The 56,363-nt window shown below is 70.5% G+C and carries 55 protein-coding genes (2 of these 55 cut by a window edge); 30 read left to right on the top strand and 25 right to left on the bottom strand.

Annotation, left to right across the window (positions count from 1 at the left end):
* Positions 1-650, top strand: partial view of an OpgC domain-containing protein gene (gene opgC / locus OXR63_RS18335; protein WP_267420641.1) — the 3' end only. The gene continues 1,879 nt to the left of window position 1, outside the view; 650 of the gene's 2,529 nt are visible here — the last part of the coding sequence; the start codon falls outside the window, past its left edge; it ends in the stop codon at positions 648-650.
* Positions 651-868: 218 nt separating this feature from the next.
* Here the strand turns inward: opgC and OXR63_RS05500 are convergent, their stop codons facing one another.
* From OXR63_RS05500 to OXR63_RS05485, 4 genes are all read right to left on the bottom strand, one after another.
* Positions 869-1,801, bottom strand: a complete 933-nt coding sequence (locus tag OXR63_RS05500) for a hypothetical protein (RefSeq protein ID WP_267420640.1) — start codon at positions 1,799-1,801, stop codon at positions 869-871.
* 96 nt (positions 1,802-1,897) lie between these two features.
* Positions 1,898-2,527, bottom strand: a complete 630-nt coding sequence (locus tag OXR63_RS05495) for a response regulator (protein ID WP_267420639.1) — start codon at positions 2,525-2,527, stop codon at positions 1,898-1,900.
* Complete coding sequence (locus tag OXR63_RS05490) at positions 2,521-3,927, bottom strand: sensor histidine kinase (RefSeq protein ID WP_267420637.1); 1,407 nt, start codon at positions 3,925-3,927, stop codon at positions 2,521-2,523. The genes OXR63_RS05495 and OXR63_RS05490 overlap by 7 nt, the downstream gene beginning before the upstream one ends.
* Positions 3,928-4,134: 207 nt before the next feature.
* Positions 4,135-5,175 carry a LacI family DNA-binding transcriptional regulator gene (locus tag OXR63_RS05485; RefSeq protein ID WP_267420635.1) on the bottom strand — a complete coding sequence of 347 codons (1,041 nt, stop codon included), beginning with the start codon at positions 5,173-5,175 and terminating at the stop codon, positions 4,135-4,137.
* Positions 5,176-5,381: 206 nt separating this feature from the next.
* Here OXR63_RS05485 and OXR63_RS05480 point away from each other — a divergent pair, with 206 nt between their 5' ends.
* Genes OXR63_RS05480 through OXR63_RS05465 form a run of 4 tightly spaced genes read left to right on the top strand, consistent with a single transcriptional unit; the run spans position 5,382 to position 10,288 of the window.
* The gene (locus OXR63_RS05480) at positions 5,382-6,662 is read left to right on the top strand and encodes an ABC transporter substrate-binding protein (RefSeq protein ID WP_267420633.1); all 1,281 of its coding nucleotides are present in this window, start codon (positions 5,382-5,384) and stop codon (positions 6,660-6,662) included.
* Between the two features lies 1 nt (position 6,663).
* Positions 6,664-7,605: a carbohydrate ABC transporter permease gene (locus OXR63_RS05475; RefSeq protein ID WP_267420632.1), complete on the top strand. Its 942-nt coding sequence runs from the start codon at positions 6,664-6,666 to the stop codon at positions 7,603-7,605.
* Positions 7,602-8,519, top strand: coding sequence for a carbohydrate ABC transporter permease (locus OXR63_RS05470; RefSeq protein ID WP_267420631.1), 918 nt, complete (start codon positions 7,602-7,604; stop codon positions 8,517-8,519). The genes OXR63_RS05475 and OXR63_RS05470 overlap by 4 nt, the downstream gene beginning before the upstream one ends.
* A 2-nt stretch (positions 8,520-8,521) precedes the next feature.
* Positions 8,522-10,288 (top strand): DUF5605 domain-containing protein, encoded by a 1,767-nt coding sequence (locus OXR63_RS05465; protein ID WP_267420630.1) that lies wholly within the window; start codon positions 8,522-8,524, stop codon positions 10,286-10,288.
* Positions 10,289-10,339: 51 nt separating this feature from the next.
* On the opposite strand, the gene OXR63_RS05460 is transcribed toward OXR63_RS05465, so the two are convergent.
* Entirely contained in the window at positions 10,340-10,930 is a 591-nt protein-coding gene (locus OXR63_RS05460; protein ID WP_267420628.1) for a TetR/AcrR family transcriptional regulator, read from the bottom strand.
* Positions 10,931-10,992: 62 nt separating this feature from the next.
* The gene (locus tag OXR63_RS05455) at positions 10,993-13,146 is read right to left on the bottom strand and encodes an MDR family MFS transporter (protein ID WP_267420626.1); all 2,154 of its coding nucleotides are present in this window, start codon (positions 13,144-13,146) and stop codon (positions 10,993-10,995) included.
* 164 nt (positions 13,147-13,310) lie between these two features.
* On the opposite strand from OXR63_RS05455, the gene OXR63_RS05450 reads away from it, so the two are divergent.
* The gene (locus OXR63_RS05450) at positions 13,311-13,790 is read left to right on the top strand and encodes a MarR family winged helix-turn-helix transcriptional regulator (protein ID WP_267420625.1); all 480 of its coding nucleotides are present in this window, start codon (positions 13,311-13,313) and stop codon (positions 13,788-13,790) included.
* Positions 13,791-14,212: 422 nt separating this feature from the next.
* Here OXR63_RS05450 and OXR63_RS05445 read toward each other — a convergent pair whose 3' ends face one another.
* The 6 genes from OXR63_RS05445 to OXR63_RS05420 form a co-directional block, all read right to left on the bottom strand.
* Positions 14,213-15,007: an SDR family NAD(P)-dependent oxidoreductase gene (locus OXR63_RS05445; RefSeq protein WP_267420623.1), complete on the bottom strand. Its 795-nt coding sequence runs from the start codon at positions 15,005-15,007 to the stop codon at positions 14,213-14,215.
* A 139-nt stretch (positions 15,008-15,146) separates the two neighbouring features.
* A complete protein-coding gene (locus OXR63_RS05440; protein ID WP_267420622.1) occupies positions 15,147-16,250 on the bottom strand; it encodes a Gfo/Idh/MocA family protein in 1,104 nt (367 codons plus the stop codon).
* Complete coding sequence (locus OXR63_RS05435; protein ID WP_267420621.1) at positions 16,247-17,050, bottom strand: ThuA domain-containing protein; 804 nt, start codon at positions 17,048-17,050, stop codon at positions 16,247-16,249. The genes OXR63_RS05440 and OXR63_RS05435 overlap by 4 nt, the downstream gene beginning before the upstream one ends.
* A 50-nt stretch (positions 17,051-17,100) precedes the next feature.
* On the bottom strand, positions 17,101-17,988 hold the full coding sequence (locus OXR63_RS05430; protein WP_267420619.1) for a carbohydrate ABC transporter permease: 888 nt from the start codon (positions 17,986-17,988) through the stop codon (positions 17,101-17,103).
* A complete protein-coding gene (locus OXR63_RS05425; protein ID WP_374116071.1) occupies positions 17,985-18,857 on the bottom strand; it encodes a carbohydrate ABC transporter permease in 873 nt (290 codons plus the stop codon). The genes OXR63_RS05430 and OXR63_RS05425 overlap by 4 nt, the downstream gene beginning before the upstream one ends.
* 211 nt (positions 18,858-19,068) lie before the next feature.
* On the bottom strand, positions 19,069-20,298 hold the full coding sequence (locus tag OXR63_RS05420) for a sugar ABC transporter substrate-binding protein (protein WP_267420617.1): 1,230 nt from the start codon (positions 20,296-20,298) through the stop codon (positions 19,069-19,071).
* A gap of 230 nt (positions 20,299-20,528) precedes the next feature.
* On the opposite strand from OXR63_RS05420, the gene OXR63_RS05415 reads away from it, so the two are divergent.
* On the top strand, positions 20,529-21,542 hold the full coding sequence (locus tag OXR63_RS05415; RefSeq protein WP_267420664.1) for a LacI family DNA-binding transcriptional regulator: 1,014 nt from the start codon (positions 20,529-20,531) through the stop codon (positions 21,540-21,542).
* 275 nt (positions 21,543-21,817) lie between these two features.
* Here OXR63_RS05415 and OXR63_RS05410 read toward each other — a convergent pair whose 3' ends face one another.
* Together OXR63_RS05410 and OXR63_RS05405 are read right to left on the bottom strand one after the other, a co-directional pair.
* The gene (locus OXR63_RS05410) at positions 21,818-21,967 is read right to left on the bottom strand and encodes a hypothetical protein (RefSeq protein ID WP_267420616.1); all 150 of its coding nucleotides are present in this window, start codon (positions 21,965-21,967) and stop codon (positions 21,818-21,820) included.
* A 158-nt stretch (positions 21,968-22,125) separates the two neighbouring features.
* Positions 22,126-22,584 (bottom strand): MarR family winged helix-turn-helix transcriptional regulator, encoded by a 459-nt coding sequence (locus tag OXR63_RS05405; protein ID WP_267420615.1) that lies wholly within the window; start codon positions 22,582-22,584, stop codon positions 22,126-22,128.
* A 122-nt stretch (positions 22,585-22,706) separates the two neighbouring features.
* Between OXR63_RS05405 and OXR63_RS05400 the strand changes: the two genes are divergently transcribed.
* Entirely contained in the window at positions 22,707-23,675 is a 969-nt protein-coding gene (locus tag OXR63_RS05400; protein WP_267420614.1) for an AraC family transcriptional regulator, read from the top strand.
* Positions 23,676-23,711: 36 nt separating this feature from the next.
* Here the strand turns inward: OXR63_RS05400 and OXR63_RS05395 are convergent, their stop codons facing one another.
* A complete protein-coding gene (locus tag OXR63_RS05395) occupies positions 23,712-24,764 on the bottom strand; it encodes a LacI family DNA-binding transcriptional regulator (RefSeq protein WP_267420613.1) in 1,053 nt (350 codons plus the stop codon).
* A 158-nt stretch (positions 24,765-24,922) separates the two neighbouring features.
* Between OXR63_RS05395 and OXR63_RS05390 the strand changes: the two genes are divergently transcribed.
* From OXR63_RS05390 to OXR63_RS05375, 4 genes are all read left to right on the top strand, one after another.
* Positions 24,923-26,218, top strand: a complete 1,296-nt coding sequence (locus OXR63_RS05390) for an ABC transporter substrate-binding protein (protein ID WP_267420611.1) — start codon at positions 24,923-24,925, stop codon at positions 26,216-26,218.
* Between the two features lie 8 nt (positions 26,219-26,226).
* Positions 26,227-27,255 carry a carbohydrate ABC transporter permease gene (locus OXR63_RS05385; RefSeq protein WP_267420609.1) on the top strand — a complete coding sequence of 343 codons (1,029 nt, stop codon included), beginning with the start codon at positions 26,227-26,229 and terminating at the stop codon, positions 27,253-27,255.
* 61 nt (positions 27,256-27,316) lie between these two features.
* A complete protein-coding gene (locus OXR63_RS05380; RefSeq protein WP_267420608.1) occupies positions 27,317-28,204 on the top strand; it encodes a carbohydrate ABC transporter permease in 888 nt (295 codons plus the stop codon).
* Positions 28,201-30,693: a glycoside hydrolase family 3 N-terminal domain-containing protein gene (locus OXR63_RS05375; protein WP_267420607.1), complete on the top strand. Its 2,493-nt coding sequence runs from the start codon at positions 28,201-28,203 to the stop codon at positions 30,691-30,693. The genes OXR63_RS05380 and OXR63_RS05375 overlap by 4 nt, the downstream gene beginning before the upstream one ends.
* 154 nt (positions 30,694-30,847) lie before the next feature.
* On the opposite strand, the gene OXR63_RS05370 is transcribed toward OXR63_RS05375, so the two are convergent.
* Both OXR63_RS05370 and OXR63_RS05365 read right to left on the bottom strand, forming a co-directional pair.
* Complete coding sequence (locus OXR63_RS05370; protein ID WP_267420605.1) at positions 30,848-31,576, bottom strand: hypothetical protein; 729 nt, start codon at positions 31,574-31,576, stop codon at positions 30,848-30,850.
* Positions 31,573-32,232, bottom strand: a complete 660-nt coding sequence (locus OXR63_RS05365) for a hypothetical protein (RefSeq protein WP_267420604.1) — start codon at positions 32,230-32,232, stop codon at positions 31,573-31,575. Before OXR63_RS05365 ends, OXR63_RS05370 begins: the two co-directional genes overlap by 4 nt.
* Before the next feature lie 177 nt (positions 32,233-32,409).
* Between OXR63_RS05365 and OXR63_RS05360 the strand changes: the two genes are divergently transcribed.
* From OXR63_RS05360 to OXR63_RS05325, 8 genes are all read left to right on the top strand, one after another.
* On the top strand, positions 32,410-33,291 hold the full coding sequence (locus tag OXR63_RS05360) for a manganese catalase family protein (protein WP_267420602.1): 882 nt from the start codon (positions 32,410-32,412) through the stop codon (positions 33,289-33,291).
* 107 nt (positions 33,292-33,398) lie between these two features.
* Complete coding sequence (locus OXR63_RS05355; protein ID WP_267420600.1) at positions 33,399-33,869, top strand: hypothetical protein; 471 nt, start codon at positions 33,399-33,401, stop codon at positions 33,867-33,869.
* Positions 33,870-34,507: 638 nt separating this feature from the next.
* Complete coding sequence (locus OXR63_RS05350) at positions 34,508-35,557, top strand: LacI family DNA-binding transcriptional regulator (RefSeq protein ID WP_267420598.1); 1,050 nt, start codon at positions 34,508-34,510, stop codon at positions 35,555-35,557.
* Between the two features lie 100 nt (positions 35,558-35,657).
* On the top strand, positions 35,658-36,920 hold the full coding sequence (locus OXR63_RS05345) for a sugar ABC transporter substrate-binding protein (protein ID WP_267420596.1): 1,263 nt from the start codon (positions 35,658-35,660) through the stop codon (positions 36,918-36,920).
* Positions 36,917-37,885, top strand: a complete 969-nt coding sequence (locus OXR63_RS05340; protein ID WP_267420594.1) for a carbohydrate ABC transporter permease — start codon at positions 36,917-36,919, stop codon at positions 37,883-37,885. The genes OXR63_RS05345 and OXR63_RS05340 overlap by 4 nt, the downstream gene beginning before the upstream one ends.
* Positions 37,875-38,792 carry a carbohydrate ABC transporter permease gene (locus OXR63_RS05335; RefSeq protein ID WP_267420593.1) on the top strand — a complete coding sequence of 306 codons (918 nt, stop codon included), beginning with the start codon at positions 37,875-37,877 and terminating at the stop codon, positions 38,790-38,792. Before OXR63_RS05340 ends, OXR63_RS05335 begins: the two co-directional genes overlap by 11 nt.
* Positions 38,789-40,150, top strand: a complete 1,362-nt coding sequence (locus OXR63_RS05330; protein ID WP_267420592.1) for a family 1 glycosylhydrolase — start codon at positions 38,789-38,791, stop codon at positions 40,148-40,150. The genes OXR63_RS05335 and OXR63_RS05330 overlap by 4 nt, the downstream gene beginning before the upstream one ends.
* Positions 40,151-40,154: 4 nt before the next feature.
* Positions 40,155-40,802: a hypothetical protein gene (locus OXR63_RS05325; protein WP_267420591.1), complete on the top strand. Its 648-nt coding sequence runs from the start codon at positions 40,155-40,157 to the stop codon at positions 40,800-40,802.
* Between the two features lie 691 nt (positions 40,803-41,493).
* Here OXR63_RS05325 and OXR63_RS05320 read toward each other — a convergent pair.
* Positions 41,494-42,204, bottom strand: a complete 711-nt coding sequence (locus OXR63_RS05320) for an NUDIX hydrolase (protein ID WP_374116068.1) — start codon at positions 42,202-42,204, stop codon at positions 41,494-41,496.
* 46 nt (positions 42,205-42,250) lie between these two features.
* Here OXR63_RS05320 and OXR63_RS05315 point away from each other — a divergent pair, with 46 nt between their 5' ends.
* Positions 42,251-42,820 carry a GNAT family N-acetyltransferase gene (locus OXR63_RS05315; protein ID WP_267420590.1) on the top strand — a complete coding sequence of 190 codons (570 nt, stop codon included), beginning with the start codon at positions 42,251-42,253 and terminating at the stop codon, positions 42,818-42,820.
* Positions 42,821-42,830: 10 nt separating this feature from the next.
* Here the strand turns inward: OXR63_RS05315 and OXR63_RS18330 are convergent, their stop codons facing one another.
* Together OXR63_RS18330 and OXR63_RS05305 are read right to left on the bottom strand one after the other, a co-directional pair.
* On the bottom strand, positions 42,831-43,781 hold the full coding sequence (locus tag OXR63_RS18330) for a helix-turn-helix domain-containing protein (RefSeq protein WP_267420588.1): 951 nt from the start codon (positions 43,779-43,781) through the stop codon (positions 42,831-42,833).
* Between the two features lie 119 nt (positions 43,782-43,900).
* A complete protein-coding gene (locus OXR63_RS05305) occupies positions 43,901-44,269 on the bottom strand; it encodes a VOC family protein (protein WP_267420586.1) in 369 nt (122 codons plus the stop codon).
* Between the two features lie 61 nt (positions 44,270-44,330).
* On the opposite strand from OXR63_RS05305, the gene OXR63_RS05300 reads away from it, so the two are divergent.
* Entirely contained in the window at positions 44,331-44,810 is a 480-nt protein-coding gene (locus tag OXR63_RS05300) for a MarR family winged helix-turn-helix transcriptional regulator (RefSeq protein ID WP_267420584.1), read from the top strand.
* A gap of 102 nt (positions 44,811-44,912) precedes the next feature.
* On the opposite strand, the gene OXR63_RS05295 is transcribed toward OXR63_RS05300, so the two are convergent.
* A complete protein-coding gene (locus OXR63_RS05295) occupies positions 44,913-45,713 on the bottom strand; it encodes a glycoside hydrolase family 16 protein (protein ID WP_267420582.1) in 801 nt (266 codons plus the stop codon).
* 244 nt (positions 45,714-45,957) lie between these two features.
* A complete protein-coding gene (locus OXR63_RS05290) occupies positions 45,958-46,371 on the bottom strand; it encodes a MarR family winged helix-turn-helix transcriptional regulator (protein ID WP_267420581.1) in 414 nt (137 codons plus the stop codon).
* A 53-nt stretch (positions 46,372-46,424) separates the two neighbouring features.
* Here OXR63_RS05290 and OXR63_RS05285 point away from each other — a divergent pair, with 53 nt between their 5' ends.
* Positions 46,425-47,201: an alpha/beta fold hydrolase gene (locus OXR63_RS05285; protein ID WP_267420580.1), complete on the top strand. Its 777-nt coding sequence runs from the start codon at positions 46,425-46,427 to the stop codon at positions 47,199-47,201.
* A 6-nt stretch (positions 47,202-47,207) separates the two neighbouring features.
* Here OXR63_RS05285 and OXR63_RS05280 read toward each other — a convergent pair whose 3' ends face one another.
* Positions 47,208-47,681 (bottom strand): MarR family winged helix-turn-helix transcriptional regulator, encoded by a 474-nt coding sequence (locus tag OXR63_RS05280; RefSeq protein WP_267420578.1) that lies wholly within the window; start codon positions 47,679-47,681, stop codon positions 47,208-47,210.
* Positions 47,682-47,818: 137 nt separating this feature from the next.
* On the opposite strand from OXR63_RS05280, the gene OXR63_RS05275 reads away from it, so the two are divergent.
* Entirely contained in the window at positions 47,819-48,694 is an 876-nt protein-coding gene (locus OXR63_RS05275) for a cyclase family protein (protein ID WP_267420576.1), read from the top strand.
* Positions 48,695-48,755: 61 nt separating this feature from the next.
* Here OXR63_RS05275 and OXR63_RS05270 read toward each other — a convergent pair whose 3' ends face one another.
* The gene (locus OXR63_RS05270; protein WP_267420575.1) at positions 48,756-49,748 is read right to left on the bottom strand and encodes a hypothetical protein; all 993 of its coding nucleotides are present in this window, start codon (positions 49,746-49,748) and stop codon (positions 48,756-48,758) included.
* A gap of 98 nt (positions 49,749-49,846) precedes the next feature.
* Positions 49,847-50,506: an NAD(P)-dependent oxidoreductase gene (locus OXR63_RS05265; RefSeq protein ID WP_267420574.1), complete on the bottom strand. Its 660-nt coding sequence runs from the start codon at positions 50,504-50,506 to the stop codon at positions 49,847-49,849.
* 109 nt (positions 50,507-50,615) lie between these two features.
* Here OXR63_RS05265 and OXR63_RS05260 point away from each other — a divergent pair, with 109 nt between their 5' ends.
* The 6 genes from OXR63_RS05260 to OXR63_RS05235 all read left to right on the top strand — a co-directional run.
* Positions 50,616-51,215, top strand: coding sequence for a TetR/AcrR family transcriptional regulator (locus OXR63_RS05260; protein ID WP_267420573.1), 600 nt, complete (start codon positions 50,616-50,618; stop codon positions 51,213-51,215).
* Positions 51,216-51,335: 120 nt separating this feature from the next.
* Entirely contained in the window at positions 51,336-52,394 is a 1,059-nt protein-coding gene (locus OXR63_RS05255; protein ID WP_267420572.1) for a LacI family DNA-binding transcriptional regulator, read from the top strand.
* A 119-nt stretch (positions 52,395-52,513) separates the two neighbouring features.
* A complete protein-coding gene (locus OXR63_RS05250) occupies positions 52,514-53,824 on the top strand; it encodes an ABC transporter substrate-binding protein (protein ID WP_267420570.1) in 1,311 nt (436 codons plus the stop codon).
* Between the two features lie 97 nt (positions 53,825-53,921).
* Positions 53,922-54,896: a carbohydrate ABC transporter permease gene (locus tag OXR63_RS05245; protein WP_267420568.1), complete on the top strand. Its 975-nt coding sequence runs from the start codon at positions 53,922-53,924 to the stop codon at positions 54,894-54,896.
* Positions 54,897-54,900: 4 nt separating this feature from the next.
* Complete coding sequence (locus tag OXR63_RS05240) at positions 54,901-55,797, top strand: carbohydrate ABC transporter permease (RefSeq protein WP_267420567.1); 897 nt, start codon at positions 54,901-54,903, stop codon at positions 55,795-55,797.
* A 15-nt stretch (positions 55,798-55,812) separates the two neighbouring features.
* Positions 55,813-56,363, top strand: partial view of a glycoside hydrolase family 172 protein gene (locus OXR63_RS05235; RefSeq protein ID WP_267420566.1) — the 5' portion only. Its footprint extends 550 nt past the window's final position; only the first 551 of its 1,101 coding nucleotides appear in the window; the start codon lies at positions 55,813-55,815; its stop codon lies off the right edge, out of view.

The following is a 56,363-nucleotide window of genomic DNA, read 5'->3' as shown; positions in this document are numbered from 1 at the left end:
TGCTCTGGGTCATCCGCCGGGGCTTCTGGTGGGCGGTGCTCGCCGGCAGCTGGGCGCTGTACGTGTTCCAGGCGCTGAACCCGGCCTTCCAGCCGCTGCACTCCCAGTTCGAGGCGGTGTTCCCGCTCCTCACCTGGCAGATCGTCTTCACGCACGGCCTGGTGCTCGGGTACTACCGGCGCCAGATCGTCGGCGCGCTGACCGGCCGCCTCGGCAAGGTGCTCATCGGCGTCGGGGTCGTCGGCTACGCGGCGTTCCTGGTGTACGTCTGGGCGGCCGCGCAGTTCGGGTTCACGCCCGTGCCGTTCCCGGCGTCGATGTACGACCAGCTCTACAACACCGCGTACCAGCGCGTCGACCTGCAGTGGGGACGGCTGGTCGACATCGCGTTCTTCGCGATCGTGTCCTACGCGCTGCTCACGGTGTTCTGGAAGCCGATCAACGCGGCCATCGGCTGGCTGTGGATCCCGATCGGGCAGGCGAGCCTCTACGTGTTCGTCTGGCAGGTGTTCTTCGCGCTGGCGATCGCGTCGATCCCGGGCGTCGACTGGGGCAACGTGTGGATCGGCTTCGCGGTGCACTCGGCGCTGATCCTGCTCGCCTGGTACATGGTCCGCCGGAAGTTCCTGTTCTCGGTCATCCCCCGCTGACGCGGGCACGTCCCCGCGGGTCTTTCCCCGCGCCGCAGGTCCTTTCGCGCGGGTCGTTCCCCGCGTTGCAGGTCGTTTCGCGCGTACGCAGTCAATTCGCGCGTAGGGGGTCGGAACTTCCGACCCCCTACGCGCGATTCCACTCGCCCAGCTGGCACCGCGACGGACGGGAGGCTCGGTGCCAGCTGGCACGGAGCCTCCCGTCCGACAGGTGCGCGTCAGCGCGTCGCGAGCGGCGTCGGGTCCACCGGGTCCGGCGGCACCGGGAGCGACCCGCGGATCTGGTTCTGTGCCTGGCAGTCGCTCGTGCAGTTGGTCGCTCCGGCGCTCAGCTCGATCGCGTCCTCGCCGAGCACGCCGCCGAGGCGACCACCGGGCTGGACGGTCCACGTCGTCGTGGTGGCGGTCTGCGACGTCTTCGTGGCGACCTGCGGGCTGTCCTTGCCGAGGAGCATCTGGTGCGCACCGCTGCCCGAGGTGACCGCCGGGGTGCCGTTCCCGAAGTTGATCTTCCCCGTGTACGGGTTCGTGAAGTAGAACAGCCCGGCGCCGAGCGTGTGGGTGAACGTCACGGGAGCGGCGAACTCGGTCTCCATCTGGAAGACACCGCCCTGGGCGCCGTCCTTCGCCTGGATCTTGAACTTGCCCGCACCGGTGCTGAAGATCGCGACGAGGGTGTCGTCCCGGACCTCGAGCGACGACAGGCGTGTGCCGGCGAGCTGGGCTGCGGTCAACGACGGCACCTTGGACGCGAAGACCACGGTCGGCGTGGTGACCATCCGCTGCGTGTCGGCGGCTCCGGTCAGCGTGTAGTCGGACACGCCGAGGTCGGCGACCCGGATGTCGAAGCCGTTGTGCCGGCCGCGCACCGCGATCGTGCCGGAGACGGCGGTGTCCCGGAGCTTGAAGTCCTTGCCGACGGTGGGGTTCGTGGTGGTGCCGTTCACGGTGACGGCGTAGTCCCCGCCGGTCGAGGTCTTGCCGGACGCCTGCGCGGGGGCGACCCCGACGAGGGCGACGGCGGCGACGGTGACCGCGGCGATCGCGGCGGCCACGCCGACGGTGCGACCGCGGGCCGTGCTACTGCGGGCCGTGCGACCGCGAGCCGTGCGACCGTGCGCGGTGCGGCGGGGTTCGAGGGTGTGGTCCATGGTGTGCCTCCTGGTCTGCGGGGCGGTTCGACCCCTCGGCACGATCGTCGCCGGTCCACCACGCCACCACCATCGGACCTTGGTACTAGTACCCCGTCACCAGCCGTGGTCCCGCGCCCAGAGCGCCGCACTGGTGCGGTCCGCGACGCCGATGCGCCGGAAGACACTGCCGACGTGGACCTTCACGGTGCGTTCGGCGATGCCGAGCTCGCTCGCGATCTGCCGGTTCGACAGCCCACGCGCCAGGCGGACGAGCACGTCGCGCTCCCGCGGCGGCATCGCGGGTGCCGGGTCGGGCGCGGTGGCACGTGCCGGGTCGGCGGGCAGCAGGCCGTGGGCGACGCGGGGGTCGATCGGTGCCTCGTCCCGTGCCGTGGCCCGGACCCCGCGCACGACGTCGTCCGGGTCCGCGTCCTTGAGCAGGTACCCGGTGGCACCGGCGACCAGGGCGGCGCGGACCCGCTCGTCGTCGGCGAACGTCGTCAGCACGAGCACCCGGGCAGCGGGCACCCGCGCACGCAGGGTCCGCGTCGCCGCCACCCCACCCCCGCCGGGCATCGACAGGTCCATCACGACGACGTCCGGCAGCAGCACGGCGGCGAGGTCGACGGCTTCCTCACCGGTGGCTGCTTCGCCGACGACCTCGCAGTCGTCGGTCGTGTCGAGCACGGCACGCAGCCCGTTCCGCACCAGGGCGTGGTCGTCGACGAGCAGCACCCTCACCATCCGCGTCCTCCTGCGGGGATCGAGAGCTCCCAACGCGTACCGGAGCCCGGCGCGGTGCGCAGGCGGAGGGCACCACCGGCGTCCTCCGCGATCTGGCGCAGCAGCGTCGTGCCGAGGTGCCCGCTCCGCCGCGTGGACAGGACGCCGTCCGGGTCGAACCCGACGCCGTCGTCGGTGACCACCACGACGAGGTCCTCGCCGCTCCGACGGACGACGACCTCGACCGCCGAGGCCCCCGCGTGCCGGACCGTGTTCGCGACCGACTCGCGGACGAACCGCACCGTCGCGAGCAGTGCGGCGGGGGAGGCGTCGATCGTCGACGGCACCGACACGGCCGTCCGCACACCGGCCGCCCGACCCCGAGCCGTCGCGTCGTCGAGCGCCGCCACGAGTCCCTGCCGGTCGGGCACCGGCGGCTGGATCGCCGACATCGAGGACCGCAGCGTCGACACCGCCGCCCGGAGCGTCGTCGCGGACTCGTCGAGCACCGCCGCCCCGGAGCCGGTCGTGGTGCGGGCCGCGGCGCCGAGCGACAGGGCGAGCCCGGCGATGTCCTGGACGGGCCCGTCGTGCAGGTCCGCCGCCAGACGACGACGCTCGGCGGTCTCCGCGTCGAGCGCCCGCACGAGCAGACGCTCCCGCTCCCGTTGGCCCGCCCGCAGCCGGAGCAGCAGCCACAGCACGACGGGCAGGAGCAGCGCCACGGCGACCGCGACCGTCCCGAACGCGAGCGTCGCGAACGCCGACCGGAGCGACGCGGCACTGGCCAACACGGCGTCGTACGGGTAGTAGACCTCGAGCAGCAGCGGTGCGCCCGACGGGGTGTGCACCGCCTGGTACGCCTCGAGCAGCCGCCCCTGACCGCGTTCGTAGCGGTTCTCCGGCTCGGTCAGGTCCGACACCTCGGCGTCGGACCGGTCGGTCTCGAGCGCCTCGAGGTCGTCCTCCGACAGGGCGAACCGCTGCCCGACCAGCCGGGGTTCGTCCGACCACAGCACGGTGCCGTCCGGCGCCCAGAGCTTCACGCGGACGGCGGCGCTCGCCGCGGTGACACCCCGGACGGCACGGGCGAGCTCGTCCGCGGCGGCTGCTCGGCGGGCGGCTGGTGCGTCGCGGTCCGCGAGATCGTCGAGGAGCGCGGGTTCGACGACCGAACGGGCGACGGCGGCGGTGTCGTCGGTGGCGTCCTCGACCGCGAAGCGCTCCGCCGTGCGCTGCGACACGAGGGTCCCGACCGTGGCCACCGCGGCGCCACCGAGCAGGGCGACGAGGACGACCCCCACGAGGACGCGGCCCCACGGGGTCGTCCGCGCCGGGCGGCGGCGGGCGTCGGGCGCGACCACGAGCAGGCTGCGGTCGTCGGACGCGCTGGAGTCGGTCGTCGACGCTGCTCGGTGCACACGGTCACCGTAGCCGCGGGAGGGCGGTCGATCAGCGCGTTGCGGGTCGATCCGCGCGTGGCAGGTCGAATCGCGCGTTGGGGGTCGGAACTTCCGACCATCGACGCGCGATCCCGCTTGCCAGCCGGCACCGACGGCGGACGGGAGGCTCCCCACCAGCTGGCACCGAGCCTCCATGCCGTGAGCCCCACCCCCGGCGCGACGCGCTCAACCGGCGGGGAGGTCCGCCGCTGGAGCGACCCCGGAGTCTGACGGGCGCCCGTCGAGCGCGCGCGTGGACGAGCGCACCGTGAGCGTGCTCGGCAGGACCCGACTCGCTGCTGAGGTGCCTCGGATCTGGTCCAGGAGGAGCCGGAAGGCGGTCTCGCCGAGCGCTTCGAAGTCGAGACGGGACGTGGTCAGGGGCGGGCTGAAGAAGGTCGCCTCGGGCATGTCGTCGATCCCGACGATGGAGAAGTCGGCGGGGGCGCTGAACCCACGCTCCCGGAGCACACTGACGAAGCCGAGCGCGATCTCGTCGTTCGCCGAGAGGACACCGGTGAACGTGGCCGGATCGGCTGCTTCCGCTGCCGCGGCTCCCGACTGCGCGTCCCATTCGGCGCAGTGGAGCAGCGGCAGCTCGTCGACGTCGTGCGCGGCGAGTTCGTCCCGGTAGCCGCGGACCCGCTCGGATGCCTCGTTCCGGTTGCCCGGACCGGCGAGGTGGAGGATCCTCCGGTGCCCGAGGTCGAGCAGGTGGCGTGTCCCGAGGCGGGCGGCACCGTAGGAGTCCGCGTGGACGGACGTGACACCGCCCGTCGCGCGTTCGGACAGCGACACGACCGGGACCGAGGCGCCGATGTCCTCCAGGACCGTCTCGACACCGAGGTACGGGGTCCCGACGACGATGCCGTCGACGCGCATCGAGGTGAAGTTCCCGAGTGCGCGCCGCACCTCGCCCCGGGTGCTCGGCGCGTCCGGGTCGAGGTCGAGCTGCGCGGTGAGGAGGGACTGCCCCTCCGCGCGCGCAGCTCTGCTGATGCCGGTCAGGATCCCGGTGTTGCCGAAGTTCAGCGGGCCCATCGCGAGGAACCCGATCGTGTCCGTGTGCTGCGCCCGGAGGATCTGGGGCAACCGACTGTGCCGGTAGCCGAGTTCGCGGACCGCTCGCTCGATCCGCCCCTTCGTCTCTGCTGAGACGTAGCCGCCGGTGTAGAACCGCGAGACGGTCTGCGCGGAGACCTGCGCAGCGCGTCCGACGTCCGCCATGCTCGGCCGCCGTGCCGGTTCGGTCGACCCCGCTCCGCGTTCCATGCGGCTCCCGCTCTCGATCGCCACCCATCAACCGGTGGACCAATTCCCGCCAGCCCCTTGCGGGGGGCGACACCTCGTGCCTATGTTATCCGTAACGCTCATGTGTTACCCATAACACAGTGCGGCGAGCGAGGGCTTCCTCGCGCATCGAAGGAGATGACATGAGACAACGACGTTTCGGGATCGCGCTGGTGGCTGCCGGTGCGGCGATCGCACTCGGCCTCACGGGCTGCTCGGCCGGAGGCAGCGCCGACAGTGGCGGCAAGACCACAGTCAACTACTGGATCACCACGCAGCAGGGGCCGGCCGCGAAGGCACTGAAGTCGATGGTCGCGGACTTCGAGAAGGCCAACCCGGACATCACGGTCAACGTGACACAGAAGAGCACCGACTCGCTGAAGACCGCACTGCGGCAGGCGGCTGGCACGCCGGCGATGCCGGACGTGTACTTCCAGTGGTCCGGCCTCGGCCTCGGTGGCACCTACGTCAAGCAGGGCGTCGACCTCGACCTGACGAAGTACTACGAGAAGTACGGGTGGGACAAGCGCTTCACGAAGAGCGCACTGCAGTCGGTCACACAGTACGGCGGACACCACGGGGTGCCGTACACCGCGAACGTCGAAGCGATCGTCTACAACAAGGCACTGTTCGCGAAGGCGGGGATCACGTCGACGCCCACCACGTACGACGAACTCGTCGACGCCGCGCAGAAACTCACCGACGCGGGCATCACCCCCATCGAGTTCGGCGGGAACGTCAACTGGTACGTGATGCGGCTACTCGACAACCTGCTCGAGACGAACTGCGGGGCGAAGACCAACGACGAGCTGACCGCGCTGAAAGCCGACTGGGGCAAGGAGGAGTGCGTCACGAAGTCCTTCTCCGATCTGAAGACCTGGGCGACGAAGTACTTCAACACGGGCTGGGTCAGCATGAGTGACGCCCAGGGCCAGCAGGTCTTCTACCAGAAGAAGGCTGCCATGGCGCTCGAGGGCGACTGGTTCGCCGGCTTCCTGGGTGAGGCGAAGTTCTCCCCGACGTCGGACCTCGGAGTGTTCGCGTTCCCGACCGGGACCGACCGCATCTACGGCCTCCAGCAGGCCAACTACATCTCGAAGACCTCGAAGAACCCCGATGCCGCCGCGAAGTTCCTGGACTTCTGGATGAGCAAGGCCGAACAGACGAAGTACGCCGGCGCCTGGTCGCAGGTCCCCGTCGTCGAGGGCGTCCCGGTGAAGGACAACGGGGTCGGCCTCAGCGAGCCGTTCAACGCGCTGGCCAGCGAGGCCAAGGGCCAGTTCCAGAACAACGACCAGACCCTCCCGCTGGACGTGACGACGGAGTACTGGCGCATCATGAACGGCGTCGCGACCGGGTCCATCAAGCCCGCCGCCGCCGGCTCGGAGATGCAGACCTTCATCGAGAACCGCTCCGGGAACTGACATGACATCGGTCCGTGTCACCCCCGCACGCCAACGGGAGACCCGTCGGCGTGCGGGGCGCCGTCCCTCAGGGTGGCGAGCTGCGCTGCCCTTCCTGCTCCCCGCGATCGCGCTCTTCGTCGTCTTCCTCGTGTACCCGATGGCCTCGACGGTCGTCATGAGCTTCTTCGCGTGGGACGGCTTCGCGACGTCCCCGAAGACGTTCGTCGGGTTCGACAACTACGTCCGCATCTTCACGCAGGACCCGGTCTTCTGGCCGGCGTTCCGGAACACGGTCGTCTGGGTCGTCCTGTCCCTGGTCGTCCCGACGGCACTGGGGCTGGGCATCGCGCTCGGTCTGAACCGGAAGCTGTTCGGACGCAACCTGCTCCGATCGGCGTTCTACATCCCCGCGGTCCTGGCGTCGATCGCCGTCGCGACCATGTGGGTGTGGCTCTACAACCCCCAGTCCGGCTTGGTCAACGGCGTCCTCGACGCGGTCGGACTGCACGCGCTGTCGCAGGACTGGCTCGGCAACTCCCACATCGCGCTCTACGCGGTGTTCGTGGCCTTCGTCTGGCAGACCGCGGGCTTCAACATGGTGCTGTACCTGGCGGGCCTGCAGAACGTGCCGGAGGAACTGGTCGAGGCGGCGAAGCTGGACGGCGCCGGTCGCGTCCAGATCTTCCGCGCCGTGACCTGGCCGGCACTCCGGCCGACGACCATCATCGTCGTCGTCCTGACGATGATCAGCTCGCTGAAGGTCTTCGACCTCATCGTCGGCACCACCGGCGGAGGACCTGCGCAGTCGACGCAGGTGCTCGCGCTCTGGTCCTACCAGCAGTCCTTCTCGAACCACGTGTTCGGGCTCGGCAACGCGATCGCCACCGTCCTGTTCGTCGTCAGCATGATCCTCGTCATCCCGTACATGGTCTGGACCTTCCGAGGGAGCAGGGAAGCATGAGCACCGCAATCGAACCCGTGGCCGCCATCGACACAGCCACCCGGGGTCACAGCCGCACGCAGACCAGCTCGGCCGTCACCACCGGACGGCACCGCGACTGGGGGCTCGTCGGCCTCTGGATCGCGCTGGTCATCGCCGCCGTGATCTGGATCGTCCCGTTCGTCTTCATGTTCATCACCTCGGTGAAGAGCCAGGCCGACGTCGCGAACCTCGCACCGTGGGCACTCCCGACGACCTGGGACTGGGGCAACTACACCGACGCAGCACAGGTCGGCAACATCTGGCAGTCCGGAGCGAACAGCCTCGTGATCGCCGTGATCAAGGTGCCACTCGGGCTGTTCCTGTCCGCGATGGCCGCCTTCGCGCTCTCACGCCTCCGCTTCCGGTGGCAGCAACTGCTGCTCGGCGTCATCGCCCTCGGCACGCTCATCCCCGTGCAGGTCGCCCTCGGACCGCTGTTCTCCACGATGCTCAGCCTCAACCTGCTCAACACCAAGCTCGGCATCCTGCTGCCGTACCTGGCGTTCGGTGTCTCGTACCAGGTGTTCATCCTCTACGGCTTCTTCAAGGCGATCCCTGAGGACCTCGACGAGGCCGCACGCATCGACGGTGCGTCGAACTGGCGGCTGTTCTTCCAGGTCATCCTGCCGCTGGCGAAGCCGGCCCTCGCGGCGTTGTTCATCCTCGACTTCGTGTCGACGTGGAACGAGTACCCGATGGCACTGACGCTGCTGCAGACCACCGACCAGTTCACGATCCCGCTCGGCATCACGAACTTCCAGACCCAGTACGGGTCCAACTACCCCCAGCTGAACGCCTACATCATCATGTCGATCCTGCCGGTCCTGATCGTCTACCTGATGTTCCAGCGCTACTTCGTCCAGGGCGCCCTCGCCGGTGCCGTGAAGGGTTGACCATGACCGACGGCACCGCCGCGTTCGACGCGACGTCCCCACTGTTCGACGTCCTCCGGGACCACGCCGCCGCCGCTGTGCTCCGACGGCACGCGCCCTCCGTCGTGGAGTCGACACTCCTGCACACGTACCACGGACAACCCCTCGGCCTCGTGCTGGACACCGAGGAGGCCCTCACCGACGAGGACCGCCGGGCCGTGCTCGCCGAGCTCGAGGCGATCGGACGCCCCGGTACCCCGACGACGGGACACCGTCCGCCTCCGGCGCCGTCGCGCGACCACGAGTCCCAGGACGTCCCACAGGCGTCTGCAGGGGTCTCCGCCCCGACCGACGGGAGGCTCTGGGAACGACTCGAGATCCGTCTCGACGGTCCGTCCCACGGCAACCCCTTCACCGACGTCGAACTGACCGCCCGGTTCTTCGGACCGGACGGCGCGAGCGCCGACGTGCTTGGGTTCGCCGCCGGGGGCGGCGAGTACCGGATCCGGTTCCTGCCGCCGACGGTCGGCGAATGGCGGTGGGAGACGACGAGCAACGCGCGGTCCCTCGACGGGATGACCGGGACCATGGACATCACGGCCGGACCGTCCCACGGCCCGGTCCGCGTCGCCGACGGGTTCCACTTCCGCTACGCCGACGGCACGCGCTACCTGCCGATCGGGACGACGAGCTACGCCTGGACGCACCAGCCGGAGGCGCTCCAGCAGGAGACGCTCGACACTCTGGCAGGGTCGCCCTTCACGAAGATCCGGATGTGCGTCTTCCCGAAGTCCTACACGTTCAACAGCAACGACCCGGAGCGCTACCCCTTCGCCCGGAACGACGACGGCACCTTCGACCTCGAGCGGTTCGACCCGGAGTACTGGGACCGCCTCGAGCGCCGCATCGACGACCTCGGAGCGCTCGGCATCGAGGCGGACCTCATCCTGTTCCACGCGTACGACCGCTGGGGCTTCTCCACGATGGATGCGGCCTCCGACGACCGGTACGTCCGGTACGTCGTCGCCCGACTCGGTGCGTTCCGGAACGTCTGGTGGGCGCTCGCGAACGAGTTCGACCTGCTGTTCGACAAGACCGAGGCCGACTGGGAGCGGTGGGCAGCGATCATCCAGCACTGGGACGCCGCCGACCACCTCCGGTCCATCCACAACTGCCGGCAGGTGTACGACCAGTCACGGCCCTGGATCACCCACGTCAGCATGCAGCGCATCGATCCCGTGCGGACGGCCGAGCAGACGGGGGAGTGGCGCAGCGCCTGGGGCAAGCCCGTCGTGATCGACGAGATCGCGTACGAGGGCGACATCGACCAGGGCTGGGGGAACATCACCGGGGAGGAGCTCACCCGGCGCTTCTGGGAAGGCACGCTCCGCGGCGGCTACGTCGGTCACGGTGAGACCTACTTCGCCGCGGACGAGGTCCTGTGGTGGGCCAAGGGCGGGGCGCTGCGCGGCACGAGTCCGGACCGGATCCGCTTCCTGACCGACGTCGTCGAGGGCTCCCCGCACGGAGTCCTCGAACCGGTGCCCTCCGACTGGGACGCGACCGTCGCCGGTGTGCCCGGTCAACAGCTCGTCTACTACTACGGGTTCAACCGACCACGCTTCCGCCGCTTCTTCCACGACCCGACGATCGAGTGGGAGGTCGAGGTCCTCGACACGTGGGGCATGACCATCGAGAAGCTGCCGCGCACCGTCTCCGGTCGCTTCGTGGTCGACCTGCCCGGTCGCCAGTACATGGCGATCCGGCTGACGCGTCTCGTCGAGGACTGACCTCACGCTGAACCGTTCGCTGCGCGTGACTCGACGGAGCGCGGGCCGAGGTCAGGTGCGCGTCAGCGCGCCCATCTCGATCACGACGAGGCGCAGCGTGGCGGCGAGCTCGTCGCTGTCCGCGACGGTGGTGCGCTGTGCCAGCTCGATGAGGGCCGCCATCACGAGGGTGACGGCGGTCCTGGCGGTCTGCCGGTCGGTGCGTTCGGCAGCGACCTCGATGACGGCGGTGCGGACGGTGGCCATCCAGTCGAGCATCGTCGGCATGACCTCGGGGTGCCGCTCGACGAGGTCACGGGCGCGGTGCCGGTCCTGGGGGAGTGCCACGGTGTGCCCGACGAGGTCGCAGAGGTCGGGCACCAGGGGGCCGTCCGAGGCGAGGAACCGCGCTCGGACGGCCGGCGGCACGGAGTTCGGCGGGAAGCCGAGCGCCGCGTCGGCCTTGGACGGGAAGTAGTTGAAGAAGGTCCGCGGGGAGACGTCCGCCTCGGCGCAGATCTGCTCGACGGTGACGCCACCGAGGCCCTGCTCACCGACGAGCCGGAGTGCGGCGTCGTGGATGGCCTGGCGGGTCTGCTGCTTCTTCCGCTCGCGGAGGGAGGCGCAGGGCTCCGTGCCGGTGGGCAGTGCGGTGGGGGTCACGTTCTCGTCCCTGGTGGAAGGGTCCTGCGCCGGGAAAGGGGCACGGCGCAGGACCCGGTCGGTCACCGACGGGTGGTCGGGGTGGAGCCGGTCATCGGACCGGTGAAGGACCCGGCCTCGGCCGCGGCGAGACCGGCGTCGGCCTCGAGTTGGGCCTCGGCGGAGATGTCGGCACGTTCCTGCAGGGCCGAGCGCTGGCGCAGCGGCGGGACCTTGAAGAACCAGGTCAGGACGAACGCCAGCAGGATGACCCCGAGGCCGACCCAGTAGATCGCCACGGACGAGGCGTTGAACCCGGCCATGAAGGGCCGAGTCAGCGCCTTGTCGGCACCGGTCAGGAACGAGGTGTCGTTCGTGCTCGACGCACCCGAGTCGCCCTTCGCGGAGCCGTTGAGCTCCTTGACGATCGACGGCACGGCCTGCTCGACGTAGTACGCGCGCTGGTCGGGGTCCGACCAGTCGACGGCCAGGGCACCGTTCTCCACGGTGGCGTGCGCCTGGTCGGCGGCCTGCTCGAGCGCAGCGGCCTCGGCTGCGGGTCGTGCGGCGGCGACCTGCTGGTCGATGACCTCCGCGGCGGCGGCTGCGGGGACGGCACCGGCGGTGACCTGCTGCTGCACGGCGGTGGTCACCTGCTGGGTGACGGCCTGGTCGGCTGCCTGCTTCGCCGCGGCGGTGCCGTCGGCGAGGCCGGACTCGACCTGCTGGCGCAGCGGAGTGACGATCGGGTTCCAGATCTCGTCCATCACGCCGGCGTTCCGCGGGGCGGAGGCGACGGCCGGGTTGAGTGCGGCGTCGAGACCACCCGTCAGGTTGCCCTTGTCCGCGGTGGCGCTGAGGATGTTCGCCGGCATCACCGAGAACAGGATCGAGAGCAGCACGGCGGTGCCGAGCGTGCCACCGATCTGGCGGAAGAAGGTCGCCGAGCTGGTCGCGACGCCCATGTCCTTCGCCTCGACGGAGCCCTGCGAGGCCAGGGTCAGCGACTGCATCACGGAACCGAGGCCGAGCCCGATGAGGAACATGCCGATCATCAGGAACCAGAGCGGCTTGTCGATGGACATGAAGGTCAGGACGACGTAGCCCATCGACACGAGGGCCGTGCCGATGACCGGGAAGATGCGGTAGCGACCCACCCGGGCGACGATCTGCCCGGACGTGATGGACGCGATCATCAGGCCACCCACCAGGGGCAGCGTGGCGAAGCCGGACTCGGTGGGGCTGAGCCCGACGACGATCTGCAGGTACAGCGGGATGGTGAGCATCGCGCCGAACATCGCGAACCCGACCAGGAACCCGATGACCGTGGCCATCGAGAACGTGCCGGAGCGGAAGAGCTTCAGCGGGATGATCGCCGCGTCGCCCATCTTCGACTCGATGACGAGCAGGGCGACAAGACCGACGACGCCGATCACGTAGCAGGCGATGGCGGCAGCGGAACCCCAGCCCCAGATGCGGCCCTGCTCGGCGACGAGCAGCAGCGGCACGAGCGTGACGATGACCGCGGTGGCACCCCACCAGTCGACGCGCGGCTTGGCGCTCGCGTCGTGCACCTTCGGCAGGTGCAGGAAGACGATGACCATGAGGAGCGCGGCGATGCCGATCGGCACGTTGATCAGGAGCACCCAGCGCCAGCCGGTGATGAACAGGATCTCGCTCGTGCCGGCGAGCAGTCCGCCGATGAGCGGGCCGATGACGCTCGAGATGCCGAACACGGCGAGGAAGTAGCCCTGGTACTTGGCGCGCTCACGCGGGGCGAGGATGTCGCCCATGATCGCGAGCGGCAGCGACATCAGCGCACCGGCACCGATGCCCTGCACGGCGCGGAAGCCGGCGAGCATGAGCATCGACGTGGACATCGAGGACAGCACGGCGCCGAGGATGAAGACCACGATGCCGAAGATGTAGAGCGGACGGCGGCCGAAGATGTCGGAGAGCTTGCCGTAGATCGGCGTCGCGATGGTCGACGTGATCAGGTACGCCGTCGTGACCCAGGCCTGCTGATCGAGTCCGTGCAGGTCGTCGCCGATGGTGCGGATGGCGGTGCCGAACACGGTCTGGCCGAGCGAGGACAGGAACATGCCGGCCATCAGGCCGTAGATGACGAGCAGGATCTGGCGGTGCGTCATGAGCGGCTGACCGGAGCCGGGGGTGCCGGCTGCGGAGGCGTCGCGACGTCCGCGTTGCACCTGGACGGGTGCGGTGGCGGTTGACATGGGTTCCTTCGGTTCGATCGTTGGGGCGGCTGCTCGGGAGACCGGACGCACCGTCGCGCGGACCCGTTGGGTGGGCGCCGGCACCGTTCTCGACCTTGCAGCGAGTGCAAACTTACACTAGATGCTTCCAGCAAGCAACTAAATGTGCGCCGTAGGCTGGGCACGTGACCGATGACCAGGCAGCCGCCACACGAGGCGACTCCGAGCGCGCGCTCCGTCAGCAGCTCGACCGGCTGTGGGTGCGGCAGGCGCTGCGCTCGGTGCTCATCGAGGACCGGGGTGGGCTCGACGCGACGGCGCGGGTGATCCTGCGCGCGGTCGAACGCCTCGGGCCGGTGCGCTCGACCGTCGTCGCCGAGCTGACCGGGCTGTCGCGACCCGTGGTGAGTCGTCGCGTGAGCTCACTCATCGCGGCCGGTCATCTGCGCAGCACGACCGACCCTGAGGACGGTCGCGCGAGCCTGCTCGAGGTCGCTCCCGCCGGGCAGCGCCTGCTCGACGTGCTCGATGCGCACGGGGACGAGGTCTTCGACGAGGTCATCGAGGTGTTCCCGGACGACGACCTGCGGGCGCTGTCGGTGCTGCTCGGGCGCTTGAACGACCGCGCTGACAAGGTCCTCGGCGCCGCGGTCCGCTCGCGCTGACGCCGTCCCTCCCTGTCTGCGCGGGACACCCCTGTCTGCGTCAGACACCTCCGACCTGCCGAGACGCCGCCGTTTTCCGCGGCGTCTCGACGACTTGGCGGCGTCTCATCGAGACGCCGGTGTCTCGCGGACGCCGAAGCTCGGCGCCGAACTCGCATGCGGGCACCAGCGCGAGACACCCCTGTCGGCGCGAGACGCCGGCGTCTCGAGGTGTTCTCGCGGCGTGAGACACCCCTGTCTGCGCGAGACGCCTCCGACCTGCCGAGACGCCGCGGTTTTCCGCGGCGTCTCGACGACTTCGCGGTGTCTCGTCGAGACGCCGGTGTCTCGCGCACGCCGACCCCGAGACGCCGGTGTCTCGCGGACGCCCAAGCCCGAACCAGCCAGGCCCGAACCAGCCAGGCCCGCGCCCACGCGCCCCCCTACGGCAGGATCGCGTCGATGTACCCGCCGTCCACCCGCACCGCAGCCCCTGTCGTGGCCGAGGCCAGCGGCGACGCCAGGTACACCACCATGTTCGCGATCTCCGACGGCTCGATCAACCGCTGCAGCAGCGACTGCGGCCGGTGCTTCTTCATGAACTCCCGCTGCGCCTCGTCCCACGGCAGGTCGTCCCCGACGAGCTCCCGCACGAAGGTCTCGACGCCACCCGTGTGCGTCGGCCCCGCGAGGACGTTGTTCACCGTGACCCCGGTGCCGGCCGCCGCCTTCGCGAACCCGCGGGACACCCCGAGCAGCGCCGTCTTCGTCATGCCGTAGTGGATCATCTCCGCCGGGGTGACGACGGCCGAGTCGCTGCCGATGAACAGCACGCGACCCCAGCCGGCCGAGGTCATCCCGGGCAGGTACTGCCGCGTCAGCCGCACGCCGACCATGACGTTCACCTCGAAGTACCGTCGCCACTCGTCGTCCTCGATGCTCAGCGCGTCGGCGCTGCCGAACACCCCGAGGTTGTTGACGAGCACGTCGACCTGGGGCAGCGCCGCGAACAGCGTCGCCGCACCCTCGTCCGTCGCCAGGTCAGCCGCAACCCCGCGCACCGACGCGTCCGGCACGGCCTCGCGGACGGCGTCGACGCCCCGCGCGGTGCTCTCCTCCGACCGGCCGTTCACCACGACGGAGGCACCAGCCGCCGCGAGTCCGGTGGCGATCGCCAGGCCGATGCCCTGGGCGGATCCGGTCACGAGGGCGGTCTGACCGCCGAGGTCGATCTGCACGGGAGCTCCTTGATTCGTGGGTGGACCTCCATCGTCCCGCGTCGTCCGCCCTGCCGCACCCGTGACGGACGGGAGGCTCCCCACCAGCTGGTGGGGAGCCTCCCGTCCGTCCTGTGCTGACCGAGCAAGCGGTGCCGGATCAGCCGGCGGCCACCGCGCTCGTCAGCGCGCTCCGGACGGACCCCCACGCCGCGAGGCGCTCGCGCACCGCGTCGTGCCGCTCCGCCGCCAGCGCGTCGGCGTGCGCCTGCTCGAGCACCTCGTCGATGACGACGCGGGTGCCGGTCCGGGTGGAGCGGATCGCGGCCTCGACCATCGCGAGGCTCATGATGTTCGTGTGCACCTCGCCGTCCGGGGTGACCCCGGTGCGGAGTGCGCGGACGAAGGACGTCAGCGCACCGCCGATCTCGGTGCCGACGCCGGGTGCGGCCTCGGGGGAGCCGGGCGTGCCGTCGCGGTCGCTCGACGGGTCGTGGTCGCCGTCCCACAGCGCGGTGCCATCCGCGCCAGAGGCCCGCCAGTCGCCGTTCCAGGACGTCTCGGCTCCGGGTGCGCACCAGGAGCCGTCGTAGACGTAGCGGACGTCGCCCTCGAACGTGAAGACCGCCACGGCCGCCGCGTCGCCGCGGTACCAGGACCACGAGGGGTTGTACGACTCGCAGTAGACCGACACCGGGTCGCGTTCGAGCACGTAGCGGGCCGAGTCGAACGGGTGGATGGCCATGTCGAGGAGCAGGACGTCGTCCATCTCCTCGCGGAAGCCGCCGAAGTGCGGGGCCTTCGCGAACCGGGTGCTCAGCGTGCCGAGGTCGCCGAGGTCGCGGACGTGCTGCCGGAAGGCGACGAGCTGGTCGTTGTAGCGCCGCGACTGCGACACCATGAACAGCTCGCCGGTGGCCTCGGCCGCCGCGGCCAGGGAGAGCGCCTCGGCGACGGTCTGCGCCGCGGGCTTCTCGCCGAGCACGGGGAGGCCGGCGTGCAGGGCCTCGAGCGTGATCGGGTGGTGGGCGACGGGCACCGTGATGTCGAGCACGGCCTCCGCTCCGGTCTCGGCGGCCAGGGCGGTCAGGCTCGTGCCGACCGGGATCCCGGGGTCGCCGGCCAGTTCGGCACCGGCGCGGGCGACGTCGAGGTCCAGGTCGACGATGCCGACGAGTTCGACGTCCGGGTCAGCGGCGACGGTGCTGAGCCAGGCGCGGCCCATCCCGCCGGCGCCGACCTGCACGACGCGGAGCGCGGTCACGCCCGGACCTCTTCCTCGACGGGGGCGTCGTCGAACGGGCCGCGGTAGTGCTGGCCGTCGAAGTACTCGCCGAGGTCGTAGCGGCGGAGCGTCGGGATCTCCCGCTCACGCTCGGGCCGTGCCCACTCGGTGGCGTTCGCGATCACGCGGCGGACGTCGGGGTGGTGGTACACGGGGAAGTCCTGGTCACCGGGGGAGAAGTAGAAGATCTTCCCCAGACCGCGGCGGTACGTCATGCCGCTCCGGAACACCTCGCCGCCGGTGAAGCCCGAGATGAACACGAGCTCGTCGGGGGTCGGCACGTCGAAGTACTCGCCGTACATCTCCTGCTCGGGGATGACGATCGGGTTCGGGACGCCGCGCGTGATGGGGTGCTGCGGGTTCACGGTCCAGACGAGTTCCTGGTCGTGCTCGCTGCGCCACCGGAGCGTGCAGGTGGTGCCCATCAGCTTGCCGAAGATCTTCGACCAGTGGCCCGAGTGCAGGACGATCAGGCCCATGCCGGACAGCACGTGCTTGTGCACGCGGTCGACCACGGCGTCGTCGACGTCCTGGTGCGCGGCGTGGCCCCACCAGGTGAGGACGTCGGTCTGGGCGAGGACCTCGTCGGTCAGGCCGTGCTCGGGCTCCTGCATGGTCGCGGTGCGGACGACGGCGTCGGGCAGGTTCTCGCGGATGCCGTCGGCGATCGCGCCGTGCATGCCCTCGGGGTACCGCTCGGCGACGTGCTGTTCGACCTGCTCGTGGACGTTCTCGCCCCAGACGGTGATGCGGAGCGGGGTGGTGGTCGTGTCGCTCATGTCGTTGGTTCTTCTTCCCTGATCGGGGTGGTGTCGTTCGGATGTGTGGGTCACTTGACGGCTCCGCCGAGGGCGCCGGCGGAGATGTACCGCTGCGCGAAGATCAGCAGCACGGCGGCCGGCAGGGACGCCAGCACGCTCGTCGCCATCACGGGCCCCCAGTCGGTGACGTTGGACCCGATGTAGTTGTAGATGCCGAGCGTGATCGGGCGGACGGCGGTCGTCGAGGTCAGCGTGAGGGCGATGAGGAAGTCGCCCCAGGCCCCGAGGAACGTGAACAGCGCCGCGGTGACGATGGCGTTCCGGCTGATCGGGACGACGATCGACACGAACGCCCGGAAGTCGCTCGCCCCGTCGACCAGCGCGGCCTCGACCAGGCTCGGCGGGATCGACTCCATGAAGGCGCGCATCAGCAGGATGGCGAACGGCACCTGCACGGCGCTGTCGGCGAGGATCAGGCCGATGTAGCTGTTCAGGAGCCCCACGTTGTTGAACAGCGTGTACAGGGCGTTGGCGATGACGATCGCCGGGATCATCTGCGTGATGAGCAGCACGAGCAGGAACACCCGTGTGCCGCGCATCCGGAACCGGGCGAGGCCGTACGCCGCCGGGGTGGCGACGACCAGCGTCAGGACGACGGTCCCGAGGCTGATCACCATGCTCGACACGAAGTTCTGGCCCTGCTGCTCGAGTGCCGCGCGGTACCCGGCGAGCGTCGGCGCCAGGGGGAACCACGTCGCCGTGGCCGCACCCGAGGTCGCCTGGAAGCTGGTGTTCACCATCCAGTAGACGGGGAACACCATGATCGCGAGGAACACGATGCCGAGGATCGTCAGCGGGATCCCCCGCTTGCCACGCGGACGCGGGGCCTTGGCGCTCCGCCTGGTGGTGATCGCGCGGGTCGCGGTGACGGTCTGGTTCACGAGTCCGACGCTCATTCGTCGACCGCCTTCCGGGAGATCGCGATGTAGACCATCGCGAAGACGAACGAGACGACGATCAACACGTTGCTGACCGCGGCTCCGATGCCGAACTGGAAGTTGATGAAGGACTGGTGGTAGGCGTTGGTCGCCAGCGTCTGGGTCGAGTTCGCTGGCCCGCCCCCGGTGAGGCCGAGGATGATGTCCACGACCTTCAACGTGTAGACCACCCCGAGGACGATCACGACGCTCACCACCGAACGGATGCTCGGCCAGGTGATGTACCGGAACGCCTTGATGCCCGTGGCGCCGTCGAGCGACGCGGCCTCGTAGAGCTCCGGCGGGACGGACTGCAGCCCGCTGTAGAGGATGGTCGTGTTGAACGGGATGCCGAGCCACACGTTCACGCCGATCACGGCGAGGAGCGCCAGGCTCGGGCTGACGAGCCACGGCACCGGGGCGATCCCGACCATGCCGAGGAGCTGGTTCAGCGCACCGCTGTCCTGGTCGAGGAGCCACTTCCACACCGCGCTCGAGGCGATGAGGGGGAGCAGCCACGGCAGCAGCAGCAGGCCACGGAGGAAGCCCGACAGCGGGAAGTGGCGACGGAAGAACAGCGCCAGGCTCAGCCCGATGACGAACTGCAGGATGATCGAGCCGGCCGTGAAGAGGGCGGTGTTCACGACACTCGTCGCGAACACCGAGCTCTGGAAGACCGCGATGTAGTTGCTCAGGCCGACCCAGGGGGCCTCGCCCGTGAAGAAGGTCTTCGTCGTGTAGTCCTGGAAGGACATCACGATGTTCTTGGCCACGGGGTAGCCGAAGAACACCGCGACGAACACGGCTGCCGGGACCACGAAGAGCCACCGGGTCATGCCGGCCCGCATGCGCGCTCGGCGCTGGCCGGGTCGTTGGGGGACCACGGGCACCTGGGTCCGTGGTCGGGTCTGTGTTGAGGCGCTCACGCCGGTTCCTCTCGTTCACCATCGGGGGAGTCGACCGGACGACCGGCTCCCGCGTTCACCACCGGGCGGGGAGCCGGCCGGACGACCGGCTCCCCGCGGCGGGGGTCGACCGGACGGCCGACCCCCGTCCGCGCTACTGGCTCTGCGACTGCGCCTGCTTGAGCGCTGCCTCGGGGTCGGCCTTGCCGGTGAGGGCGAGCTGGACGGCGGTGTAGATCTTCGTCGCGGCCTTGGGCCAGTCGGGTCCGAGCTCACCCGTGCGGGCACGAGCGGTCTTCACCGTGGTGACGAAGGAGGCGACCTGGGGGTGGTCCGTGGCCCAGGCGGTGCCGGCCTCGATGTTGGTCGGGACGTTGCCGGTCGCGCCGGCGATGACCTTCTGCATCTTCACGGAGTTGAGGCAGCCGACGAACTTGCCGGCGAGCGTCATGGTGTCCTTGTTGCCCGTCTGCGGGACGGTGAAGGCCTCGCCACCGAGCGGTGCGACGGTCGCTTCCCCGGTGCGGGTCGGGATCGGGACGCTGTCGAACTGGAGGTTCTTCGCGGCGTTCAGCGTGGGGAGCTGCCACGGGCCGTTGATCATCATGGCGGCCTTGCCGGCGATGAACTGGCTGTTCACGTCGGCCTGCGCCCAGTTGATCGAGCTCTTCGACATCGAGCCGTCGTTCTGCAGGCCCTCGACGAACTGCAGGGCCTGCGCGGCCTCCGGGGTGGCGATGTCCTTCTCGTCCCCGCCGTTGGACCAGAACATCGGCAGGAACTGCCAGGTGCCCTCGTAGGTGTTGATGTTGCTCATCGCGAAGCCGTAGGTCGACCCCTTCGTGAGCTTCTTCGCGGCCGCCTGCAGCTCGTCCCACGTCTTGGGCGGCTGGACGCCGGCATCGGCGAGGAGCTTCTTGTTGTAGTACAGCGCGATCGAGTTCGTCGCCGGCTGCAGCCCGTAGAGCTTGCCCTTGTAGGTGTTCGCCGCCTTGACGCCGGGCACGTCGCCGCTGGCGTCGAGGCCGTAGTCGCCGAGGTCGGACAGGGCACCGGAGGCGGCGATCTGCTGGACGTCGGGGTTGTCGAGCATGAGCACGTCGGGCAGCGACCGGGACGATGCCTGCTGCAGCACCTTCGCGATCAGGCCGGCGCCGGCGACGTGGTTGATGGTGAGCTTCGCGTCCACCGTCTTGGCGCACTGCTTGTAGATCGGGTTGTAGTTGGCGGCGTAGTAGTCCTCGATCGTGAGGGTCTTGCCACCGGAGGACGCGGCACCGCTGCCGGAGCATCCGGTGAGGACGAGGGGGATCGCGGCGACCACCGCGACGGCGCCGACGAGGGCACGGATCCTGCGTGACGTGGAGGGGAGGCTGGGCTTCATTGCATAGCTCTTCTCGTTGACGGGTGCTTGGGGTCAGGCACGCGTCGCCGACGCTCGGGACGTCGTCGTCGCGGGTCTTCTTGAGGCGAGAAGCTAACAGATAAGCGCTTTGCCTGTAAAGCGCTTCACCGGAAATCGTCCCGCTAAGCTGGGAACGTCTCAGTTCGACGTCGGTACGACCTCGGCCTGGACCAGACCACGACCCGAGAGCAGGATCCGCCTTGGCCACGATGCAGCAGGTCGCCGACCGCGCCGGCGTCTCCATCGCCACCGTCTCCTTCGTGGTCAACGGCACGAAGTACGTCACGCCCGCCACCACCGCGCGGGTCAAGGCGGCGATGCGCGACCTGAAGTTCCGGAACAACGTCGTCGCCCGGGCGCTCGCGTCGCGCCGCACCCGGATCATCGCGCTGCTGTTCCCGACGACCGGCAACCGGTTCAGCCCCACCACGTCGGAGTTCTTCATGGCCGCGGCCGAGCGGGCGTCCGAGCGCGGTTACCACCTGGTGCTCTGGCCCGTCGACCCCGCCGGTGACGACCTCGACGACCTCGTCTCGGGCGGGCTCGTCGACGGCGTGGTGCTCATGGAGGTCCGCATGGACGACCCCCGGGTCGTCAAGCTCTCCGAGCTCGACGTGCCGTTCACGCTGATCGGCCGGACCCGCGACAGCAGCGGGCTGCCGTACGTCGACATCGACTTCGAGACGACGATCGAGGACAGCCTCGACCACCTCGAGGCGCTCGGACACCGGCACTTCGGGCTCGTGCTCGAGGACCTCACCGGCACCCCGATGGAGGGCTACGCGCCGCACCTCCGCGTCGAGGCCACCTTCGAGCGCTCGGTCGCCGACCGCGGCCTCACCGGGACCGTCGTGTACTCGGAGAGCGGAAGCGAGGGAGGACGCGAGGCCGCCCGCGAACTCCTCGAGGCCGCACCCGACGTCACCGCGGTGCTCATCATGAAGGACGACTCCTCCGCCGGGCTGCTGGTCGGGCTGTACGCCGCCGGACGACGCATCCCCGAGGACGTCTCCGTGCTGAGCATCGCGTCGTCCGGTGCCGCGGGGGACCAGCACTACCCGCGGCTCTCCACGATGGTCGCGCCCGGCCGGGAGCTCGGCACCCGGGCCGCCGACGCGCTCATCGAGCAGCTCGACGGCACCTCGGCGGAGCTCCCGCACTTCCTGCTGCCGTGCGTCCTCCGTCCCGCGGAGTCCACCGCCGCGGCGCCGCGCTCCGCCTGACGCGCGCACGATCCCACCCGCGACGCGTGGTCCCACTCGACACGCGTTCCGACCGCCAACGCGCGTTCGTTCCCATCACACCCGCGATGGGAAGTGGGATCGCGCGTAGGTGGCCCGCACGTCTGACCTCCGACGCGCGATCCGACTTGCAACGCGGGGTTGCGCGGGCGCGGGTCGCGCTGGCGATTCGACCTCCTCCGCGGGGATCGACCCACCACGCACGAGAGCGGCGCGACGTCTTCGGGGGACGTCGCGCCGCTCTCGTGTGTGGTGCGTCAGCGCTGGCGCGCCGTGTCGGTGAACAGGTCGTCGAAGACCGTCTGGTCCTCGGTCGGCTGCTCGCCGAACTTCCACTTGCGTCGCATCCTCCGGAAGGTGGTGATGCGGATCGGGTCGATGCCCGGCTCGGTGTCGTAGTTGCTCATGACGCCCTCCGTTCTCAATCTGTCCTCGAAGTTCCCCAACCGGTCCGAACGTACGACGGACGGGCGGTGCGGGTTCGCCAATTAGGTAGAACACTTACCCAACTGCGCTCCGCGGACAATGAACCCGGCGGGTGGTCCGACCGCCTCTAATCTGCCGTTCAGGGGCTCGGGGCGCCGCCGTCCAGAGCTGTGACCACACGGTCGATGATGCGGACGAAACGAGCCTTGTCGCGATCGGAGAAGGAGGACATCAGCTCGTGCAGGTGCTCGTTCGTGCTGTCCATCGCGGCGTGGTACTGCCTGCGGCTGGTGTCCGTGAGCGCGATCAGGCGGCTGCGGCCGTCGTCGGGGTTGGGCCGTCGCAGCAGGTGACCCGACCGCTCCAGTCGGTCGACGGCACTCGTGACCGCCGGCCCGGTGATGCCGAGGTGCGCGGACAGGTCCTTCACGCGCACGGGGCGTCCCCCGGACTCGGCGCGCGACACGAACTGCACGACGGTCAGGTCGACCCCCGCGATGCCCAGGTGCTCGCGCAGGCGGGTGCGCAGGGCCGCCATCGAGGCGTCGAGGCGCGTGAGCGCGGCGTCGAGGTCGAGCTCCAGGTCGCTGGCCGTCACCCGGTCGCCTCCTCCGTGCGTCTCGGCTGCGCGTCACGTTACGCCCAGGTCCGGGCAACAGCGTATCCAGATAGCGAGGAGAACGTCACAGGCACCACCCCGGCGTGGCGGGCGGTGCGCTGATGCCCGGTCTCCAGAACGACGACGCACCCGTGGCGTCGGTCCGGATCGAGGTCACCGGGCGTGACCCCGAGTCGGCCGTCCGTGACCTCACCGCCGTCGGCGCGGGTCGTCAGTGGACCTCGCGCCGCACCGGTGCCGACTACTCCTACCGGTACACGGCCATCGGCGACGGCGAGGTGACGATCCGCCGCTCGCGGGTGCAGGGGTTCGTCCGTGGCGTCGTCGACCCGGGTGACGACTACGTCGTGCAGTGGGTGACGGCCGGGTCCGTGGTCGTCGACCTCGACGGGGAACGCGTGGAGTCCCGCCGTGACGTCCCGACGCTCTACCCGACCGAGCAGCCCTTCGTGGTGATCGGCAGCGACTCCGACCAGCGCCTGGTCCACCTGTCCCGCGCGATGGTCCACGACGTCGCCGTCGACCACTACGACGTCGGTGAGTCGCCCCTGCGCTTCGACCACCACCGCGCGCCCGACGCCAGCGCGCTCGGCCGGTGGGGCGACGCGCTCGTCAGCCTGTCGCGAGCGCTCCGTGACGGCGTCGAGTCCCGGGCCTGGGGCGACGCCAAGCGTGCGGCGGCCGAGGCCTTCCTCGGGCTGTACCCGCCGCGTTCGGAGGCCCTGCCCGCTGAGCTGTCGCTGCCGAGGAACGCACGACTGCGCGCGATGGTCGAGCACGTGCACGCCCACGTCCGCGAGCCCGTCACGGTCGGTGACCTGGCCACCGTCGGGGAGCTGAGCGTGCGGAGCGTGCAGGAGTCCTTCGCGCGGGTGCTCGGCGTCTCGCCCCTGACCTACCTGCGCGAGGTCCGGCTCGAGCGCGTCCGCGACGACCTGCTCCAGCAGGACCCGCAGTCCGTGACCGTCGGCGACGTCGCTCGGCGCTGGGGCTTCGCGCACCTCGGCCGCTTCTCGGCCGCGTACTACGAGCGGTTCGGCGAGTACCCGAAGCAGACGCTGCGCCGCTGATCCGCCCGGTCGGCGCGGCGTGCGGTGTCGTCTGTGTCAGGCCGCGTCGACCCGCCGCACCTCGGTCGGCACGGGGCCCGTGCTCCGGCGCACGCGGAGGCTCGTCGTCATCCGCACGTGGTCGGGGCCGGGTTCGCCGCGGAGCATCGCGAGCAGCATGTCGACGGCCGCCGCGCCGAGCTCGGCCAGGGGCTGCGCGACGGTGGTGAGCGGCGGCGTGGTCATCGAGGCCTGGGGCACGTCGTCGAACCCGATCACGGAGAGCTCCTCCGGCACACGGAGCCCGAGGTCCGCGGCGGCGCGCAGGACACCCATCGCGGAGGAGTCGTTCGCGGCGAACACGGCGGTGGGTCGGTCGGGGGCGGTGAGCAGCTCGCAGGCGACGGCCGTTGCCTGGTCCTCCTGGTAGTCACCGGCGCGCACCAGGTCCTCGTCGACCGGGATCCCGGCGGCGGTGAGCGCCTCGCGGTACCCGGTCTCGCGGAGCTGGGCCGACGCCAGGTCCGCACGCCCGTGGATGTGGGCGATCCGGGTGTGGCCGAGGGCGAGGAGGTGTTCGACCGCGCTCCTGGCGCCGCCGGCGTTGTCGGTGTCGACCGTGGCGTGGCCCTCGGGACCGGTGTGGGGGTCGATGGCGACGACGGGGATGGACGAGCTCGACAGCGCGGTGCTCGGCGTCACGACGATCGCGCCGTCGATCAGCGTGCCGGAGAGCCGGGAGAGCGAGCGCCGTTCCCACCCGGGCTGGCTCGACCCGGTCACGAGGCCGGCGTACGCGAGCAGCTCGTACCCGGTGCCGATCGCCGCGCTCGAGACGCCGCGGAGCAGCTCGGTGGAGAACGGCTCGAACTCGGGGACCAGGATGCCGATGACCCCGGTGCGGGAGCTGCGGAGGCTCCTGGCGACGAGGGAGGTCTCGTAGCCGAGTCGCTCGACGACCTCCTGCACGCGGAGCATCGTCGCCGAGGCCACGCCGTCGCGGTTGTTGATCACCTTCGACACCGTCGGGATGGACACCCCGGCGGCGCGCGCGACGTCGCCGATCGTCACGCGGTCATGGCCGCGCTGCGCACCGACAGCGGTCTCCATGTGCTCACCGTACCGGTGTGCGGGGCCTGGCGGGGGAGATGCGGTTGGTAAAGAAAACGTTATCGATATCGATTGACAAGCCGGTGAAGTGCCTGGCACGCTCTCCGCAGCGGCAGTCGATGTCGCGCATGTCAACGACGACACCGAGGAGTTCCACGATGACGAGGAAGATCCGAGCCGCGGCAGCCATCGCGCTGATCGGGGCCACCGCACTGACGGCCGCAGGCTGTTCCGCGGGCAGTGACGCATCGAGTGGTGACGGCAAGGTCTCGATGACCTTCTGGCACAACTCGACCACCGGTCCGGGCAAGGCCTTCTGGGAGAAGACCGTCAAGGACTTCGAGCAGTCCCACCCGAAGGTCACGATCAAGATCCAGGCGATCCAGAACGAGGACCTGGACGGCAAGCTCCAGACGGCGCTGAACTCCGGTTCCGCTCCCGACGTGTTCCTGCAGCGCGGCGGCGGCAAGATGAACGCCATGGCCAAGGCCGGCCAGCTCATGGACATCACCAGCTCCATCGGCAAGAACGCCAAGACCGAGGTCAGCGCCGGTGCCTTCAAGGGCTACGAGCTCGACGGCAAGACCTACGCGATGCCGGTCGACGTGAACCCCGAGGGCATCTGGTACAGCCAGGACCTCTTCAAGCAGGCCGGCATCGAGGGCACGCCCACGACGATGGACGAGCTGAACGCCGACATCCAGAAGCTCAAGGACGCCGACATCCAGCCGGTGGCCGTGGGCGCGAAGGACGCCTGGCCCGCAGCGCACTGGTACTACAACTTCGCGCTCCGTGCCTGCAGCGCGCAGACGCTGAACGGTGCCGCGAAGGACCTCAAGTTCACGAACAGCTGCTGGAAGCAGGCCGGTCAGGACACCAAGACGTTCTTCGACACCAAGCCCTTCAACGACGGCTACCTCACCACCGCGGCCCAGCAGGGCGCTGGCAGCTCGGCCGGCCTCGTCGCGAACCACAAGGCCGCCATGGAGCTCATGGGTGCGTGGGACCCGGGCGTGATCTCCTCGCTCACCCCGGACGCCAAGCCCCTCGCCGACCTCGGGTTCTTCCCGTTCCCGGAGATGTCCGGCGGCAAGGGTGAGCCCGGTTCGATGATGGGTGCCGTCGACGGCTACTCCTGCTCCGCCAAGGCGCCGAAGGGCCCGTGCACACAGTTCCTCAACTACATGACGCAGAAGACCGTGCAGCAGGAGTACTACAAGGCCTTCAACGCGATCCCGGCGAACCAGTCGGCACAGTCCGTCGTCACCGAGCCGTACCTGAAGTCCGTCCTGGCGGCGTACAACAAGGCGCCGTTCGTCTCGAACTACCTGGACACCCTGTACGGCCAGAACGTCGGCAACGCCCTGAACACCAGCGTCGTCGACCTGCTCGCCGGCAAGGGCTCGGTCAACGACATCGTGAAGACGGTCAACCAGGCCGCGGCGAAGGGCTGACCCGACCCATGGCCACCTCTGTCGCACCACGTCCGCCCCGCTCGGGTGAGCGGTCAGACGCGGGACGCACCACCGGGGCCGACGGCGCACAGCCGTCGGCCCCGGCCGGCCGGCCCCGGAAGCGTCCGGTCGCCGACGTCCGCAAGCGGGTCGAGATCGCCCTGCTCGCCGGGCCGGCGACGATCATGTTCGTCGGCTTCGTCATCCTGCCGGTCGCCCTGGCCGCCTACTACGGCTTCTACAAGTGGCAGGGGTACGGCACCCCGACGGACTTCGTCGGGTTCGACAACTACAAGATCATCTTCACCGACCCCGACTTCCGGGGCGTGCTGTGGCACAACCTGTTCATCGTCATCGGGTCGCTGCTCGTGCAGGGACCGATCGCGATCATCCTCGCGCTGCTGCTGAACCAGCGCATCCGCGGCCGTGGACTCATCCGCGTGCTCATCTTCGTGCCGTACGTCATCTCCGAGGTGATCGTCGGCACCGGGTGGAGCCTGATGCTCTCGAGCAGCGGGGCAGCGAACGACCTCCTGCAGACACTCGGGCTCGGCGGGCTGCGCAACGACTGGCTCTCGAACCCGGACATCGCGATCTGGACGCTCCTGGCGATCATCTCGTGGAAGTACATCGGCTTCGCGGTCATCCTGTTCCTGGCCGGCCTGCAGAGCATCCCCGAGGAGCTGTTCGAGGCCGCACAGCTCGACGGCGCCGGCTACTGGCAGATCCAGCGGCGCATCACGCTGCCGCTCCTCGGCCCGACGCTGCGCATCTGGGCGTTCCTGTCGATCATCGGGTCGCTGCAGCTGTTCGACCTCGTCTACATCATCTGGGGCCAGTACATCGCCTCGACCGCGGGGACCTCGACGATGGCGACGTACATGGTCGCCAACGGCCGCAACTCCGGCAACTACGGGTACGGCAACGCCGTGGCCGTGGTGATCTTCCTCATCTCGCTGGTGATCGCACTCGTCTACCAGCGGTTCGTCCTGCGTCGCGACACCGCCGGCGCCCTCACGGAGAAGGCCACCCGATGACCGCCACCGCATCCATCACCGCCGGCGCCGGTGTCATCGCACTGGCCGAGAGGGCAATCCGATGACCGCCACCGCATCCATCACCGCGCCGAAGGGTCGCCGTGACCGCGGCCGCGGTGACTCCGGTCCGGTCCGCCGTGAACGGAACCTCGGCACGTACTTCATCGCGCTGCTGTTCATCGCGGTGTGCGTCGGTCCCGTCGCGTACATCGTGCTCGGCGGCTTCCGCACCAACGCGCAGATCACGTCGAGCCCGGCCGGTCTGCCCGCGCCGTGGAACTTCGGCAACTACAGCGCCGTGCTCTCCAGCGGCGTGTTCTGGCAGGAGCTCGGCAACTCGCTGATCGCGGGCGTCACGACCACCATCGGTGTCGTCGTGCTCGGCCTGATGGTGAGCTTCGTGCTGGCCCGCTACCACTTCCGTGGCCGTGGGGCGCTCTACTCGCTGTTCGCCGCCGGCCTGATGTTCCCGATCACCGTCGCGATCACGCCGCTCTACCTGCTCGTCAAGGACCTCGGGCTCACGAACAGCCTGGCCGGCGTGATCCTGCCCCAGATCGCCTTCGGCCTGCCGACGACGGTCATCATCCTGGTGCCGTTCCTCCGCGCGATCCCGGACGAGCTCGAGGAGGCCGCGTCGATCGACGGGGCGAGCCGGCTCGGGTTCTTCTTCCGCATGGTCGTGCCGCTGTCGCTGCCCGGCGTCGTGACGACCGGCATCCTGGCGTTCATCGGCAGCTGGAACAGCTACATCCTGCCGCTGTTCATCCTCAACGACGCGTCGGCGTACACGCTGCCGCTCGGGGTGCAGGCGTTCTCGTCGCAGTACTCCGTGGACACCGCCAGGGTCCTCGCGTTCACCTCGCTGTCGATGATCCCGGCGCTGGCGTTCTTCGCGGTGTTCCAGCGCCGCATCGTCGGTGGCCTGACGGGTGCGGTGAAGGGATGACCGCGACGGACGCGACCAACCTGACGGACGCAGCCACGAGCCTCCAGGCCGGCGGCACCGGGACCACCGCGCCCGCCCGCCGGGCCGAGGACCTGCTCGCCGCCATGACGCTCGAGGAGAAGACGGCGCAGCTCGTCGGCTACTGGCTCGACCAGAACGGGCTCGTCGCCCCGATGCAGGGCGAGATGACCAGCGGCACGCCCGAGGGCCCGACGGCGACGCTCGCCGAGGTCACGCGGGACGGTCTCGGCCAGTTCACCCGCGTCTACGGCACCCGCCCCGTCGAACCCGACGAGCGGGCCGCGTGGCTGTGGGACGAACAGCGCCGCCTGAAGCGCGAGACCCGACTCGGGATCCCCGCGCTCGTCCACGAGGAGTGCCTCACCGGGCTCGCCGCGTGGAAGGCCGCCACGTTCCCCACCCCGCTCGCGTGGGGTGCCGCGTTCGACCCGGAGCTCGTCGAGCAGGTCGGCGCCGTGATCGGCCGGTCCATGCGGCAACTCGGGGTGCACCAGGGCCTCGCGCCCGTGCTCGACGTCATCCGCGACCCCCGCTGGGGCCGGGTCGACGAGTGCATCGGCGAGGACCCCTACCTGGTCGGCACCGTCGGGACCGCGTACGTGAAGGGCCTGCAGAGCGCCGGCGTCGACGCGACGCTGAAGCACTTCCTCGGGTACTCGGCCTCGCAGGCCGGCCGGAACCACGCGCCGGTCCACGCCGGACCCCGCGAGGTCGCCGACGTCTACCTGCCGCCGTTCGAGATGGCGCTGCTCGACGGCGGCGCCCGCTCGGTGATGAACTCCTACGCCGAGGTCGACGGCGTCCCCGTCGCGGCCAACGGCGCCCTGCTCACCGACCTGCTCCGCGACCGCCTGGGCTTCGAGGGCACCGTCGTCGCCGACTACTTCTCGGTCGCGTTCCTCGAGGTCATGCACGGCATCGCCACCGACCGCGGTGACGCCGCGGCCATGGCGCTCGAGGCCGGCATCGACGTCGAGCTGCCCACCGGCGACGCGTACCTCGCGCCGCTCGTCGAGCGCGTCCGCAGCGGTGCGGTCGACGAGGCACTGGTCGACCGGGCCGTCCTGCGCGTGCTCCGGCAGAAGGAGCGGCTCGGGCTGCTCGACCCCGACGTGTTCGAGGACGACGCCCCCACCGGCGTCGACCTGGACACCGTCGAGCACCAGGACCTCGCGCGACGGCTCGCCGCCCGCTCGCTGGTGCTGCTGGCCAACGACGGGGTGCTGCCGCTGCAGGCCCCGGCCGACCGGATCGCGGTGATCGGTCCGAACGCCCATCGCGCCGAGGCACTGCAGGGCTGCTACTCGTTCGCGAACCACGTGCTCGCGACGCACCCCGACCTGCCGCTGGGCTTCTCGATCCCGACGGTGCTCGAGGCGCTGCCTCCGGCGTTGGCGGGGCGTGACGCGAGCGGCGCGGACGTCCGTGCTGCTGGTGCTGCTGCGCCCGCTGCCCCTGACGTGCGCTTCGCGCCCGGCTGCGACGTCACCGGCACCGACCGCTCCGGCTTCGACGAGGCCGTGGCGCTCGCCACCGCGTCCGAGGTCGCCGTCCTGGTCGTCGGCGACCAGGCGGGCCTGTTCGGCCGCGGCACCGTCGGCGAGGGCAACGACTCCGAGTCGCTCGAACTGCCCGGCGTGCAGCGCGACCTCGTCGAGGCCGTCGTCGCGACGGGCACCCCGACGGTCCTCGTGCTCCTGACCGGCCGGCCGTACGCGATCGGCTGGGCGCTCGACGGCCCGGGCGCGCGCCCGGCCGCCGTCGTGCAGGCGTTCTTCCCGGGGGAGGGCGGCGGTCTCGCGATCGCCGACCTGCTCACCGGTGCCGCCGAACCGTCCGGCCGGCTGCCGGTCTCGCTCCCGCGGTCCGCCGGCGCGCAGCCGTACACGTACCTGCACCCGCGGCTCGGCGGTCCGTCGGACGTCACGGCCACGGACTCGACACCGGTGCGCCCGTTCGGCTTCGGCCTGACGTACACGTCCTTCGCCCACGAGGACCTGGTGGTCGACCCGTCCGTCACCACCGACGGCACCTTCACCGCGGAGGTCACCGTCCGCAACACCGGCGCCCGCCCGGGGGAGGACGTCGTCCAGCTCTACGGCCACGACGTCGCCGCCACCGTCACCCGCCCGGTCGTGCAGCTCCTCGGGTACGCCCGCGTCGCGCTCGGCCCGGGGGAGTCCGCGCGGGTGCGCTTCAGCGTCCCGGTGCAGCGGTTCGCCTTCACCGACCGGCACCTCCGGAAGGTGGTCGAGCCGGGTGACGTCGAGGTGTGGGTCGCGTCCCACGCGGCGGCGTCCCGGCCTGGAGGCCCGCTCGACTCCGGTGGGATCGTCGCGGTCGGCGACGGGGTCGCGGCAGCACCGGTGCCCGGCTCCGCCACGGACCGTGCGACGGTCGTCGTGACGGGGGCCGTGCACGAGGTCGCGCTCCGTGAGCCGCGCGTCGTGGGGTGGTCGCTGGTCTGAGGGTCGTCCGATCGGCTGGTCGTCAGATCGGCTGGTCGTCCGATCGGCTGATCGGCCAGTCGGTCGACTGGTAGGCCGCGCCGCCGTGGGACGCCGGGTTCAGGGGCGTCTCACGGCGGTGGCGTGCCGACCGCGCCTCTCGTGATCTGCGGGGTCAGGTCTCGGCGCCGAGTGCGAGCCGAACTGCGTCGACCACGGCCACCTCGACCCCAGCTCGTCGCGCGAGTGCGGGATCGCGCCGGATGAGGGCGGTCGCACCGAGCAGCCGCCGTCGTTCGTCCTGGGTCACGCCGTCGCCGATGCGATCGGATCGCCGGACGAGCGAGGCGAGCGTGGCGATGTCGACGAGGTGGCGGGTGTTGTCCTGGCCCGCCAGTTGGTCGACAGCGGCGGCCTTGCTGAAGAGGGCGCCCTGCCGGGTGGGGCGGAGGAGCCGCCCGACACGGCCGTTGACCGAGACGTCGATGACGACGCTGCGGTCGAGTGCTCCTTGCGTCCCAGGGGCCGCGACTGTCGTTCCTCCGCCACGACCCCGTCGGCCGTCCGCCCGAGGTCCGAGGAACCGAGGTTGCACGACATCGACCTGGGCGCCGTCGCGCAACCAGCGGTGTTGGTGCCCTTCGAAGGACGTCCCGTCCGGTTCGAAGCCGAGCGAGGCGAGCACGCTCGTGAAGTCCCAGAGCATGTTCGGGTGCAGGCGCACGTCCAGCGCAGCGTCGACGTCCTGAGTCGGGCGAGCGCTCCGGACGCCGCGTTCCCAGCAGTGCGACTGGACCATCTGCCCGCCGACGAGCGACCAGTCGCGCGGGGGGCGTTCGTAGACGTCGAACAGTGCGTGCCACGCCGTGGCCTGCTCGGGAGGAAGTGTCGGTGCCTCGATCACGCGGTCGCCGTCCGCAGGAGCTCGACGGCACGACGGCGTTCGCGCGGGCCGTCGTCGGCGATCAGGTCGAGGACGAGTTGTGACAGGGCCAGCGGGCGTTCCGGAGCGTTGTCGTGGACGTGCAACGCGACGTTGGGCGTCGAGGACGACCGGAGCAGGTACTCACGGCGCAGGGGGTCGACGTCCGCCCGTGCGACGTGTGCTTCCAGGACGTCAGGAGCGCTGATCTCCGACCGGGGATCGCTCACACCCCCGGCGACGAGCCGCTCGTCGGTCCGGAGTCCAGGGAGGTCGTCGGGCTGGACGAAGAACTCCTCGACGCGAGGGATACGCTTCCACAGCCAATCGCGGAAGACGTCGGCGACCACGACGTCCGCCTGCTCGCGGAGCAACACGAGCCGCTGACGCAGTCGCGTGCGTTCCGTCGGCTCGAGGTGCGCGAGCGCGTCGCGACCATCGATGGCAGCGAGGAGCGCGTTCGCAGCGCGATCAGCCAAGGGTCGTCTCGCAGCAGGACGGAGCCGGAGCGCGTCGTCGATCAACCAGATGCTCCCGGACTTCCGCGCAGCGAGCTTCCCGGACCGCACCTGCTTCCGGATCACCTGCTCCGAGAGCCCGTGGTGCTGCGCGTACTCAGCCACCGTCACGTCAGCCATGAACACAAGGGTAACGGACCTCGTCACCTTGTGTGTCGTCGAGGCCGAAGCTGGCCCCCGCTTTCGTGCGGTGGACAATCTCCGTCGCCGTCCGGGAGCGTCCGCCTACCGTCCCGGCCATCGCGGCGGACCATCCAGGGACCAGCCCGGACCGGACCGCGAACAGAAGGAGCGATCGTGTACTTCCACAAGCAAGAACTGCAGTTCAAGGCCACTCCTGACAAGCCGGACGCCGTCTACGCCAGGAAGCTGCAGGAGGTGCTCGGCGGTCAGTACGGCGAGATCTCCGTGGCCATGCAGTACCAGTTCCAGGCGTGGAACATGCACATCCCCGGCAAGTACCGCGACATGGTGTTCGGCATCGGCGCGGAGGAGATGGGCCACGTCGAGATGCTCGCGACGATGATCGCGCAGCTGCTGGAGAAGGCCCCCCTCGGCATCACCGGTGACGCCCTGCAGGACGACCCGACCGTCGCGGCGGTCATCGGTGGGACCGACATCCAGCACGCCATCGTCGCCGGCGCAGGCGCGCGACCCGTCGACAGCATGGGGAACCCCTGGCAGGGCTCGTACATCACCGCCAGCGGCAACCTGCTCGCCGACTTCACGGCGAACGAGAACGCCGAGATGCAGGGCCGTGTGCAGGCCGCGCGGCTCTACCACATGACCGACGACCACGGCGTGCGGGACCTGCTGAGCTTCCTCATCGCCCGCGACACGATGCACCAGAACATGTGGGCGACCGCCGCCGCCGAGCTCCGCGAGCAGGGCCTCGAGACCATGCCGGTCCCGAGCAACTTCCCGCAGAAGAAGGAGAACCAGGAGGTCAACTACCAGTACCTCAACTTCTCCGACGGTGCGCAGGCGAAGGAAGGGTCGTGGGCGAGCGGTCCGTCGTTCGACGGCAAGGGCGAGTACACGTACCACGACGGCCCCACCACCTCGGTGCCGATGCCGCCGCCCACCCGCCCGGACGCCCGGTTCTACGGCACGACCGACGTCCCGAACACGGTCGAGAAGATCGCGGGCACGGTGCAGGACAAGCTCAACAAGGAGTGACCGTGGACGGCCGTCGGACAGGAGCGCAGCGACTGGTACCGCTGCGCCTGTCCGGCGGCCGCCGCACCTGGGACGTGGCTCACCAGGCCGCGGTTAGCGTCCCGGTCATGCGAACCACTGCGAAGACCGCCTCCGCCCTCGTCGGCTCCGTCACCCTCGCCCTGCTGCTCGCGTCCTGCAACGGCGGAGCCCAGGAGCCGAACCCGGTGAACACCGGACCCCTCGCCGAGAACACCACGAAGGCATCGACGTGCGACACGGCCTCGAGCGCGACGGTCGACGCGATCAACGCCCTGACCGGCAGCGACGACGTCAAGGCAGCGAACATCGAGGCCGCCGACGGTGGCTGGTACCTCGGCACGGCTGCTGTGTCGGGCGACGACGTCGCACTCTGGGCCACGACGGTCGACCCCACCACGGACGACTTCGACGGCACGGTCTTCCCGCTCAACAGCACCGCCACCGACGAGGTCAACGCCCCGACCGCCACGGCGTCCCCGGCGCCGGAGACCTTCGCCGCTGACTCCGCCGCCGCCAGCCGCGTCGAGAACTGCGTCACGGACGGCCCCGGCAAGTAGCCCTGACGGTCTGGAGGCCCGGTGCCCGCTGGCACCGGGCCTCCAGTCCGTCTGCGCCCCGGCACGCGCCCGAGTCTCGGCCCCGCGGACAAGCCGCGCCGCATCCGGCCCGTGCAGCGTCCGCCCGGCCGAGACTCGCGCCGCTGCCCCGGCCGTGCACGCGCTGGCGGCAAGTGCAGCACCGCTGACGGCACCATCCGGGCGCTGCCTCGACGTGCCGTCGGGCAACACCGCGAACGGCACGGCGCTCCAGCTCCACGACTGCAACGGACAGGCCCCGCAGGTCTTCTCGTTCAACTGAGTCACCTGCCATCAGTCCGGAACCGCCGGGCGGGAGGCTCGGTGCCAGCTGGCACCGAGCCTCCCGTCCGGCCGCGGGTGGGTCCGGCGCCGCGCTGCCGTTCGTGTCGCGAACGCCGGGCTGGTGTCGCTCCTCGGTCGATGCACGGCCATCGGGCGACACCCGGCGTGCGGAGGCGCGGCGCATCCGGCCGGACCATGTCGCTTCCGCCGGTCTGGCGGGACGGCGCGGGGCGGGGCGCGCCACGTTTTTTCCGAGCCGGGGCTTGCTTCATCGATTAAGCACGTGCATGATGATCCCAGTTAATCGATAAAGCACTCGAACCGAGGAGGCGACCATGCCGAAGTCCGTCACCCTGAAGGACGTCGCCGCGAAGGTCGGCGTGACGTCTGCCGCGGCGAGCATGGCGCTCGCCGGACACGAGCGGATCAGCGAGCGCACGCGAGCAGCGGTCAAGCAGGCCGCCGACGAGCTGGGCTACGTCCCGAGCTCGGCGGGTCGTGCGCTCCGCAGCCAGCGGGCCGACGCCGTGGCGCTCATCGTCCCGAACTCGTCCGCACACGTCTTCGGGCACCTGTACTTCATGCACGTGCTCACGGGCATGTCGACGGCGGCCAACGCGCACGACGCCCAGGTGATCGTCTCGACGAACGCGGACACGTCCAACGGCGGCGTGGCGTACGAGCGGGTCATGCGCTCCCGCACCGCCGACGGTGCGATCGTCACGAGTGCGGCAGTCGACGACGACCACGTCCAGGGGCTCGTCGCGAGCGGGCTGCCCGCCGTCCTCATCGGCAACTACCCGCACCTGGCCGACGCCGTCACCGTCGGCATCGACGACGTGGCCGCGACCGAGCGGCTCGTCGACCACCTCGTCGAGGTGCACGGACGCCGCCGCCTCCTGCACGTGACGGGCACGCTCGACCACCAGACCGGACTCGACCGACGCACCGGGTTCCTCCGGGCCGCCGAGCGACACGGCCTCACCGACGTGTCCGTCGTGGAGGGCGACCTGTCCGAGACCTCCGGCGCCGCGGCCATGGAGCACTTCCTGCACGAGGGTGCCGCGACCCGCCCCGACGGCGTCGTCTTCGCGAACGACGACATGGCGGTGGGCGGGCTCCACACGCTCCGTCGTGCCGGGGTCGACGTGCCGGAGGACGTGTCCGTCGTCGGCTTCGACGACTTCGGGCTCGCCCGCGTCACCACCCCGGGCATCACGACCATCCGTGTCCCCGCCGAGGAGATGGGCCGCATCGCGACCGAGCGGCTCTTCGACCTCGTCGACCACCGTGGCGGACACCCCGCCCGCACCGAGCTCCCCGTCGACCTCGTCACCCGCCGGTCCTGCGGGTGCGACCCCGACGCGGAACGCGTCCGCACCTGAGCGGACGCCGCACCAGCACCACCCGACGCACCAGCACCAGCACCAGCACCAGCAGTACCCACCCATCCTGCGAGCACAGCAACGCAAAGGAGCGTTCCCGATGAAGCACGCACGTACGACCCTCGCGATCGGCGCCGTCGCCACCGTGGCGGCCCTCACCCTCACCGGTTGTTCCGCCGACGGCAACGCCAGCACGGACGGCCCCGTCACCCTCAAGGTCTGGACCGGTTTCACCGGCGGCGACCGCCCCGGCTACGCGACGATCGTCAAGGACTTCGAGAAGGCCCACCCGGACGTCAAGGTCGACATGACCGTGCAGCCGTGGGACACCATCCAGCAGAAGCTCCCGTCGGCCTGGCTGACCGGGCAGGGTCCCGACGTCGCGGCGGTGTCCTCCGACCCGAACGCCGTCGCCCAGTACGTCAAGACGCGGTCGGTGATGCCGATCACGGCCACCGGCAGCGGCGACGGCAAGATCAACACGGACGCCTTCGCACCCGGGACCGTCGACGAGTTCACGTACGACGGCAAGCTCTACGGCGTCCCCGCGAACTTCGCCACGCTGAGCCTGTACTACAACAAGGAGCTCTTCGCAGCGGCCGGCATCACGGACCCGCCGTCGAGCGTCGCCGAGATGGCAGCGGACGCGAAGCAGCTCACGTCCGGGGGCAAGTACGGCATCGCGCTCGCCGACAACCAGACGATCCAGATGTGGCCCGTCCTGCAGTGGCTCGAGGGCGGCGACATCGTCAACGGCAAGAACTGCAGCGTCGTGCAGTCCTCCGACGGGCAGAAGTCACTGTCCACCTGGGCGGACCTGGTCGCGAAGGACAAGGTCAGCCCGGTCGGTCTGACCGGCGCCGAGGCCGACTCGCTGTTCTCGGCAGGCAAGGCCGCGATGGAGATCAACGGTCCGTGGGCCGCCTCCGGGTACAAGGACGCCGGGATCGACCTCGGCATCGCCACGATCCCGGTCGGAGTCGACGGGAAGTCGAGCACGCTCGGCGCGATCGCCCCGCTGTCGATCTCGGCGAAGACGAAGTACCCGAAGCAGGCGCAGGAGTTCCTGGCGTACTGGACGTCGAAGTCCGCGCAGCAGAAGTTCTCGCTGCAGACGGGCTTCCCGCCGCTCAGGACCGACCTGTCGGACGATGCGCAGCTGAAGGCCGACCCCACCGTGTCGGTGTTCGCCAGCCAGGTGCCGAACGCGCGCCTGTACCTGCCGCACGTGCCGAACGCCACGAAGGTCGACTCCGACGGCTACGTCCCCCTGATCGGCGAGATCACCCGTGGGAAGTCGGTCGAGTCCGCCACGAAGAGCGCCGGTCAGACGATCGACGGCCTCACCGGTTGCGGTCAGTGACCGACCAGCTCACCGGGTCCGCCCCGCCACGCACGCCGCGTGGCGGGGCCCCGGCCTCCGGCCGCGACACCGGACGGGAGGCTCGCCCCACCCGCCGCCGATCGCGTCGGTTCCAGCTGGCCTGGCTCTTCATGGCCCCGTCGCTGCTGATCCTCGGTGCGTTCGTGGTCTTCCCCATCCTCCGGTCGCTGTACTACTCGTTCTTCGACTGGACCGTCGGGGCGGCGTCGCAGCCCTTCGTGGGGTTCGGGAACTACACGAAGCTGTTCCACGACCAGCAGTTCTGGAACGCCCTGCGGATCACACTCGAGTACACGGTCGTCTCGGTCGTCCTGCTCGTGGTGCTCGGGTTCATCGCCGCACTCCTGCTGCAGCAGGACACCCTGGCGAACCGCATCGTCCGATCGGTCTTCTTCTTCCCGACCATCGTGTCGCTCGTGACGATCGGGCTGGTGTGGAAGTTCCTGCTCGACCCCGACATCGGTCTCGTGGGCGGCATCACGGCGGCGCTCGGCCTCCCGAGCATCGCCTGGCTGCAGTCGACCTCGCTGGCCCTGCCGACGATCATCGCCGTGTCGGTGTGGAAGAGCCTCGGCTTCGCGATGATCCTCTTCGTCGCCGGGCTGAAGGGCGTGCCGGCGGAACGGTACGAGGCCGCGGAGCTCGACGGCGCGAACCGCTGGCAGACCGTGTGGCGGATCACGCTGCCGAGCATCCGCCCCACGATGCTCTTCACGTCGATGATCCTGACGATCCAGTCGTTCCAGGTGTTCGACCTGGTGTACGTGATGACCGGCGGCGGTCCGGTCTTCCACACCGACACGCTCGTGAACCTGCTCTACCGCGACGGGTTCGTCAACTACCAGACCGGCTACGCGTCGGCCGTCTCCTGGGTCCTCTTCGTGATCATCATGCTCATCTCCCTGCTCCAGCTCCGACTGTTCCGGTACGACGATGTCGACTGAGGCGCGCACGCGGCGACCGCCCCTGACGGAACCGACCCGTGCCTCCCGTCCGGGCCGCATCAGCAACCGGCGCCCGGTCCCGCGGACCGGTGTCGAGCGCAGCGGCTCCGTGCTGAAGTGGGTGTACCTCGGCATCGGGCTGGTCTTCGTGCTCGTGCCGTTCATCTGGATGGTCAGCGGGTCGTTCCGGTCCGAGGCCGACCTGTTCGGCCACCCCGCCAGCCTGTTCCCGACCCGTGCCACCCTGCACGGCTACGTCGGCGTCTGGCAGCAGCTCCCGTTCCTCCGGCTGCTGCTCAACTCACTCCTGTTCACGGTGGTCACGACGGCGCTGACGCTGCTGTTCGACTCGATGTGCGCCTACGCCCTGGCTCGGATGCGCTTCGTCGGGCGGAACGTGGCCTTCGTGCTCGTCATCGCGACGCTCATGGTGCCGTTCCAGGTGACGCTGATCCCGGTCTTCGTCGAGCTGTTCCACCTCGGGTGGCTCAACACCTACCAGGGGCTGATCATCCCGCGGGCCACCAGCGCGTTCGGCATCTTCCTGTTCCGGCAGTTCTTCGTGGACATCCCCGCCGAGCTCGACGAGGCCGCACGCATCGACGGCGCCGGACACTGGCGGATCTACTGGCAGGTGGTCCTGCCACTGGCCAAGCCTGCGATCGCGACGGTCGCCGTGCTCAACGGCATGGCGCTCTGGAACGACCTGCTCTGGCCGCTCGTCGTGACGACCTCGAACGACATGCTCACGCTGCCGGCGGGCCTGACGCTGTTCGGTGGAGCGCACGTGACCGACCACGCGGTGCTGCTCGCCGGGGCCGTGATCTCGCTGCTGCCGATCGCACTCGGGTTCTTCTTCGCCCAGAAGTTCTTCGTCGCCGGCGTCGCCACGACGGGGCTGAAGTGAGCGCGCCACGCGCCGCCGGCGTCCAGACGGACGGGCGGGTGTTCGCCCCGGGGACGTTCACGTTCGTCGCCGGGATCGAGGACACCTGCGTGTACCCGCCGCAGCACTTCGCCATGGCGCCCCTCGACGAGCACGAACTGACCGGGCACGACGACGTGTGGCGCGAGGACCTCGACATCGTCGCGTCACTCGGGGCCCGCGGGCTGCGCTACGGCGTCGACTGGCCGCGGGTCCACGTCGCGCCGGGGGTCTTCGACTGGGCGGTGCTCGACGAACGCCTGCCGTACGCGGCGTCCATCGGCATCACGGTGATCGCTGACCTGGTGCACTACGGCACGCCGAGCTGGCTCGCCGAGTCGTTCGCCGACCCCGGGTACCCGGCGGCGATCGCGTCGTTCGCCGGTGCCTTCGCAGCGCGCTACGCCGGGGTGGTCGACCACGTGACCCCCCTCAACGAACCGATCACGACGGCGTCGTTCGCCGGGCTGCGCGGTGTGTGGCCGCCGGCGCTCACCGGGTGGGGAGGATGGACGCGCGTGGTCCTCGGCATCGCCGCAGGCTTCCAGCAGGCGGTCGCGGCGGTCCGTTCCGCCAACCCGGACGTGGTCGTCGTGCACGTCGAGGCGTCGTCGCTGTTCACGGCGGGCGACGGCGACGCGGTGGTCCAGGCCGACGTGGTCGCGCACGACGGGGCTGCGCTCGCCGCCGAGGCCGCACTGCTCGAGGACCTCGGCTGGGTGCCGACGGACCTGGTGCTCGGTCGCGTCGACGAGAGCCACCCCTTCCACGCCTGGCTCGTCGGACACGGTGCCGACCCCGCTGCGCTCGCGGACCTCGTCGACGGTGCGGTGACGATCGACCTGCTGGGCGTCAACTACTACCCCGACCTCTCGCCCCGGCGCCTGGTGAGCGGGGCGACGGGCACGGTCCAGCACGCCTACGACCGTTGGAGTGAGGGACTCGTCGAGTCGGTGACCCGCTTCGGTGCCCGCTACGGGGTGCCGATGGTGGTCACGGAGACCTCGATCGAGGGCTCCGACGCCGTCCGTTCGGCGTGGGTCCGGGACTCCATGGCCGCTGTTCGCGCTCTCGTGGACGCCGGGGTCGACGTCCGCGGATGGACGTGGTGGCCGGTGTTCGACTTCGTCGACTGGTCCTACGCCTCCGGTGGGAGGAACGTCGAGGAGTTCGCCGTGTCGGACGATGTGGTGGCTGAACGGTCGGGTACCGGGAGCAAGACCCCGTACCTGCGTCGCATGGGCCTCGTCCGACTGGAGGAGCAGCCCGACGGCACACTCGCCCGGGTGGCCACCAGCGCGGCCGAGGAGTACCGCGGGCTCGCGACCGTGCCACGCTGAGCAGGTGGACGACAGCGCCGAACCGTGGGTACGCCGGCTCCGCGACGGCGAGGTCCCACCCGTTCGCGGACTCGTGCTCGGGCTCCTCGCCCTGTCGCTCGTCGGTGCCCTGCTGCTCTGGGCCGAGGCCCTGCACCTCGAGTGGATCGCGGACTTCTGGGACCAGACCAGACGCGCCGGGCTGCTCGTGCTCGTCCCGCCGGCCCTCGTGGTCGCGGGTCCCGCCGCGGGCGTCGCCGCATGGTGGGCCTCCCGCCGTGATCGTCGTGTCCTGGCGCGGATCCGCCGTGCGGGCACCCCGGTGGCCTTCCACCTGCCGGTGACGGCGCCGGTCATCCGGGAGCCCGACGAGCTCCCGGACCCGGCGCCCGTGCTCTGGACCGTCGACGCCGAGGGCCTCCACGGCTGGTCCTCCCGCGACGACCGGCCTGTCCACGACCTCCCGTGGGAGCGCATCCGCCGCATCGACGTCGCGACCCACCGGGTGCGCGGCGGCGTGGACGAGGACTACGGCCTGTGGTTCGCGATCGACCGCGGCCACGTCGTGCTCGCCCCGCGGGGTGCCCTCGGCCGGCCGTCGGGCATCGCGGCGGCGAAGCTGCAGGTCCTCGCGCGGGTGCTCCGCGCGCTGCGCCCGGCCCAGCCTCGCTGACTCTGACCGTCGTGCGCGTGCCGACGGAAGCGACACGGTCCGGCCGTCTGCGTCCATGCGCCCGCATCCGGCAACACCGTACGGCCATCTGCGCGGCGCATCCGCCCGCAGCATGTCGCTTCTGCCCGTCGGGCGGGGCCGAGGCGCAGTCGCCGCGGACGCGACCACGGCCGGACGGGAGGCTCGGCGCGCGTCCTGCACCGAGCCTCCCGTCCGGCCCGCGGCTGGCTGCCGAGACTTGGCTCAGCGGGCAGATCGCGCCCCGCGCATGCCGCGTGATGTCCGCATGGCCGAGTCTCGGCCGCGGCGGCCACGGGCCGCGGACGCAACCACCCGCCGGACGGGAGGCTCGGCGCACGTCCGGCACCGAGCCTCCCGTCCGGCCCGTTGCCGGCTGCCGAGACTCGGCTCAGCGGGCAGATCGTGCCGCTCGCGTGCCGTGCGGTGTCCGCACGGCCGAGTCTCGGCCACGGCGGCCCTGCGGCCGCGGCCGCGGACGCAACCACCCGCCGGACGGGAGGCCCGGCGCACGTCCGGCACCGAGCCTCCCGTCCGGCCCGTGACCGGCTGCCGAGACTCGGCTCAGCGGGCAGATCGTGCCGCTCGCGTGCCGCGCGGTGTCCACATGGCCGAGTCTCAGCGCCGGCCGCGCCGGCCGCGCCGCGCCCGCCCCGCGCCGCGCCCGCCGCGCTCACCGCGCAGCGGGCAGCGGCACCTCGCGCTCCCGGTCCCAGGGCTCCGTCCACCCGGCCCGGTCGAACAGCGCGTCGAGCAGCGACGCCGTGAAGCCCCACACCACGTGCGACCCGGCGTCGGTGTCCACCGTGAAGGCCGCCCCGCGCCACTCCTGCCCGTCGCGCCGGATCACGGTGACGCCGCGGTGAGCGGGGTCGAGCAGGTCGGCCACGGGCGCGCGGAAGACCGCCGCCGACTCGGCCTCGTCCACGACCCGCACGGGCGACGGGTCCCGCCACCACCCGAGCACCGGCGAGACCAGGTGCCGTGAGAACGCGAGCGGGACGGCCGGCAGCGTGCCGAGCACGTCGACGCCGGAGGGGTCCAGGCCGGTCTCCTCGCGGGCCTCGCGCAGGGCGGCAGCCACGGGGTCGCGGTCGCCGGGGTCCACGCGGCCGCCGGGGAACGCGACCTCGCCGGGGTGGGCGCGCAGCGTGGTCGCACGGGAGAGCAGCAGGACGTCGAGGTCCCGCGACACGGCGGCGTCCGCACGGTCGCTCGGCACACCGTCGAGCACCCCGAAGAGGATGAGCACCGCGGCCTGACGCGGCGACACGGCTGCGGGGAGCCCGGCGACCAGCGGCTCACTGCCGGCGGAGTCGAGGACCGCGGCCAGCTCCGCCCTGGCGCTCGTCACGTCGTCCGTCGCCCGACTCGTCTCAGTCACCACAGCAGCCTATGCACGCTGCACCGGGCAGGCGCATCATCGGGGCATGGCGTACACGACGCGGTTGCTCACGGAGGAGACCTGGCCGGACTTCCAGGCGCTCGTGACCCGCAGCAACGGGATCTGGGGCGGCTGCTGGTGCATCGGCTTCCACCCGGACGCGGCCCAGGTGCGGGCGGACCCGGACACCCCCAACGAGGAGGCGAAGCACCGGCACGTCCGCGCCGGCACGAACCACCAGGTCCTCGTCTACGCCGACGGTGTCGCCGTCGGCTGGTGCCAGTTCGGCCGTCCCGCAGAGCTGCCCACGATCCAGAACCGCAAGGCCTACGACCGGGAGGCCGTGGTCGCCCCGGACTGGCGCATCGGCTGCGTCTTCGTCGAGTCCCGGCACCGCGGGCACGGTGTCGCGCGTGCCGCGGTGACGACGGCGCTCGCCGAGATCCGCGCCGCCGGCGGCGGGGTCGTCGAGGCCTACCCGGAGCAGACCGCCGAACGGCCTCCGCAGCGTGGCGCGTACCTCCACACGGGGCCGGAGGAGCTCTTCACGCAGTTCGGGTTCACCCGTGACCGGCGCATCGCCAAGTGGCGGTGGGTGATGCGCGCCACGGTGTGACCGTCCGCCGTCAGGCCTCCTGCGCCGCCTGCCGGGTCTGCCGTGGAAGCTCCCCGAACTCGGCGCGGTAGGCCGCGGCGAACCGACCGAGGTGCGCGAAGCCCGCGGCCCGAGCGACCTCCGCCACGCTCACCGTGGGTTCGGTCTGCAGGTGCTCGCGCGCCAGGAGCAGGCGGATCCCGCGCAGGTACGTCAGCGGGGCGATGCCGTGGTGCCGCTGGAACGTGTCTTGCAGTCCCCGCACGCTCAGACCCGCGGCCGCGGCGACGTCGGCCACGGTGATCTGTTCGGTGGCGTTCTCGAGCAGGAAGGACTCGGCGCGGGCGAACCGGGCGCTGGCGGCGGTCTGCGGAGGCTCGTGCTGTCCGACGGGCCAGTGCGGGATCGCCGTCAGGAGGCCGCCCGCGGCGAACCGGGTGAGCTCCTGTTCGCGTTCGAGCGGGACCTCGTCCGGACCGTTCAGCACCTCGGCGGCGACGGTCCGGACCATCAGCCACCAGGCGGCGAGGGCGGGGCCCTCCGGGACGTGGCGGGGCTTGAACACCAGCGGACCGGGTTCCCAGTCGCCACGTTCGGCCGCGACGGCCTCGACCGTGGCCCGGTCGATGCGCATGACGTCCTTCTGGAACGACTCCCACCGGAACGGCTGCGAGTCGGCGCGGAGCAGCGTCGGACGGCCGATCGTCATCAGGTCGCCGTCGAGGTGCCCGCGGCCGGACTTCAGCCAGATCAGCGTCATCGCGTTGTCCGGTGCGATCTCGCCGGATACCACGCCGGAGCAGCTGCACGAGCCGAGCGACAGCAGGTGCGTGCCGCGGGTGCGGTCCTCGAAGGCGAACGACGACTCACGACCCTCGACCAGCAGGCCTCGGGTCACGTCGTCCCGCATCACGGTCGCCGCCGCGACCCGGCGGTCCCGGGTGCGGGTCTCGCGCCGGGTCCGACGCACGAGTTCTGCCACGGGTCGATCTTCACCGGAACCGAGCCGTCCTGCAAGCGGACACGCGGCTTCCGGAATCGGACATTCACACGGTCAGAGCCGGACGGCCCGACTGGACGACCCGCGGTCGCCCCGTCGGGTCAGGCGCGGTCGTGGAGCGTCACGTGGTACCCGTCGGGGTCCGCGAAGGTGAAGGTCCGGCCGAAAGGGCCGTCGATCGGGTCGGCGACGATCGTCCGGCCGTCCGCCACCAGGGCGTCGTGGATGGCCTGCACGTCGGTCGCGTGGAGCCAGAGCGCGGCTCCGATGCCCGGCTGGGGGACGGCGTCGAGGTCGGTGCCCGGCACGACGTCGCGCAGGGCGAAGGCGATCGGCGTCGTCGTGAACACGACGGCGTGCGGCGGCCCGGCGGGTGAGCGGACCAGGCCGAGGTGGCGCTCGTAGAACGCCTGGGAGGCGTCGAGGTCGCGGACCTGCAGGGAGATGAAGTCGGGGCCGGTGACGGGCATTGGTGCTCCTTCGTTGTGTGTCAGTCTTCTGACACGGAGCAATCTATGTCAGAATCCTGACATGAGTCAAGACGGCGACGGGATCGACCTCGACACCTCCCTCGGGTACCTGCTGAAGGAGGCGGCCAGTGCCCTCCGCACCGCGATGGAGGCCGTGCTCCGACCACTCGGCATGACGATCACGCACTACTCGTGCCTGGAGCTCCTCGCGCAGCGCCCCGGCCTGTCGAACTCCGAGCTGGCGCGTGGCGCCTTCGTGACCCGGCAGTCGATGAACGTGCTGCTGCAGGCCCTCGAGCGCGACGGCTCCGTGACCCGTGCCGCCGAGGCGCCCGTCGGCAAGGCCCTGCCCACGCGGCTCACCGAGGTCGGCCGGACGCGTCTGGCGGCCGCGACCGCCGCGGTGCGCTCCGTCGAGGTGCGGATGCTCGACGGCCTGAGCGCGGACGACCGGGCCCAGGCCCTCCGGCTGCTGCGCAGCATGGTGCGCGCGCTGCGGTCGGGCCCCCGGGACGTGCCCACGGTGACGGGACGTGACTGACGACGAACGGGAGGCACGGTGCCAGCTGGCACCGTGCCTCCCGTCTGCCCCGTGGTGGGGCCGGAGTGTGGTCCGGACCGGGTCACCCCGGTCCGGAGCCGGTCACTCGGTGGTGGAGACCCAGTCGATGAGCAGGTTGCCGGACTGGCCCCAGTTGCCCGTCTGGAACATGAAGCGGTGCGGGGTCCACGGCACGTCGTGCGTGATGGTGTCCAGGACGCGGCCGTCGACGCTGTACGTGACGGACTGTCCGGGGACCCAGTCGATCTTGTAGGTGTGCCAGTCACGCCATGAGACGCCCGTGCCGAGCTGCACGCGGTTCGACTCCTGACCCGGGGTCATGGAGTGGTGGTAGGCGGACGGGCTCTCGTCGAAGTTGCCCTCGGGGAAGTCGATCTCCCCGTCCGACCAGATGCCGGAGGTCGGCCACAGCATGAACGCCGCGCCGTTGCCGTCGCCGCCCGTCGCCTTCGCGCGGACGGAGAACGAACCGCCGACGTGGCCCCACGCCTTGGCGAAGGTGCCGAAGGTGCCGGCCGTGCCGGCGCCGCCGAGCTGGACGTCCATGACGCCGTCGTGCACCGAGACGGTCTTGCTCGGGGCGTAGATGCCCGAGGTGCCGTCCGGGTAGGGCTGCCAGGCCTGCTTGTAGGCCTGGGCGACCAGGCCGGTGGCGGCGGAGTCGTTGAAGTCCTCGACGAACGAGGCGGCCGGCGCCGAGGAGTCGGAGCCGGTGTCGGCGACCGGGGCCGGCGCGGGGGTCGGTGCGGTCACCGGCGGCTGCCAGCGACCCTTTCCGCCCCACCAGCCGTTCCAGGTGGCGGCGGAGGCGGCCGTGGGGGCGCTGAGGATGAGGGCGCCAGCGGTGATGGCGACGAGGAGGCCGCGGTGTCGACGGTTCATCGGGTCTTCCGTTCAGTGAGGGTCATGGGGGATGTGCCCCGCTTGGGCGTGCACGTGCTTGGCATGGAGATGTCGGGCTCCCTGAATGGGCTCGGCGCGGGTTGGGGTGGGTGGAACGCGTCCGCAGTGCTGGGTGGTGCACGGTGGTTCGGTGACGCGTCCCCGGACATCATGCATCATCTGTGCCCCGTTCGGGGGGTGATCACGGGAACCGGCGTCTGAACTCCGGATGGCCCCGGGTGCGTCAGGCGCTCGCGGTGAGGGTCTCGAGGAGGCGGGAGAGGGAGGAGCGCTCGCCTTCCGACAGCGGTGCGAACAGCTCGTCGAGCACCTCAACCGCCACCGCCTGGCCACCTGCCAGCGCCGCGCGGCCCTCGTCCGTGAGGGTGTGCTCGATCCGTCGACCACGGCCGGCCGTCCGGGTGACGAGCCCGCGGTCGACCAGGCGGTTCGCGAGCGTGCCGAAGGCCTGGTCGCTCTGGAAGGTCGCGACGGCCAGGTCGTGACCGGACGCGGACGGCATCCGGTCGACGGCGCGCAGGGCGTCCCACTGCACGAGCGACACCCCGACGTCTCGCAGGGCGGCGTCCATCGTCCGGTGGTTGCGGTACTGCGCCCGCTTCACCAGTTGGCCGAGTGCTTCGAGATCGGTCGTCACGGTGCTACCGTATCAACACCCGTACATAAACATGTTGAGACAGGATGACCACCATGACCATCTCCCTCCCCGACGACCTGCAGGTCCTCCAGGCCGGCGAGCCCACCGCCCGCGTCGCACTCGTGCTGCACGGTGGCGGTGGCCCGCAGACCGTCGCTCCCGTCGTCGGCCACCTGGCGCCGGCGTTCCACGTGCTCGCGCCGACCCACCCGGGCTGGAACGGCACCTCCCGACCCGCGGACATCGACTCCGTCGCCGCCCTCGCCACGGCCTACCTCGACCGGCTGCTGGCCGACGGCGTGCAGGACGCGGTGCTGGTCGGGTCATCGATCGGCGGCTGGATCGCGCTTGAGATGGCAGTGCAGGCCGCCGCTGACGACCGGTACGCGGGCGTGGTCGGCGCCGTGGTCGACATCGACGGCGTCGGGGCGGTCGTCGAGGGTGAGCCGATCGCCGACTTCTTCGCGCTCGACGCCCGCGGGCTCGCCGAGGTCGCCTGGCACGACCCGCAGCGCGGGTACCGGGACCCCGCCGGCTTCACGGACGAGCAGCGCGCCGTGCAGCGGTCGAACGGTGCCGCCATGGCTGCCGTCGCCGGCCGGGGGATGAGCGACCCGACGCTGCTCGCCCGGCTCGGTGGTGTCCGGGTGCCGACCCTCGTGGTCGCCGGCGCGAGCGACCGTGTCGTCACCCCCGCGTACGGACGCGCCGTGGCTGCCGCCGTCCCGGGAGCCGAGTTCGCCGAGGTGCCGGCTGCTGGGCACCTGCCGCACCTCGAGGCGCCCGAGGCCACGTGGGCGGTCGTCGATCCGTTCCTGCGGCGGGTGTGACGCGGGTCAGCTGGGGGTGCGGTAGGCGTGCTGCTCGGGGTTCTCCTCGGCGGCACGGATGACGGTGAGCAGCAGGTCGTTGAGTCGATCGCTCTCGGCGCGGTCGAGCCCCAGGCTCGTCAGGTCGTTGCTGGCGAGCGCGATTGAGAGGGCCTTCTCGAGGGCCTGCTCGCCCTCGACGGTGAGCTGCACCGGGTTCCTGCGTCCCTTCGAACGGGCGCTCTCGCGGCGGATCAGCCCCTGCTCCTCCATGCCGTCCAGGACCTGCGCCATGCTCTGGGGTCGGACGAAGACCGCCCGCGCGATCTCGGCGGAGGTCAGCGCGGCGCCGTGGGCCAGGCAGGAGAGCACGCCGAACTGCACCAGGCCGATGCCGTGGTCCGCGAGGCCGGCGGTGATCCGGGCGCCGATGACCCGTCCGACCTTCACGGCGTTCCATCCCAACACGAGGTCGAGCCCGTCACGGGTGTCCGCGTCCATCGATGCCCCTTCGTCCTGTCGATCATTCACAAGCAGGAACCTGCTTCTCGGCGTAGCCTGCAGGAACCTGCTTCCCGAGTCCTCCTCTGGAGCATGCCCGAACTCCACCAGGACCACGAATCGACAGGACGATCGACATGACCTCCACACAGCTCCCCGACAACCGCGGCCGATGGGGCGACGCCGACGAGCTCGGTGCCCTCAACCTCGTCGACGACGCCGCTCGAGCCGGCGCAGCCGCGGCGGTCCAGGTCGGGCGGTGGGTCTCCCTCGCCCTGCCGACGGATCCCGCATCGATGCTCGGCGGACCGTTCGCGCCCCCGTCGCCCCCGTCCCCACCGGTGCAGCAGGCACTCCTGCACACCGGTACGCCGCCGATGGGCATGGCAGAGGTGATCACCGTGACGCCGCACCACCCGGCTCTGACCCACATCGACGCCCTGGTCCACATGCCGGTCGACGGCGTCGTCTTCCCGACGGTCCCGCTCGGCGAGGCCGTGACGGGCGGGATCGTCACCCACGGCTCCACCTCGGCCTTCGCCGCGGGCATCGTCACCCGCGGCGTGCTGCTCGACCTGGCTCCTGGCGGAAGGCTGCCGTCGGCGCATCCGATCACCGCCGACGACCTCGACGCGGCGGAGGCCCGCGGTGGCGTCCAGGTCGAACCGGGGGACGCGCTCGTCGTCCGGACGGGATGGACGTTCCGGTGGGACGCGGACGAGCAGGGCCCCGGAGTCACGGTCGACGCCGTCCGGTGGTTGCACGACCGCGACGTGTCGGTCTGGGCCGGTGACGTCGGTGACAGCTTCCCGCCGCTCGACTCGGACGTGCCGATGCCGCTCCACATGGTCGGACTCGCACGGCTCGGCATGGCGCTCGTCGACGGCGTCGCGGTCGAGGAACTCGCCGCAGTCTGTGCGGAGGTCGGCCGCACGGCGTTCATGCTCGTGGTCGCCCCGCCCCGGATCGGTGGCCTGACCGGCGTCCCGGTGAATCCGCTCGCGGTCTTCTGAACCATCGTCCGGGTCCTCGCGTCCGGATGCTGGCGTCGACCGGTTCTGCGGCCGTCCGTCGTCAGCTGGAGACGACGCTGCGGCTGTCCGCGGAGTGTCCGTGCCGCTGCGAGTACCGGCGTGCGCGGCCGATCCGTCGAAGGGTCAACGGCACCACGAGGACGAGGACGAGGACCAGGCCCACGAGGACGACGGACGCGTACGCGTCCCCGCGGAGTGCGGAGGACACGAACTGGAAGGCGATCCCGGCGTAGAGCAGCCCGATGAAGACGAGCTGGAACCGCAGGACGAGCGGGACCACCCGCGCGTACTCGACCGACCCCTGCATCTCGACGTCGTCGAGCGGGACGGGCTTGCCCCGCAGCACGACCTTCGCGAACCGACGCAGCCGCCCGATGTCGCGTCCGCCCGTGTCGCGGAGCGCGCCGTTGAGGGGCAGCGAGACGATGACCGCCGCCATCGCGGTCGCGGTGAAGGTCAGCTGTCCGGCGAGGAGCACGGACTGGACGACGTGGTCCGCATCGCGGCGACCGAGCGTCATGAGCACTGCCGCGCCGATGGATGCCAGGACGGCGGAGACGACGAACGTCACGACGATGGTGCGGACTGCGCGCCGGATCGCCGGCGTCTCCAGAGCTGCACGGTCAGGAACGGCAACCATCGGGGGTTCTGTCCGCCGGAACACGGCGCCGAGGGGACGCGCCACGCCGAGGAGGACCGCGCCGCCGACGACGAGCAGCGTCGGGACCCAGACGGGCGCCCGGGCGGACAGCGCCGCCAGCACGATGAACACCGCTGCGACGACGTCGATCGCCGCCACGCCGATGAACCACCACCGGAGGAGGCGCCGGCTCTCCCGTGAGGCCCGGTGGTCCCAGTACCCGGCAAGAGCACCGATGACGACCGGACCCATGACGAGGAACGGTGCCGTGGCCACCGAGGCGATCCGGAGCGCTCGACCTGCGTCCGCGAAGGTGAACACGATCAGCAACACGGCACCGAGGGTGAGTGCTGTCGCCATGACGATCATCAGGACGTAGACCACGACGCGCATCGCTGTTCCTCCGGGCGGATCGGGGTGCCCGGACCAGCTTCCACCCGGAACGACCGGTTGGACGGAACCGTGCGGTTCCGCGCAACGGCCGCAGCAGGTCAGTCGGCGCTCGCCGAGTGGTAGCTGCTCGGGTCGCAGGTGTGGACGGCGGAGTCGTCGAGCACGGTGCGGAGTGTGTAGTCAGCGCAGTCGGAGAACGTGCCGATGCTCATCCGCTTGGCAGACCGGTGGAGCGTGCCCTTCGACTGGCCGTCGGAGCCGATGCCCGCGCGGTGCACCATCCACTCCAGGTCGTCGGCCTCGGCGCTCAGGTACCGCATGACCGCCTCGTTGTCCTCGTGCTGCCCGATGTACCCGCGCGCGATCGTGGCGCGGACCGCCCGGAGCACCGGGGGCAGGCGCTCGCCGGGAGGGGCGCTCAGCCCGCCCGCCTGGTAGAGGAAGCGGGAGACGCCCTGGCGCCGCATGGCCGGGACGAGTCGGCGGACGAACTCCGTGTTGACCTGCCGGTCGCGCTGCGCCACGACGTCGCCGAGCATCGCCACGACCGCGTCGGTCCCGTCGAGGAGCGCATCGAGGTCGAGGTCGCCGGTGACCGACCCGGCGACGACCTCGAGGTCGGGGTGTGTCCGGGTGAGCTTCGCGGGGGTCCTGGCGAGGGCGCGCACGCGATGCCCCTGTTCCAGGGCGAGCCGGAGGAAGTGCTGTCCGGTCTGTCCGGTGCCCCCGAACACCAGGAAGGTCTTCTGCTGGTCCATGGGTCGTCCTGTCGTCGATCGTGCGGGGAAGGGCCGGTGTTGACCCTCGTCCTCAAACTAGTCAGTGTCTAGAAAGGAGTCAATGCCTACATCCTCGTAGGCTGTGTCCATGACGACGCGGCCGTTCCACCACGGGAACCTGCGGGCCGTCCTGCTCGAACAGGCCGAGGTCATGCTCCGCACCGCCGGGTCCGAGGGCCTGTCGCTCCGTGAGCTCGCCCGCCAGGCCGGTGTCAGCCACGGCGCACCGCGGAGCCACTTCATCGACCGTCAGGCCCTGCTCGACGCGCTCGCCGAGCAGGGGTTCGACCGGCTGACGCGAGCGGTGCGCTCCGCTCTCGACGGCGCCGAGTCCGCTCGTGTCGGCTTCGACCGCGTCGCACAGGCCTACGTCGACTTCGCGATCGAGGACGCCGCGCTGATGGAGCTGATGTTCGCCGCCAAGACGAGCGCACGACCCGGGGCCGTGCAGGAGGCAGCCGGCCGGTTGTTCGCGGCGCTCGACGACGTGATGGGTCCAGCGGGCCCCTCCGTGGCGGACGGGTCACGTGACACCTTCACGATGCTCTTCGGCGCGACCATGCAGGGGATCGCGGCGCTCGTCGCGTCCGGTCGGATCGCCCGTGCCCAGGGTGACGTCCTGGTGACCGCGGCGATGGCGATGCTGCTCGACTCCGAGCTCGGCCATGCGGTCGTCGCGCGGCGCTGATCCCGCGGCGGACGACCCGCAACATCACGGTCGGGTAACGGTGTGGTGTCAACGTTCTTGACGCCATAACGTCCACGTCAACCGATTGACACCGAGCGTCGATCACCGGAAGGAGGCCTCATGCTGACCCTGCGCGACGTCGCTGCGAAAGCCGGAGTGTCCGCCTCCACGGTCTCGCTCGTGCTCAACGGGCTCGACGAGGGGCGCATCCGTCCCGCGCTCAGCGCGCACGTCCGACAGGTCGCCGATGAGCTCGGGTACGTCCCGGACCTCATGGCACGAGGCCTCCGGACGCGACGGACGCACACGATCGGGCTGCTCTCGGACCAGGTGGCGAGTGCCCCGTTCGCCAGCTCGATGCTGGGCGGTGCGGAACGCGTCGCACAGTCGGAGAGCTTCCTGCTGCTGCTCATCGACACCGACGGCGACGCGGCGCAGGAGCGCGTGGCCGTCCGCAGCCTCGTGCAGCGCAACGTCGACGCGCTCGTGTACGCCGCCGCCTGGCACCGCGCGGTCGACCTCCCGGTGGTTCCGGACCGGATCCCGCTCATCGTCCTCGACGGGCTTCCGTCCGACCCGGAGTCCCGGGCCGACTGGGTCGTCCCGGACGAGCGCGGGGGAGCGGAGGGCGCTGTCCGGCACCTGATCGACGCCGGTCACCGGCGGATCGCGTACTGCGGGGTCGCCGAGGACGTGCCCGCTGCACACCAGCGGTTCCAGGGGTACCTCGACGCCCTCCACGCTGCGGGGCTGCCGTTCGACGAGCGTCTGGTCGTCGCCGCATCCGACAGCACCACGGCGGCCGCGCGACCCGTCGCCGCGGAGCTGCTGGGCAGGACCGACCGGCCGACCGCCGTGTTCTGCTTCGGGGACCAGCTCGCGTTCGGCTTCTACCAGGTCGCGCAGCGGCTCGGCATCGGCATCCCCGAGGCCCTGTCCGTCGTCGGTTTCGACAACCAGCACTACGTCGCCGACGCGCTCGACCCCGGCCTGACCACGGTGCAGCTCCCGCACCGCGCGATGGGCGAGTGGGCGGCACGGCGCGCCATCGAACGCATCGACGGCGACACCGCCGACCCCTCCCACCACCGTCAGGCGTGCGAGCTCGTCGAGCGCGGCTCGGTCGGTCCACCGGCGGACGTCACCGTCACCTCCGGAGCCCGGACCGCCCGCTCGTAGCGGTCCCCTGTCCTCCCCGTCTCCCAGCCGGCTGCCCACACCGCCGGTCTGGTTCGTCGCGCCTGCGTCTCCGCGCAGTCGCGCGCCATCCACCACAACGAAGTGAACGGAGCACCACCATGCGCACCACCCGAACAGCTCGGCGCCTGCTCGCCGGGATCGTCGCCACGGCTCTGGTCGGGGTCGGTCTCGTCGGCTGTGCCTCGTCCGGCGGCGACAGCGGCGACGGCAAGACCTTCACGATCTGGCAGTACGAGAGCAAGGACTCCGCCCAGTACCAGTCGTGGCGGGACGCCGTCACCACGTTCAAGGAGAAGCACCCGGACGTGGACGTGAAGCTCGTGTCCACCAGCTTCGACAACATGCAGAAGAACGCCAAGCTGCTCCTCACGGGCAACAAGGTCCCCGACGTCGTCGAGGTGAACAAGGGCAACGCGGATGCCGGACAGCTGGCATCGCAGGGCCTGATCGAGAACCTGGACCCGCAGGTGAAGAAGTACGGCTGGGACGAGAAGGTGAAGGGCGCGATGTCGTCGCTCGCGCGGTACGACCAGAACGGCAACGCCGGTTCCGGCAGCTGGTACGGCGTCCCGAACATCGGCGAGGTGATCGTCTGGTTCTACAACAAGGACGCCTTCGCGAAGGCCGGCATCACCGAGGCGCCGACGACGATGGACGAGCTCGAGCGGGACATGCAGACGTTCAAGGACCAGGGCACCACCCCGGTCGCGAGCGGTGCGAACGCGTTCGGCGCGCTCTGGACCTGGTACAGCCTCGTCTCGGCGAAGGCCGACCGGAAGCTGGTCGACGACTACATGTTCCTCAAGGGCAGTCCCTCCCTGGACTCGGGGGCCTTCGCCGAGGGCACCGAACAGTTCCAGCGGTGGATCGACAAGGGCTACCTCGGCAGCAAGCTCGCCGGCGTCACCGGAGACCAGATGGACGCCACCTGGCTGTCCGGCAAGAGCCCGATGATCGTCGAGGACTCCGCCGCGTTCAACCGCTTCAAGGCAGACGCGAAGTTCGACTGGGGCACCTTCACCCTCCCCGGCGCGAGCCTCAACGCCGGCTCGTCCGGGCACCTCTGGGCCGTGCCGACCAAGTCGGGCAACAAGGAACTCGCCTACGACTGGATCAACACGACGCTGAGCTCGCAGGTGCAGAACGCCATCGGCAAGCGCGCGGGGCTGCCCCTCGCCGGTGACCCCTCGGTCATCAGCGACCCGCAGACCAAGGCACTCACGCAGCAGTTCGCCGACGTGGTGGACAAGGACCAGATCTCGTTCTTCCCGGACTACCCCGTCCCCGGGCTGCTCGACTTCCAGCAGTCCGGCATGCAGGCGATGGTCAACAAGACCAAGACCGCCGACGAGTTCACGAAGGAACTGCAGGCGTTCTACAGCAAGGGCAAGAAGCAGGTCAACGGCTAGCCGTCGCTGCTCGCGGGGTGGGTGCCGCATCGGTGCCCACCCCACCCCGGCACGACCGTCAGGCCGCGCACCCGCTCGTTCTCATCGAAGGACAATGATGACCTCAGACACCTCGCTCCGCAGCCGTGGCTCCGCCTCCCGCGCCGCCACCGCCCGCGTGGCACCGACCCGCAGACGGCCGTCCCGCGGCGTCTCCTACTGGTGGTACCTCGCCCCGATCATCGTCGGGTTCACCGCCGTCGTGCTCGTGCCGTTCGCAGTCAACGTCTACACCAGCTTCTTCCAGTGGAAGGGCGGCCTGGCCCCGATGGTCTGGTACGGACTGGGCAACTACACCGACCTGCTCCACGACGACCTCTTCTGGGAGTCGTTCCGGAACACGGCGTTCATGATCATCGCGATCGTCGTGGTCCCGACCGTCATCGGCCTGGTCCTCGCGGCGGTCCTGTTCGACTACCTCGGCCGGACGTTCGGTCCGCGCGCGGCATCGGTGCTCCGCGCCACCTACTACCTGCCCCAGATCGTCCCGATCGCCGTCGCCGGCGTGGTCTGGAGCTGGATCCTCAACACCCAGGGCGGCGCGATCAACTCGATCCTGGCCGCCGTGGGCATCCAGAACGGACCCGACTGGCTGGGCGACCCGAAGCTGGCGCTCTTCTCGATCATGCTGATGCTCGTCTGGGGGCAGATCGGGTACCCGGTCATCATCTTCATGTCGGCCCTGCAACGTGTGGATCCCGAACTGCACGAGGCAGCCGAGATGGACGGCGCGAACTGGTGGCACCGCTTCCGGGCGATCAGCATCCCGCAGATCCGGCCCGAGGTGTTCATCGTCGTCCTCACGGCGACCGTGGGGGCGCTCAAGGTGTTCGCGCCGGTCCTGATCCTCACCAACGGCGGTCCGGAGAGCTCGACGTACGTGCCCTCGTACTACTCGTACCTCAACTTCTTCCAGCTCTCACGCGTCGGCTACGGGTCGGCGCTGTCCACCGTGCTGACCGTCATCATCTTCATCATCGCCGCGGTCCTGCTCTGGTGGCAGCGCCGCAGCGTCCGGAACCTGGAGGGCTGACCCCGTGGTCACACTCATCGAGACCCGCCCACCCGCGGAGCAGACGTCCCCGGCACCACGTCAGCCCCGCTCGGCCCAGAAGCGCGGTGCCCTCCGGTGGATCGTGCTCGGGATCGCGATCCTCACGGGGGTCGTGATGGCCTCGCCGTTCCTGGTCCTCGTGCTCACGGCGTTCCGCACGCAGTCCGACTACGCGGCGAACGGGCCGTTCTCGATCCCCGACCACCTGACGCTCTCGGCGTTCAGCCGGTACCTCCGGGACGTGGACTTCCCGCTCGCGCTCTGGAACTCCGTCGCCATCTCGCTCCTGGTCGCCGTGATCGGCGTGCTGATCTCCCTCTTCGCCTCGTACGCGATCGGTGTCGGCAAGGTCCGCGGGGCGACGCTCGTCACCGGCGTCCTGCTGTTCGCGACGATGCTCCCGCAGGAAGCGATCATCTACCCGCTCTTCCACGGTGCGCAGGCACTGGGCCTGCGGGACTCCATCTGGTCCGTCGTCATCATCTTCGCGGTGCTGCAGTCCGCGTTCGGGACCTACCTGCTCGGCAGCATCTTCGGCACCTTCCCGCCGTCCCTCCTCGAGGCAGCACGGCTGGACGGTGCCAACCGCTGGCAGGTGCTCTGGCAGGTGGTGTTCCCCGTGATGCGGCCCACCCTCTCGGTGCTGCTGATCTTCTTCTTCATCTGGACGTGGAACGAGTTCTACATCCCCGTGGTGATGCTCACCGACCCGGCGAACCAGACCGTGCCCATCGCGCTGTCGACCCTCCGCGGCCAGCTCTCGACCGACATCACCGAACTCAACGCCGGATCCCTGCTGTCCCTCCTGCCGACGCTGCTGTTCTTCCTCTTCTTCCAACGCACCCTCACCCGCGGCATCACTGCCGGCGCGGTCAAGTAGCCCGAAAGCGACACCATGATCCACGAACTCGACCAGCTCGCCGTCCTGCCCACCGGTGTCAGGAGCCGCTCCATCAACGCCGAGAACCCCGACGGGTCGCCCGGTGGGGCCGCACGGACCGCCTCGGACCTCGGCCCCGGGCGGAAGGGCCGCGCGTTCTCGGCGCTGCCGGCAAGAGGACGTCTCGTCCTCGCCGACATCGACGGGCCCGGCGTGATCCGGCACATCTGGCTGACGGTCCCCGACACCACCGAGACGAACCCGTTCGTCCTCCGCAACCTCGTGCTCCGCATCTACTGGGACGGCTTCGAGACCCCGGCGGTGGAGGCGCCCGTCGGCGACTTCTTCTGCAACGGGTTCGCCGAGCGCGCGCTCGTCACGTCGATCCCGATCACCGTCGCACCCACCGGTGGGATGAACTCCTACTTCGCCATGCCGTTCCGGAAGCACGCCCGCATCGTGATCGACAGCGACCACCCCGACGACGTCGACGCCGTGTTCTTCCAGGTCGACTACACGGTCGGCGACGACATCGCGGACAACGTCGGGTCCTTCCACGCGCAGTG

It is taken from the genome of Curtobacterium sp. GC_Cur_3 (genome assembly GCF_026544205.1).
Taxonomy (GTDB): Bacteria; Actinomycetota; Actinomycetes; order Actinomycetales; family Microbacteriaceae; genus Curtobacterium.
The sequence above is the reverse complement of the archived record's forward strand: the minus strand, read 5'-3'. Positions and strand labels throughout refer to the sequence as shown.

Excerpts from the sequence above, each read along its gene's own strand:
- OXR63_RS05495 (WP_267420639.1), bottom strand. The coding sequence starts at position 2,527 with ATGGTGAGGGTGCTGCTCGTCGACGACCACGCCCTGGTGCGGAACGGG.
- OXR63_RS05305 (WP_267420586.1), bottom strand. The coding sequence starts at position 44,269 with ATGCCCGTCACCGGCCCCGACTTCATCTCCCTGCAGGTCCGCGACCTC.
- OXR63_RS05300 (WP_267420584.1), top strand. The coding sequence starts at position 44,331 with ATGAGTCAAGACGGCGACGGGATCGACCTCGACACCTCCCTCGGGTAC.
- OXR63_RS05395 (WP_267420613.1), bottom strand. The coding sequence starts at position 24,764 with ATGGAGACCGCTGTCGGTGCGCAGCGCGGCCATGACCGCGTGACGATC.
- OXR63_RS05485 (WP_267420635.1), bottom strand. The coding sequence starts at position 5,175 with ATGGCGGACGTCGGACGCGCTGCGCAGGTCTCCGCGCAGACCGTCTCG.
- OXR63_RS05420 (WP_267420617.1), bottom strand. The coding sequence starts at position 20,298 with ATGAAGCCCAGCCTCCCCTCCACGTCACGCAGGATCCGTGCCCTCGTC.
- OXR63_RS05470 (WP_267420631.1), top strand. The coding sequence starts at position 7,602 with ATGAGCACCGCAATCGAACCCGTGGCCGCCATCGACACAGCCACCCGG.
- OXR63_RS05260 (WP_267420573.1), top strand. The coding sequence starts at position 50,616 with ATGACGACGCGGCCGTTCCACCACGGGAACCTGCGGGCCGTCCTGCTC.
- OXR63_RS05365 (WP_267420604.1), bottom strand. The coding sequence starts at position 32,232 with ATGGCTGACGTGACGGTGGCTGAGTACGCGCAGCACCACGGGCTCTCG.
- OXR63_RS05270 (WP_267420575.1), bottom strand. The coding sequence starts at position 49,748 with ATGCGCGTCGTGGTCTACGTCCTGATGATCGTCATGGCGACAGCACTC.
- OXR63_RS05275 (WP_267420576.1), top strand. The coding sequence starts at position 47,819 with ATGACCTCCACACAGCTCCCCGACAACCGCGGCCGATGGGGCGACGCC.
- OXR63_RS05415 (WP_267420664.1), top strand. The coding sequence starts at position 20,529 with ATGCAGCAGGTCGCCGACCGCGCCGGCGTCTCCATCGCCACCGTCTCC.
- OXR63_RS05295 (WP_267420582.1), bottom strand. The coding sequence starts at position 45,713 with ATGAACCGTCGACACCGCGGCCTCCTCGTCGCCATCACCGCTGGCGCC.
- OXR63_RS05385 (WP_267420609.1), top strand. The coding sequence starts at position 26,227 with ATGGCCACCTCTGTCGCACCACGTCCGCCCCGCTCGGGTGAGCGGTCA.
- OXR63_RS05435 (WP_267420621.1), bottom strand. The coding sequence starts at position 17,050 with ATGAGCGACACGACCACCACCCCGCTCCGCATCACCGTCTGGGGCGAG.
- OXR63_RS05335 (WP_267420593.1), top strand. The coding sequence starts at position 37,875 with ATGTCGACTGAGGCGCGCACGCGGCGACCGCCCCTGACGGAACCGACC.
- OXR63_RS05245 (WP_267420568.1), top strand. The coding sequence starts at position 53,922 with ATGACCTCAGACACCTCGCTCCGCAGCCGTGGCTCCGCCTCCCGCGCC.
- OXR63_RS05265 (WP_267420574.1), bottom strand. The coding sequence starts at position 50,506 with ATGGACCAGCAGAAGACCTTCCTGGTGTTCGGGGGCACCGGACAGACC.
- OXR63_RS05500 (WP_267420640.1), bottom strand. The coding sequence starts at position 1,801 with ATGGACCACACCCTCGAACCCCGCCGCACCGCGCACGGTCGCACGGCT.
- OXR63_RS05315 (WP_267420590.1), top strand. The coding sequence starts at position 42,251 with ATGGCGTACACGACGCGGTTGCTCACGGAGGAGACCTGGCCGGACTTC.
- OXR63_RS05355 (WP_267420600.1), top strand. The coding sequence starts at position 33,399 with ATGCGAACCACTGCGAAGACCGCCTCCGCCCTCGTCGGCTCCGTCACC.
- OXR63_RS05480 (WP_267420633.1), top strand. The coding sequence starts at position 5,382 with ATGAGACAACGACGTTTCGGGATCGCGCTGGTGGCTGCCGGTGCGGCG.
- OXR63_RS05410 (WP_267420616.1), bottom strand. The coding sequence starts at position 21,967 with ATGAGCAACTACGACACCGAGCCGGGCATCGACCCGATCCGCATCACC.
- OXR63_RS05400 (WP_267420614.1), top strand. The coding sequence starts at position 22,707 with ATGCCCGGTCTCCAGAACGACGACGCACCCGTGGCGTCGGTCCGGATC.
- OXR63_RS05280 (WP_267420578.1), bottom strand. The coding sequence starts at position 47,681 with ATGGACGCGGACACCCGTGACGGGCTCGACCTCGTGTTGGGATGGAAC.
- OXR63_RS05250 (WP_267420570.1), top strand. The coding sequence starts at position 52,514 with ATGCGCACCACCCGAACAGCTCGGCGCCTGCTCGCCGGGATCGTCGCC.
- OXR63_RS05475 (WP_267420632.1), top strand. The coding sequence starts at position 6,664 with ATGACATCGGTCCGTGTCACCCCCGCACGCCAACGGGAGACCCGTCGG.
- OXR63_RS05380 (WP_267420608.1), top strand. The coding sequence starts at position 27,317 with ATGACCGCCACCGCATCCATCACCGCGCCGAAGGGTCGCCGTGACCGC.
- OXR63_RS05455 (WP_267420626.1), bottom strand. The coding sequence starts at position 13,146 with ATGTCAACCGCCACCGCACCCGTCCAGGTGCAACGCGGACGTCGCGAC.
- OXR63_RS05390 (WP_267420611.1), top strand. The coding sequence starts at position 24,923 with ATGACGAGGAAGATCCGAGCCGCGGCAGCCATCGCGCTGATCGGGGCC.
- OXR63_RS05465 (WP_267420630.1), top strand. The coding sequence starts at position 8,522 with ATGACCGACGGCACCGCCGCGTTCGACGCGACGTCCCCACTGTTCGAC.
- OXR63_RS05430 (WP_267420619.1), bottom strand. The coding sequence starts at position 17,988 with ATGAGCGTCGGACTCGTGAACCAGACCGTCACCGCGACCCGCGCGATC.
- OXR63_RS05285 (WP_267420580.1), top strand. The coding sequence starts at position 46,425 with ATGACCATCTCCCTCCCCGACGACCTGCAGGTCCTCCAGGCCGGCGAG.
- OXR63_RS05345 (WP_267420596.1), top strand. The coding sequence starts at position 35,658 with ATGAAGCACGCACGTACGACCCTCGCGATCGGCGCCGTCGCCACCGTG.
- OXR63_RS05375 (WP_267420607.1), top strand. The coding sequence starts at position 28,201 with ATGACCGCGACGGACGCGACCAACCTGACGGACGCAGCCACGAGCCTC.
- OXR63_RS05255 (WP_267420572.1), top strand. The coding sequence starts at position 51,336 with ATGCTGACCCTGCGCGACGTCGCTGCGAAAGCCGGAGTGTCCGCCTCC.
- OXR63_RS05350 (WP_267420598.1), top strand. The coding sequence starts at position 34,508 with ATGCCGAAGTCCGTCACCCTGAAGGACGTCGCCGCGAAGGTCGGCGTG.
- OXR63_RS05425 (WP_374116071.1), bottom strand. The coding sequence starts at position 18,857 with ATGCGGGCCGGCATGACCCGGTGGCTCTTCGTGGTCCCGGCAGCCGTG.